Raw genomic sequence first — 57671 nt, 5'->3', positions numbered from 1 at the left:
ATCTGTAGCTGTTTTTTGATCTCGTGGGAAATAAACGGGCTGGAAATTGGTATATTCTGAGGGTTTTTGCAAATCACTCAGTACTGTTTCAAAGCTCGTTGTACTTAAGTCCACTGTGGTTGGAGTAATATCTTTTTTGAACAATTCAGGGAGTTCACACTCAGCATTTGCACTAGCAGCATCTAAAGCTAAGGCATTATGGTCTAATGATAAGTTCAAAATCTTGACCGTTGCTAGATCGTTGTCTGCATAACGACAAGACTTGCCTGCACCATTATACGCTAAAACATTATATCTCAGTGTCTTAGCCGCAGAGCCATTGTATAAAAATGTTGCCCATGCTGAGTTTTTTACAATGGTATTACTTGCCAGTGTCAAATTCGAAAGATCACTTAATTGAACTTTGCCACTTGGGGTCGTTGAACTAAATTGAATAATACTCCCTGCGTTACTATTAGCAATGTTTTGAGTAATGGTATTGGCCGTAAACTGTACGGAAGGTTGCCCACATAAGGCAAAAGCACTCTCACTTTCCACCGAACCATTATTTAAGAAACTTGCACGCAAAATATCAATTTTTCTTTTTGAATAACCCAAATTATCATTACAGGTCATTGCTAAAACACTACCTTTGACCGCTTTATTGGCTTGGAACACGCCGCTATTAATCGTTAGATTGCCACCATCACTTAAATAAATTGCACCCCCTAGTTGAGCATTTGCATTTTCAATCGTGACGTTATTTAAAGTGGTCTCTCCACCTAGATACAACGCTCCTCCTGAGTTATTACGCTCATTTTTACTTGAACCATTGACTAGCTTTATATTTGATAAGCTAATACTGGGTTTATTAGAATTATTGGTATTGATAATGCGTGATAAACCTTGAGCATTAATTGTTGTTTTTGACGCAGTGATTGCAGGATAATCATTGGTCAAAACATTAACTTTTTCATAATCAAAAGGGTCTTTACCCAAAATTGAAATTGAAGAACTCGGTTGTAATTCTGAATTTAATTTGTATTCACCTGCTTCTAATTGAATAATATTTGTTGAAGTGGCATATTCTTTCCCAGCATTACATCCACCAAATGCCTTATGTGTTGCTGCGGCAGTTATTGCTTCACGCAAAGAACACTTGTCTGGATTTTCACCATTTTCATCGGCAAATGTTGTCACATAAATGGTTGTATCCTCTGCTGCCATTAAAGACATTGCAGATAAAACCATCAGTGCTAATATTCCTTTTTTATAATGTTTCATCATTCATCCTTTTGTTATTTTTTAGTTCGGCGTAAACCAATCAATCCAAATAAAGTAAATAATGCAATGATACCAGCAGCACCACCTGAAGTTTTTACTTGTTTATCTTCAAAGGTATTGGGTGGATCCTGTACAACTCGAGAACTAATCGCAATATATGGTTCTGTATTATCATTAAAATAAGTAGTAGAAGTCACGACTTTAATCTGAAACTCATCCGAACCATGCCAATTACCATTTGGAACATAGGTAATATCACCATCTTGAGTAAGATTTAAGGTTCCTTTAGATGGCGTGTTGGTCTGAATGATTTTTAAACAGCCCGGTTTCCAGGTTGTACCCTCAGCAGGTTTACCAAACAAAGCAGTACACTGTGCTGGAGTAACTAATTCACCATCTTGTAGTTGGTCTGAGATACTAAATTTGGCCGTTTGACCATAAGTAATATCTTCACCTACTGTAGAGGTATTGCTGGTATCGACTGTTAATTCAATCGCACCACGATCACAGAGAGTTCTATCTGCTAATCTTTGTTTATTACGTTGATCTACAACCAAGCAGCTAAGTAAATCATTGTTTGCTAGTCCTTTATTTACAATAGGTGAATCTGCAACACTTCTATAACTTTCAAGTAAGCGAGGTTTAAAGTAACTGATCACAGATTCTTTAGCAGGATTATATGGACATAAAATTCCTTTAGAACTTAAATCGCATTTTCCTTCTGTCGAACTACCTGCAATCAGTTGAGTATCTCCTAAAGCTTGTGCACCTGTGCCTGCACAGCCAACTGAATATAAATTATTCGTGATATGATTGGCATCATCCCCTGCAATAATTTTACAGTCTTGTGAACCATTCTTCGCAAGAATACTGTTTGCGACATAGGCTTTTTTATTTGGGGCATTCACAATCAACCCCATACTATTTAAAATCATAGTGATATTATTAACTTGCATATCATCTAAGACTTTAATCACGTAACCTTTATTATTAAAAATAGTACTGTTGAATATCCCTCTAAAGTTTTTTTCAAATGCTAATCCTTTACTTATTTCCTCACTAAATGGCGCTTTAACTTCAAAAAGTGAAGTATTGGTATCTGTATTTTCATTATCTCTAATCACAGATTGAGATACAGCAAATTGGGGGGCTTCACTATAAATTACACCACCTTGTGTCGCTTTATTACCTTTAATAAAGGAGCTAACAATGTTTACTGAACTCCAGTTATAATTTTTAATATCAGGTATTCCTGCATTATAAATTGCACCACCTTGTTCAGCAGCACCATTTAACAGCCGAGCATTCGAGATGGTAAGTTGTTCATTGTTATAGATTAAACCACCCATTTTTTCACAAAGATTGGCGCCACACCCTTGTAAAGTTAACTCAGAAAAATTAACAATAATTTTAGTATCTTTATTGGCTTCATCTTTTTTAGGGTCACCTGTCGGTAGTGCGACTTTTTTAATATTAAAAAGTCGGTGATTACCAGATGCCTTGATCACAGCATTTAATAAACCTGCTTTATTTTCTGTATCCGTGACATTTGTGTCATAAACTGATTTAATCGCTACAGTTTGAGCAATCGAAATTTCACTTTTTAAAAGATATTCTTCCTTGCCTTTTAATTCGATTATCGCGGTGGATTCCTTACCACCACAGCCATTTAAACCTGCCTCAGGCATGCCTTTATTGACATATTCAATTGCTTCACGAAGGGAACATTGGTCATCTGCTTTAACAACATCTTCTGTTGTCGTCACCACAATATTTGCACTAAATGCATGACCAGTAATACATAATAATCCTAAGCCTATGCCCCGTTTGAGCATTATAGTCTCCTTGATTTCTTTTAATTATTTCTTATAAGCCAGCATAAAGCGTTGCTAACATTCCTTGTGCGTACTTTGTCACAGCTTAATAAAATTCTCAAGAATTTTATTGTGGACGGTACTCATCAATCAATGCATAGATTTGTCTGAGTGTTGCGTGAGAAAGTTTGGTTTTCTCACCCTTCAATAATTTTTCTAAGCGATCGACAGATTGTAAGAGTGTACTGGTTTGATGCGAACCATGTAATAGCAGATATTCCGTTATTTGTGGGTCAAAATGTACACCCCGGCGCTCAAGTACAGAATGCAATAATGATTGCCGATCTGCATAGGAGTGACCACTCGGTAACTTTACACTGACTGCTTGGGTTAAACGTGATTGTAAATCTGGTAATTCTAATTTTAATTCAATGGGGGCAAAACGAGATGAAAAGACCAATTGTCCCCCACCTTCATTATTATTATTAATTAAATGAAATACTGCTTTTTGCCAATGTGGGACACCACTGATCGCCTCGATATCATCTAATGCCACCAAATCATAGCTTTCTAAAGCACTAATGGCTTCAATCGGTGCATCCAATAGCTCTAAAAGTGAAACTTTAATTGCAGATTTACCAACATCTAAATAAGAATCACAGATCGCAGACAATAAATGGCTTTTGCCTGTCCCAGCACCACCATAAATATAAAAGCGGTTCATCAAACCGGCATGTAGTTGTCTTACTGCATCAATTACAGGTCCCCAACCTGGACCAGAAAAATCGCTGATTTTGGCATCCAGTTGTGGCTCTATATCCAACTGTAATTGACGCATATTTTTTCATTTTTCCTTAAAGTGGATCATTATTTGGTTTTGTTTCAACATTATCTTGCGTGTTTTTAATCTCAAGATCAAGATCGACATGCTCACTTTCTACAGAAACCGTATGACTCTGACCATTATTTTCAACGAGAACTGTTGAAGTTGGACTTTGGTAGAGTGAACTTCGTTCATACCATTCTCGTGCATGCTTTAACAAGACTGAAATAACCGCTGCCACAGGCAAAGCAATTAACATCCCTAAAAAGCCCGCCAACTGCGCACCCGCCAAAACAGCAAACACCACTGCTACAGGAGATAGACCAATTTTATCCCCCAATAAGAAAGGTTGTAACACATAACCTTCGATAATTTGCCCTACACCAAAAACCACTAAAACTAAAATCAGATGTGTCCAATCTAAACCAAATTGGAACAACGCTGCAATGATGGCTGCGATAATGCCCACACCAAAACCTAAGTAAGGAATAATACTACATAGTCCCGCAACCATCCCAATGATCAGTCCAACTTCCAAACCGACCAATTGCAAACCGACTGCATAAACCACACCAAGCAAAAACATCACTAGGAATTGTCCTTTAACAAATGCACCTAAAACACTGTGACATTCATTCACAATTCTCATCGTGCCTTGCTCATAATGGCGAGGAATCAAGCCTTTCATACTCGCAAGCATGCGATTCCAATCTAGTAAAAAGTAAAAAGCAATAATTGGAATTAAAACAATCGTTCCACCAATAGAAATAAAGCTTAATCCAGACTGGGCAATTTTTAATGCCATCGCTTGAATACTGTCTGCACTATAGTTGGTTTGCACATAATCCATAACCACTTTAGAGATCTGATCGGTATCCAACTCCATGCGCTCCACATTAAAGGTTTGTGAAACCCAAGGTAAAAAGGTGTAGTTTATCCAATGAATACCTGCTGGAATGCTATCTCGTGCGTAAATTAATTGTTTCCACACCAAAGGAACAACAAACCAAATTGCCCAAGTCAACACAACCCCAATACCAATAAATACAACCGAAATCGCCAACCAACGCGGTAAAAAATTATCGAGTTTTTCAACTATAGGACTAAACAAATACGCCAATAAAAAAGCACCAACAAATGGGATCACTACAGGTTTAAGCAAATATAAAACCCATAGAATCAGTGCAATTCCTGCGAGAATGAAAATTCGTTTTAATGTCCGATCGTGCATACAATCACGCCTTTTTCAGGTTTAATCATTATAGAAAGTAAAATATTTGAATAAAGATAGCATTTTAGTTCAGAAATAACATAAGAGTTTCGTATATTCGGGTATAATCTCGGCGCGAATGCGGAGACTTCAAATATGAGCAACTCAACTTCTACCCCAAACACTGGTTTAAGCTATAAAGACGCTGGTGTCGATATTGAAGCGGGCGACGCACTTGTCGATCGTATCAAATCTGTCGCTAAACGTACTACTCGTCCAGAGGTGATGGGTGGACTCGGCGGCTTCGGCGCACTTTGTAAAATTCCTAAAGGTTATGAAGAACCTGTTCTCGTATCTGGCACAGACGGTGTTGGTACAAAATTACGTTTAGCATTAAACTTAAACCGTCATGACACAATTGGTCAAGACTTAGTGGCAATGTGTGTAAACGATCTTCTTGTATGTGGTGCTGAACCATTATTCTTCCTCGACTACTATGCAACAGGTCACTTAAATGTTGACGTTGCTGCAAATGTCGTTACTGGTATCGGTAAAGGTTGTGAACTTGCAGGTTGTGCGTTGGTGGGCGGTGAAACTGCTGAAATGCCAGGGATGTATGAAGGCGAAGATTACGACTTAGCAGGTTTCTGTGTGGGTGTGGTTGAGCAAAACAAAATTATTGATGGCTCTAAAGTTAAAGCAGGTGATGTTTTGATTGGTGTGGCTTCTTCAGGTGCACATTCAAACGGTTACTCATTGCTTCGTAAAATCTTTGATGTAAAAAATGTCGATTTAAGCCAAATCGTTGATGGTCGTCCACTTGCAGATGTTGCGATGGAACCTACACGTATTTATGTCAAATCAATCCTTGAACTGATTAAGCAAGTTGATGTTCACGCAATGGCACATATCACGGGTGGCGGTTTGCCTGGCAACTTACCGCGTGTACTCCCAAATGGTGCGCAAGCAGTGATTAATGAATCTTCTTGGGAATGGCCTGGATTGTTCAAACTTCTACAAAAAGAAGGTGGTGTTGAACAATTTGAAATGTATCGTGCATTTAACTGTGGCGTAGGTATGGTGATTGCTGTAGATACTGCTGATGCTGAAAAAACCATTCAAGTTTTAACTGCACAGGGTGAAAAAGCATGGAAACTTGGTTCTATCCAAGACAATGCTGAATCGGTTGAAGGCGCTGATGAAAAAATCCGTGTGATTTTTGCGTAATTCAGTTAATACGCCCATGATCAAAATTGCTGTACTGGTTTCAGGCAATGGTAGTAACTTACAAGCCCTGATGGATGCCAATCTTTCAGGTGAAATTGTTGGGGTCATTTCCAATAAACCTGAAGCCTATGCACTTGAGCGTGCGAAAAAAGCGAATATCAAGACAGTGGTGATAGAACACAAACATTACCCAACTCGTGAAGCATTTGATGCAGTGATGCATCAACAATTACTTGATTGGGATATTGATTTGGTGGTTCTTGCTGGTTTTATGCGGATTCTAAGTGCTGAGTTTGTTCACAATTGGGAAGGGAAAATGCTCAATATCCACCCTTCGCTCTTGCCACATTACAAAGGTATGCATACGCATCAACGTGTACTAAACACAGGTGATACTTTGCATGGTTGTACTGTGCATTATGTCACTGCTGAACTTGATGCAGGTCAATCATTGACGCAAGGCGTACTTAGGGTTGGTTTACATGATACGGTAGACTCGCTTGCAGATCGAATACATACCCTTGAACATTTGATCTATCCGCAAGCTGTGGAATGGATTTGTAATGGAACGATTCGATATCTGAAAAATGGTCAAGTCCTGTATAAAGGTCAACAGCTCGAGCAACCGATTCAGTTTTGTAAGTTTTAAGTATTCTTAATTCAAAAATAAAAAACGCATCTTCGGATGCGTTTTTTATTGCTTGGCAAATTTTAATGCTTTATGCAATACTCGAAAAGCATTAAAAAATAAAGAAAACAATATACATCAAAATGTTTTTACTCTGGTAGTTTCTGTATTTGTTCAGTTAATCTTAGCCACAATCTAAAAATTAAAATATATCCTGAACAAAGACTTAACAACGATCATCATCAATAAACGGAGAAAATACATGCTAAAATCAATACTCATTCCAACCTGTGCAGCTTTAACTTTAGGTATGGTGGGTTGTGCCACCATGTCAAATCCATCGACTGAACGTAATTTAAATGAACTCCAAAATAAAAATTGGGTAGTAAGTGAAATTTATGGCACAAAAATGACTGCTGATCCAACACAATCTGATGTCCCATCTATTCAATTTGATAACAGCCGTGTAAGTGGCTCTGATGGTTGTAATCGCTTTATGGGTGGCTATGCGGTAAAAGGAACGCAAATCCAATTTTCCAATCTTGCTTCGACTCAAAAAGCATGTCTAAATGCAACGGATATTCCACAAAAATATGCGCAAGCACTGACACAAGTTACTCATTATGATGCATCGAAAAAAGAATTGAAATTCTTGGATGCTAATGACAAAGTAATTTTAAAATTTGAGAATGTTAAATAAATTATAAGACACTGACTTTATCAGCTTGTTTTATAAATAATTAAAAATAAGCACTCAATTGAGTGCTTATTTTATTTTCGGTCAAAATCAATCCGATCTAGCCTAATCTTCAGGCAATTGAATCAAATCTTGTATTAATTGCACCACTTCAACAGGGTGCTCTAAAGGAAACATATGACCACCTTGTGTGACAGTAAATGGAATACCGAGTTTTTTCTGGATCGTTTGCGGAAATTTTCGGGTTAAAAATGGGCTTTCTGACCCAACCACCAATTGTGCACTAACAGGTGGCTTAGTTTTGGGTAACCACCATGAAATTGAATTCGTTCGGAAAATTTCGACTTCATCATATTTAGAAATCGTGAGCTCAACCCCGCCACGAATGTGATCCTCTGTTAAAGCATACTGAATATAATTATTAAAACACTCTTCATTAAAATGTTGATAAAAGCCTTTTGATCTTAATAATAAAGCAGCTTGCTCACGTGACTCCCAATGATCACGTCGTTTAATACTTAAACCTGCTGGGGTAATTTGATCAAGCATTTTGGGATTAAATACTTTAGTGAGAAACAGCGCAAAGGATGCTTTACCTACGATCAAGGGCGGATCAAGTAAAATTATTTTTTCAAAGAGCTCTGGACGCTTATAAGATGCCATCAGAGTTAAAACTGCACCTAAGGAATGCCCCAAACCAATCACTTTACGACCTTGCGCCTGCTGCACAATACTGTCAATGACTTGGTCTGTTAACTCATTCCAACCTTGTTTAATCGGATAACGACGATCTGGACCGATTAAAGGCACATAAATGACATCATAGTCATCTTTTAATAGCTCAAAAAGCTTTGAATATACTTGTGAGGGCACACCATTGGCATGTGCAAAATGAATGAGAGGTTTTGTATGAATTAAATTACGCATGACATCCTATTTTAGCATTGTATAACAAACAATGAGCTAAATGCTGTTCTGAAAAATCCATACTAGGCATCTAACTTCGTCTTTTGACTTGAACCTAGAAAAGCTTTATTGCATTTTAGCATCTTGCTGCATGTTCATCTTTTGAGTCACTGCTTCAGCTAAACCATTTCCCATTTCTGAACCCATACGCCCTAAAATAGAATCAAATGGACTACGCTCAACCGTATAGTTAACTGCGTTTTTGAGATTTAATTGGCGTTTCAAGCTTTCCATATTGCCACTTTTATCTGCAATGCCGAGTTTAATGGCTTGTTCACCCGTCCAAAATAAACCTGAAAAAATAGCAGGATCAGTAGATTTGAGTTTTTCACCACGACCTTGCTTAACTGCAGTAATAAAATGCCCATGAACATTGTCTAATAAAGCTTGAATATGTGCTTTTTGCTCAGGATTTACGGGTTTGGTCATGCTCAAAATATCTTTGTTTGCGCCTGAAGTCATCGTACGATCTTCTATGCCAAGCTTTTGAGCCAAACCACTCACGCCATAATTTGGCATGATCACACCAATAGAGCCGACTAAACTCGATGGATTCACCCAGATTTCATCTGCTGCAGAAGCAATATAATATGCCCCCGATGCGCCCATATCACCAATCAAAGCATACACTTTCTTATCTGGATGCTGTTGTTTTTGGTAGCGAATCTCTTGCCAAATATCGTCAGACTGTACTGGTGAACCACCTGGAGAGTTAATATTTAACACGACTGCTTTTGCAGATTTGGCTTCAAATGCTTTCTTCAAAGATTTAATCGTATCCGTACTATTTACACCTTGGTTGCTAGATTCAATCGTACCAATAATGTTGACTACGCCAAGATGCGACTCAGAGATAGAACTCGTCGAATCTTCACCACTGCTTGAGCAGCTTTTACCAAATAAAATCAAACCTAAAAGGATAAAAATATATAAAAAGGTTAAAATTTTAAAAAATATTCCCCAACGGCGACTACGACGCTGTTCCTGTACAGAGGCCAGAACAACTTTTTCCAAAAGTTTCCATTCTTGTCCCGTGGGTGCTTGTGATGCAGAAGCATCTAATTGTGTATTTTCATTCTGTGGTTTAGGTGGCCAATCGGACATACATACCATCCAAATTAATTTTTAAGGCATCATTATATACAACTAATACAGTTAAACTGTCTAAATCGACATAATTCACTTATAATAATTTACAATTCACTCGCACTTTGGCGCAGTTTTACAAATTGATAAACGATGACTGAAAAGCAAAAATCTTCTACCACACGGCTTCTTCATTTTTTTGGTCGGCAGCCCATTCTTTTTTCTAGATTTTATGCCCGTATTTTAGCTGGCATTGTCAACTTATTACATGTCTCAAAAACATCTAAGACGATTCGTTTAAACATCGAAATTTGTCTGCCACAACTGAGTAAGCAAGAAAGAGAGCGAATTACCCGCGCCGCAATCCGTAATGAATTACAATCCTATATGGAATTTTTTACTATTTGGGGCAGCTCCACTCAAAAAAATATATCCAGAATTCGTCAAATTCATGGTGAACATTTGGTTCATGAAGCGCTTGCAGAAGGTAAAGGTTTGGTGTTGATCGTGCCACATTTTGGCACATGGGAGATCATGAACGCTTGGGTCGCGCAACATACCCAAATGACCATCATGTATAAACCCATAAAAAATGCTGATGCTGATGATTTTGTCCGTGAAGCACGTAGTCGTGAACAAGCCAATTTAGTCCCTACAGATGAGTCAGGTGTTCGGCAAATTTTTAAAGCTTTGAAACAAGGGGGTACTACTGTCATTTTACCTGATCATACGCCCCATGTAGGCGGTGAAATGATTGATTATTTTGGCATTCCGTTGGCTTCAAGTAATCTGAGTGCCAAACTGATTCAAAAAACCAAAGCCAAAGCATTACTTTTATACGCGATTCGTAATGAATCTGATGATTTTGATATGTTTATTGAACCAATAAATGAACAAATTTATCAAGGTTCTGCCAATGATGGTACACATGTTATCCATCAAGCATTAGAACATTTAATCGAACGCTTCCCTCAGCATTATCATTGGAGTTATAAACGCTTCAAGGCTCACCCACAACTCAGAAATGTTTATACTTTACCCAAGGAACAAGCGATTACAAATATTAATCGTGTTAAAGCTGAAGCTTTATCTTCAACGGATTAACCATTTTTTTGAATCTCGATCATTAGACATTTGCATCGCGTGTTGAGCATCCAATTGAAACTGAATACTACCTTGTTCAATCGTATTCACAACAGGAATCTTCAAAGCTTTTAAGCGTGTCAAAACAATCGGATGGGGATGACCATAACGATTATCAAATCCTGCTGAAATTACTGCTAATTTTGGTTTTAGTGTTTCTAAAAAAGCATAAGCTGAACTATGTTGACTGCCATGATGTCCTAAAACCAAAACATCGACATCTAAGTTTGGATAATGTTGTAATAAATCAAATTCCGTTTCCCAACCTGCATCACCCATAATCAAAAAATTTTGCTGATTTTTGGCATTTTTCACTTGAATATATACGACACAAGACAATTCATTTTGTTGGGATGCAACATTACTTAAGTTAGCTTTAGGTGGCGATAAAATTTCTACTTTTACTTGATCATACTGCCAAACTTGCCCTGCATAACAGTAGTGAAAATTTTCATGTTGAAAACGTCCATCATCTTCATTCGAGAAAACTTGCTTGACCTTAATTTCTTTTGCAATCGCTGCAAATGCACCACTATGGTCTTGATCTAAATGTGACAAAATAACTTGGTCAAGCTGCTGAATCCCTTGTCTTTTTAAATAAGGTACAAGCACTTGTCTTCCAATACTAAATTTTGTTTCATCAAATGATCCCCCTGTGTCCACCATGATTTTTTGTGTCGGTAAGTTTATAAAAATCGCTTGTCCTTGTGCGACATCTAAAACAGTTAAACTAAAATCTGGCTGTTTTTGCTGTGGAAAAACGAGAGGAATACAACATACAGCGACCCATGCCTTAGAAATTACTCCTCGTGGAAAAAAGAGAATAAAAATTGCAACTGTTAAACACACGATCATCAATGGAGTAAAAGCAAACCACTGTAAATGTTGAGCAAATAATTGATCTAAAATAGTCAAAATGTATAATAAAAGTGATAAAAAACCATCAGCTACATAGAAAAAAGCTTTGCCTAAAGGCATATAAAATAAACTCAAACATGCACCGATCACTTCTAAAGGCACAACCACTGCACCAATTAGAGGAATTGCACACACATTGCTCAAAGGTGCAACCCAAGCAACTTTTTGGAAAATAAAAATTACCAATGGAAATAATGCAATAAATACTTTCCATTGTGATTCGATTAAAACTTTCAAATAAAAAATAACTTTTTGGTTAATTGTTTGATGGTCATAAGGCTGCTGCTGTAAAGTTTGGTAGACGCGAATCAAAATAAAACAAGCGCCATAAGACAACCAAAATGCAGCAGATAAAATGCTAAAAGGATCAATCCACAATAAAATGCTGGCACTGATTAGCAACATTTTTAAGGCTGAAAGGGACTGTCTAAACCAAATTAAAAAGCTACATAAAGATACCGTTAATAACGTCCGTAAAGCAGGAATTTCAAACCCTACAAATGCCGTATAAAGTGCCACACATGCTAAAAAAGGTATAATCAATAAATAAGGTCGAGGACATTTTAAATAAAATTCTGGACGAAACTTTTGAATAATGCCTTGGAAGATGAAGCAAAATAACATCGCAAAAATCAGCACATGCGGACCTGAAATTGCCAATAAATGTGAAATACCTAAGCGTTGAAATAAGTTCTGTGTATCACTTGAAAGTAAGCTTTCGTCTCCAGTGAGTAGTGCTAATAGCAATCCCTTTTGTTGTAAACTACTATTTTGAATCATTTGTCGAAAAGACAAACGCTTTTCTTCAATGTTTAATCGAATGACAGCGCCAAAGGAATTATTATTCTGCACAAAATGTGCATGGCCTAATCCAGAAACTTTTGTAGCATCTATCGGCTCTACAAACTGAGCATTTAAACTGCCCATAATATTTTCTTGTAAAAACCAACGCTCTTTATCAAATGTACCTGCAACAGCATAACTATGTGCAGGCTTTAATTTTCCTGATATTTGATAATATTTTCCGAGTGCTAAAGGCATCTGCCCTTGTTTTAAATTGACACTGATTTTAATCGGTTGCGCGGCAAAATTAAGCAACCAAACATTTTGCTTAATACGAAGTTGATCATCTACACCTGTTGAAATTTGGCTGATCGTGTTGACATATACCAACGCATTCACCTGCTCAACATGTTGTACACGTAATTTTAAGCGTTGCTCTAAGGCATGATCGGCATAATACCAACCACCCATAAAAACACTAAAACAAAGACTCAAATAAAAGATGATTTTTACAATGACATGCTTGGTCAATTTCCATTTTAGAGCGAAAGTAAGGGGGATAAAAATAATCAAAATAAGGCTGAGATATAGAGGCATCTGTAAGCTTTCAGGCAGGGTATTTCCCATACAACTGATGCCCAAAATCCAGCCTAAACTTAACCCGTAGAGATACCACATCGTTATTATTTTCTTAATCTTTTGAAATAATTAAAGCCCATTTTCATGAGCTTTAACAAGGCAATTGATCGGAATTATGCCGTTATTTTTAAATTATTTTATAAAAATTTAAGTTTTTTCCGTGACCCACACACCATCCTGCATATGGAGTACTTTATCCGCTGACTTTGCTAATTGCTCATCATGGGTCACAATCAGCATTGCCATATTTAACTCATGACGCAAATCACGTAACAACTCAAAAATCGTCATGGCAGTTTTGCGGTCTAAGTTACCTGTTGGCTCATCCGCCAGCATCAGTTTCGGCTGAGTCACCAAAGCTCGAGCCAAAGCCACACGCTGACGCTCCCCCCCAGATAACTCCCCAGGTTTATGCGTGAGTCTGTGGCTTAATCCTACACGGTTTAAGAGGTATTCTGCCCGTTCTTTGACTTTTTTAAACTCTGCATCTTTGCGTAGCATCAAAGGCATAGCGACATTTTCTAAAGCTGTAAACTCAGGCAATAAATGATGAAATTGATAAACAAAGCCAAGATTTTGATTACGTAAAAAACCACGCTCAGCTTCACCTAAACTATCAAAACGCTGTCCATTTAAGTTGACAATGCCCTGCGATGGGCGATCTAACCCACCCAAAATATGCAATAGAGTACTTTTACCCGAACCACTTGAACCAACAATTGAAACAAACTCACCTTGATGCACTTGTAAAGATAAACCTTTAATTACATCAACTGTCGATTTACCATCTGTAAAAGATTTATAAATATCTTTGGCTTCAAGCACCACATTACTATTCATAACGAAGCGCCTCCGCAGGTTGAATTTTCGCTGCACGACGAGCAGGATAAATTGTTGCAACAAAACTTAAAGCAAGTGAAACACCGACCACTAAAACCACATCTTGCCAACGTAAATAAGAAGGTAAATAGTTAATAAAATAGGCGTCAAATAAGTGCCAACCAAATAAATTATTTAGCCAATCAATTAAGTTACTAATACCTAAAGCAGAAATCACACCCAACACCGCACCTGCGAGCGTTCCGACCACCCCAATTACCGTACCTTGTACCATGAAAATACGTGTGATTGTGCTAGGTGAGGCGCCCAAGGTTCTTAAAATAGCAATGTCTGCTTTTTTATCTGTTACCACCATGACCAATGAAGACACAATATTAAATGCTGCCACCAAAACAATAAGGAATAACAATAGACTGACCATGGCTTTTTCCATTTGAATGGCACTGAACAAATTACCATGCGTATATGTCCAATCTGACGCATAAAAACCGTGTGGTAACTCTTGTACAATTTCATTTGCTACTTGTGGCGCAAGGAAAATATTGTCCAACTTCATACGCACACCCTGCGCACCATCAGGCAAACGTAACAAAGTTGATGCATCGTTTAAGGCGATATAACCCAAGCTGGAATCAACTTCTGCACCAATACTAAAGATCCCCACAATTTTAAAACGCTTAAAACGTGGGACAACCCCTGCTGGTGATGGTGTTGCTTCAGGTAAAACTAGGGTCACATTATCATTCAAACTCAAACCTAAAGCATCGGTCATCTGCTTGCCTAATACGATACCAAATTCACCTTTTTTCAGTTGATCTATATTTCCTTCAACCATATGGTTATGAATAATAGATACATTTTTTTCATATTTTGGCTCAATACCACTGACCATGATGCCTGCAACACGTCCTTGTGCGGTCAACATTCCCTGTAATTGGGTAAATGGTGCTACGCCAGTAACATGTTCATGTTTCTCAATTTTCTTTGCAAGTGTGGGCCAGTCTGTTAAAATCTGTGAGGATGAAACAGTGGCTTGTGGCACCATGCCTAAAACACGGTTTTTCAACTCTCGGTCAAAGCCGTTCATCACAGATAAAACTGTAATAAGAACCGCAACGCCTAAGGTTAGACCGATCATAGACACCAAGGCGATAAAAGAAATAAAGTGATTACTGCGCCGAGCGCGAGTGTATCTCAACCCTATATAAAGCGAGATTGGTTTAAACATACCATCAAAGTCCGAGGTGTTTTATGGAAACGTTACAGCATCATGCCGAAGCGAATGAGCGTCGAGTCATGTCTCGAATCGATGCTGCATTAAGAATCAACTATCAGATTATTTCTGATGACGTTGCCCTTAACGATCCATACGATCCAAATTTTGTATTGCCGCGCTATTTTCTACTACTTGCAGAATTAGATCAATTTGATCATGCACTTCAATACGAATTAGACCAATTAAATGAAAAAGATCAACAAATTGCTCGAATCTTATCCTTATTCAATCAAAAATTAAACCTCATAACAGGTTCTCTGTACGACTCAATTGTACAAACCATGTTACCAACACCACAAAATGTGAATTTTTCTGAGAGTGGTTTTAGTTTTTTCAGCAAGCAAAATATCAAAGAAGGTACTTACATTCATGTGACACTCAGTCATGCTGAAAACTTCTTTCATATCGCAGCTACAGCACAAATTGCTTACTCAGAATTGACCTGTGAAGATCCTGAACAGTATCGTATTGGGGCGTATTTTGTGACTTTACACCCGCAAGATAAGGTCAAATTAGCAGAATGTATCGATTCGACTGAAGCAGTTGAGTAAGCATATTATTCACTCATTTTATTGATTTTATGAGCAAGTTCGCGACTTGCTCTTAAATCTTTATAGAAATACAAAAATAAACCAAATAATAAAACACTTGCACCGACAAAAACCATCAAAGATAAACTTTCATTATTTAAAATTGCGCCAAATAGCATAGCGAGCATCGGTGTCATCACTGTAGTTAAAGACAACGTGGTCGCTTTGATATTTTGTACTAACTTAAAATAACAGAACATCGCAATCAACGACGCCATGATCACAGTATAAAGTAGCGCCAATAAAGACTTGGTTTCAGGAATATGGTCAGGTGCATATTGCCAAATAAATGGTACGATACACAATGCCATCAGGGTCGAAACTAAAATCGAACCCGTTGCTTGCGCCATTGGTTCAACAGTTGCATTAACTTTTTTCACCCAAAAGATAGAAAGTGAATACGTAAATACACTCATCATCATTAATGCGATACCGATTGGATGCACATGTTGTGTTGCCCCACCACTGGTACAAATAATCGCCAGCCCACATACCGCAACACACATTCCAATCCACTGTAATGTTTGTAATTTTTGCTGAAAACCAAACCGCCCAATCAGCCCCGCCATGATTGGTGCTAAACCAAACATCAAGGCAATAATGCCTGAACTCAGATAACTAGTCGCTGCATAAGTAAAAATTTGCGAACCAATCAAACTAAAAGAACCCGCCAAATAACTGTGTAAGGCAATTTTATTGACAGGAAATTGAATTTTAAGAAGGAGCAATAATAAGGCAGCAATAGGTAAAGCAATCAAAAAGCGGATCACCAACGCCCACATTAAATGAATGTCTTGCACACTCCAAACGATGGCTAGTGGCGTACTCGCCCAAATGAAGACCAATAAAATGTAGGTCATCATGATGTTATTTTTCGATGGCATCGAAATGTCCTACTGCGCTGCTGTTTTACGTTTTTGCTTTAAAATGGTCTGGTCTAAACTACTGGAAAACTCTCGTTTATCACGCTCAGAAATCGGTGGAGGACCGCCTGTTTGTACACCAGCACCTCGTAAAGTATCCATAAAATCACGTAAATGTAAGCGAGCTTTGACATTGGCAGAAGTATAAACTTCCCCACGAGGATGAATCGCAACACCACCCTTTTCAATGACTTGTGCTGCAAGCGGAATATCTTGAGTGATGACAATATCATGCTCTTGCATACGCTCAACAATTTCTTGATCAGCTTGATCTGCACCACTTAAGGCTTGAATCGAGTTAATTCGTACTGAGGGAGTAATTCCAACAGGTTGATTCGCAACAAAAGTGACTTCAAGTTGATAACGATCCGAAGCACGAATAATGACTTCACGCAATATTTTTGGTAAGGCATCGGCATCGACCCAAAGTTTAAATGGCAGCACAAAATTTCTCTCTAAATAGCATTGTGCCGATTGTAGCAAAAGTTTGCCCATTAAATATGATCAAGCGAAGCTTTTTAAAAAATTATCTCCGCAAAACTTGCTATGCCATTCTCATATTATGCAATTTAAATTCTTTATTTTCGTATAAAATTCCTTAGGTTTTATCTATTCGATAATATTTCACTCTGTTTCATAATGACTGTTTTGTTAATTTTCACTTTTTATCCTAAAATGCGCTTTTAAAAATCTTGCGTTATTTTCATTATGGATTCTCCTACCTCTTCTCAGCAACTTGATGCTGAGGGTAAACCTATTTCATTAAAAAGAGCCATGTCTCGCCGTCATTTGATTATGTTGTCATTGGGTGGTGCGATTGGAACGGGTTTATTTTTAAGTTCTGGCTCAGTGATTGCACAAGCTGGACCTTTGGGTGCAGTTATTGCCTACATTATTGGCGGTTTGATCGCCTATATGGTGATGCTCTGTTTAGGCGAACTTGCGGTGAATCAACCTGTGACAGGGTCTTTTGGCGCTTTTGCTGCCAATAATATTGGTCCAGGGACAGGCTATATGGTGTCTTGGATGTATTGGCTCGGTTGGTCAGCGACACTTGGAACTGAATTCACCGCAGCTGCCTTATTGATGCAAGAATGGTTTCCACATATTTCAATATGGATTTGGACGCTGATTTTTATCTGTGGCGTGTTATTTTCTAATCTCTACTCTACTCGTTTTTTTGCTGAATCTGAGTTTTGGTTGTCCTTTATCAAAGTGGCAACCGTGGCAATTTTCATCTTGATAGGCTTAGCTGCCATTCTTGGTTTTATTTCTTTTGATGGTTATAGCTCTGCACCATTATTCAGTAACTTAACTGAACATGGTTGGCTGCCGAATGGACTCTTTCCTATTTTTGCCACCATGTTAATTGTCAATTTTGCATTCAATGGTACAGAAATGATCGGAATCGCAGCAGGCGAAACTGAAAACCCTGAAAAAAATGTGCCTAAAGCCATTCATGCCGCAGTATGGCGTTTAATGATTTTCTTTGTAGGTACAATTATCGTCATTAGCTCATTATTGCCCTATCAAGATACAGGTTTAAATACGGAACATAGTAATGGTTTAAGTAGTAGTCCTTTTGTAACTGTATTTAACCATATCGGAATTCCGTATGCTGAAGACATTATGCGCTTCGTGATTATTACCGCTTTACTCTCCACAGCAAATTCTGGTTTATATGCAGCTTCACGCATGATGTGGGCGCTTTCAGTACAAAAACAATTACCTAAAGTATTTTCTAAACTGACCAAATCAGGCACTCCCGTGATTGCGATTTTAGTGACCATGATCGGTGGTTTACCAGGCTTACTCTCTGAACAATTTGGCGCAGATTTTATTTTTAAAAACTTACTCGGTGTTGCTGCTTTTACTATGGTGATCGTATGGATGAGTATTTGTTGGAGTCAGTTTAACTTCCGACGCAATTGGCTAAAAGAAGGTCACACTTTGGCTGAGTTAAAATTTAGAACGCCATGGTATCCACTTGTACCTATTTTAGGCTTTATTACGTGTACGATTACAGGTTTAAGCATGGCTGCTGACCCTGAAATGCTGTCTGGTTTTATTGGCTGTTTACTGTTTATGGCAGCTTGTTATGCGAGTTATTATTGGCTATACCATAATAAAAAATCTTAGCAAGAAAGAGTTTTTTAAGGTGAATATTTTTAAAAACATTCACCTTTCCTTTCAAAATGAAGTAATAAAAAATCTCTATATTTTAATGTTGATTAAATAAACACTTGAATAATTTTTTTAATAACATCCTTTGACAAGAGGTATTGTTATCCCTATTATAGCAACTCCTCACCACGACCCTATCGTCTAGAGGCCTAGGACATCGCCCTTTCACGGCGGTAACCGGGGTTCGAATCCCCGTAGGGTCGCCATATATTATATTAAAATTCTAAGTTTAAATTTCCATTGTTTATATTTATTTAATTTTTAAGATTCTATGAATTTAGTTTAACTTACCTCATTCAATATACTTCCCCTTTCCTTCTAACCTTATTTTCATAAGTAAAAACCCATGAACACTTGATCATACGATTTAAATATGACAATTGTATTTACTTTATCAATTCTTCTTTGAACTCTACATCAATAACACCTACAATGTTGCGCTTCTTATTTAGCTAAATTACTTTTATGCAGTCATCTCCTACTCAGCATGATGCCCAATCTCAAGGGAATTCTGCGCCATTAAAACGTGCAATGAGTACACGACATCTTGTGATGATTTCACTCGGTGGTGCAATCGGTACTGGCTTATTTTTAGGTTCGGGTGAAGTCATTTCACAAACTGGACCGATTGGTGCCATTATTTCCTATATTTTAGGGGGTATTGTCGCCTATATGGTCATGCTGTGCTTGGGTGAGCTTGCAGTACATATGCCTGAATCTGGTTCTTTTGGAACCTATGCACACAAATATATTGGTCCAGCGACAGGCTATACCGTAACTTGGTTATATTGGCTGACATGGTCTGCAACACTAGGAACAGAATTCACTGCTGCCGCACTGTTGATGCAAGAATGGTTTCCGCATATTTCGATGTGGTTATGGACGATTATTTTTGCTGCTGTAGTGTTTGGACTCAACATGAGTTCTACACGTTGGTTTGCTGAATCTGAGTTTTGGCTCTCTTTGGTTAAAGTCGTCACGGTTGTTGCTTTTATTTTATTAGGCTTGTTGGCGATTTTTGGCATTATCAATTATGAAGGCTATAGCGCTGCGCCATTATTTAGTAATTTAACTGCAAATGGTTGGTTTCCTAATGGGTTAGTACCAATTTTTACGACCATGCTGATTGTGAATTTTGCATTTTCTGGTACGGAATTAATCGGTGTCGCAGCAGGTGAAACCAAAGATCCTGCGAAGAATGTGCCTAAAGCCATTAATACAGCCATTTGGCGTTTACTCATCTTCTTTGTAGGAACGATTATTGTCATTAGTGCGCTGTTGCCACATGAAATGGCAGGATTAGATGCTGAGGGCGTAAGCAGCAGTCCTTTTGTGACGGTTTTTAATCATATTGGTATTCCTTATGCTGAAGATATCATTCGTTTTGTGATTATCACTGCATTATTATCTGCGGCAAATTCAGGCTTGTTCGCTGCCTCACGGATGATGTGGTCACTCTCTGCAAAAAAACAATTACCTACCGTGTTTTCAAAGTTAAACAAACGTGGTATTCCTTATATTGCTGTGATGGTGACCATGCTAGGTGCATTGCCAGGGTTATTGTCAGAGCAGTTTGCACCTGAAACCATTTTCAAAAATCTTTTAGGGGTTGCAGCTTTCACCATGGTTGTGGTGTGGATGAGTATTTGCTGGAGTCAGTTTAATTTCCGTAGAGAATGGTATAAAGCAGGACATCGTAAAGAAGAGCTTGCTTTTTCAGCACCACTGTTCCCGCTTGTTCCCATACTCGGTTTTATTTTCTGTTTTATTACCTGTATCAGTATGGTTTTTGATCCTGATATGATCGTGGGTTTTATTTGCTGTTTGATCTTCATTGCATGTTGTTATGCTAGTTATGCTTATTTATATAAAGACAAACTACACTCATCAGATTAAGCTGAAGTGAATAGTTAAATCTTAAAGAGCAGATTCATCTGCTCTTTTTTTATATCCGTTTTAAAAACCTTGTAACACGGTTATAGTGAAGGTATTTTTCCGATACAGATCGTTAAAACGATGAAAAACATAAATGTTGATGTTTATTTTAGAGTGATCGGCTTACAATAGCAGCGATTGAAAATACTCAAGCAAGTATTTAAAAATCTTAAAATAACGTGCAGTTCTTACTGCACGTTTATGTTTTTATTCTTCCTGAAGGAGTGATCAGGGTGCGTCAAGCAACTGTTTATATTGATAGTGAAGCGCTGCAATATAATTTAAACCGTGTCAAACAACTTGCCCCAACTGCTAAAATTGTCAGCATGGTAAAAGCCAATGCATATGGGCATGGCGTAAAAGACTGCTTAGCCGCCTTAAGTGAAACTGATGCCTTTGGTGTTGCTTGTCTAGAAGAAGCTTTAGAAATTCGTGAATTGGGTTTTCAACAACCTATTACTTTGATTGAAGGCATTTTTAGTGCCGATGAAATGACCGCAGTCATTGAAAATAATATTGAAGTGGTTGTGCATCATCAAGTTCAACTCGATTGGTTACATGCACATCGTCAAGCATATATTGCGAAAAATTTAAAAGTTTGGGTAAAACTCAACAGTGGTATGAACCGTTTAGGCTTTAAAGTATCTGAGATTATTGATGTGATTCACGCACTAAAAGCAGAAGGTTTTACGTGTGTATTAGCCATGCACTTTGCCAACGCTGATGCAGAAAATCATCCTTTAAATGAACAACAAAAAAATCAATTTCTACAGGTAAAAGCAGCCTGTGCACCGATTATGGCGTCATGCTGTAACTCTGCTGCAATTTTTAAATGGCCCGAACTCAATTTTGACTTTGTGCGTCCGGGTATCATGCTCTACGGTGCTTCACCTTTTGCAGACAAATCTATAAATGAGTTAGACATCAAACCTGTCATGACGTTTAGCGCAGAAATTATTGCTTTAAATCATATTGAACAAGGTGAATCTGTGGGTTATGGCTCAACCTTTGTAGCCGATACAGCAATGGATATTGCCATTGTGTCTATTGGTTATGGAGATGGTTATCCACGCGCATTTCCAAAACAAAACTATGTTGCGATCAATGAAAAGCCAACTCGTGTGATTGGTCGAGTGGCGATGGATATGATTGCGATTGATGTCACAGGATTAGATGCAGCATTAGGTACAGAAGTTGAACTTTGGGGTAAACACCGCTTAGTTGATGATGTCGCTGATGCCAACGGTACCATTGGCTATGAATTACTTTGTCGTATGAGCGCACGTCCAGTACGGAAAAAGATATAATACTTTTTTGGATACTTTTAAGCATCCCAGCCTAGACTTGGATGCTTATTGACACATCATTTAAACTTGATCTGCATTGAGCTCATATAATTTAACTAAAAAATGATCAATCTCTTCATCTTTTAATTCATAAGGCTGGAAACCATCTAAACCAAGTGATTTAAAATAATCATGCACATCGCCACTGCGATTTACATATTTCATTGCCCATTTTGAAAAATGAGCCGTCTGAATCGTTTTAGGTTGAAAATTTCGCAACTCATAATGACGTTTATCATTTTTTAACTTTTCATATAAAATTTTTATAGCGTCTTCATCGCCTTCTAAACATTGAAAAAAATATTTATCAGCGAAATAAAGCACGCCCGTAATGTCATGTTGCACATTAAAATCTCTTGCCTCTCCTAAAATATCTCTTAAATCCATTAAAATTTCATTTTCTGATGATGCTGAAGTACTTACATAACATAATTGAAACATGATTTTCTGCTTATTGTGTTCAGCTCATTATCTTGAGTGAATATTTTAAATTTAAACATTTAAGAAGTTAATCTCGTCCTAAAATCAAATTTTCTTTTAACTTAAATGCACGTTTGTTTATTGCATATATTTAAAAAATATTTAAATAAACCACCTTAAGACAATATTTAAATTTATAGTTTTAAGCAATCTTTTATTTAAAGTTTTATTTAAAAAAATCTTCATTCGGAATCGGAAGGTCTTGTAAGCCTTTTTTCAGAGTTTCTGACCACTGTTTGCTAATATCTTGAAAGTACGGTTCTTCTTCGGTAATTCTTTTTCCTTTTGGAATAATAAAAGAGTCTTTTTGATAAATCAGGGTATCTAATGGCATTCCGACTGACACATTAGAACGTAAAGTTGAATCAAACGAAATCAGGGCGCAGCGCAATGCTTCATCCAAAGCAATATCATAACTTAATGCACGATCTAAAATCGGCTTACCGTATTTACTTTCTCCAATCTGAAAATAAGGCGTATCACTGGTTGCACAAATAAAGTTGCCTTGTGGGTAAATATTATAAAGCTGCATGTCTTCACCCAAAATTTGCCCCCCGATCAACAATGAACAAAAATAATTACTTTGCTCATGGGTGTTATCCGTCACATCTGCTATCACTTTACGTAAAATTTGCCCAACCAAACTGGCTACTTCAAACATCGTATTGGCACTGTATAAATTTGGCTCTTGATTGAGTGCCAAATGATTTCTTAAATGCCCAATCACTGCTTGGGTTGTAGCGAGATTGCCAGAGGTTTGAATACAAATCATTCGCTCCCCTTCACGCCCAAAAGTGTAAAGTTTACGAAATACAGAAATATGATCTACGCCAGCATTCGTACGTGTATCACTGATAAAGACCAAGCCTTCTTTTAAACGGAGTGCGCAACAATAGGTCATAGATCTTCCTTATTTTTCTAGTCAATGAGCATTTTATCTATTTAACTCAATATGCACCCAATTATAGTCGATTAGCACGCTAAAACTTGCACAATTGAATGCATAGACTCTATTCCGCCTTGTGAACGTACACCACGCACGGGGGCAACATCCCAATAGTCCCGCCCTACTGCAATATAAATATGCGTATTTGGTTGAAACAATTGATTACTGACATCAAAACAATGCCATTGTCCATCAATAAAAGCTTCTGCCCATGCATGACTAGCAAGGTGAGCTTGATCATTGGCAAATAAATATCCCGATACATAACGTGCAGGAACAGCCAAAGCCTTTAACATGGCAATAAATACATGACTATGATCTTGGCAAACCCCTTGCTTTGCCTCAAAAGACTGAATCGCTGTATGCATCACGGTGGTGCTTGCTGGTAAATACGGCATTTCATTTAAAATCGCGGTAGCCAATGCTCTTAAATTTTGCACACTTACATAGGGCACGTATCTCTGTGCAAATTGCAGCATCTCAGCTGTATACGCTGTAAATGGAGTGGGTTGTAAAAAATGGATGGGATCAATATTAGAGTCGATTCCAAATGCATTATTTTGATCAATCTCAACCACACCCTGTGCCATAATCATCAATTCTGAATATTCAAAACGCTGGTTAGCCGTCATCCAAACATTATCAAACTGATCTTTTTGGATGCGATTTTCCCCAGGAACACTGATGTTCCAATACTGTACCTGTTGATGATGATTGCTCTGTGGCATCATTTTAATATACTGAATACTGTTTTTTGCAGGCGCAGTATATTGATAATAGGTTTGGTGATTGATCATCAATTTCATACGACATCCATTTCAAATAAGTTTTGCATATGGTCACTAAAATGATAAAAACTATTACAATCAGGGGTTTGTTTCAGTTGTTGCCAAGCATCTTCTAAACTTGTCCAACCGATGTCATAGAGTTGCTCAATCAATAGATCAAGCTCACCCAATATCTTACTGCGGTTTTGTTGTAGACGAATTTGTCGATCTAACTGTTCGATCTTTTGACCTAAGCAGAAAAACATGAACAGCATTTCATTGGCTTCTGTTTCAAGTACATCATTGCATTCAACTGCAATATCACAAATATAGGCAGCATGCTGTTGCGCTTGGTGTAATAATTGATTTAATTCAGCAAAACAAGGTGCGGACAAAACACCACGCAAATCATGAATATTATTTTTAGCATTTTGAAATTGTTGGTGAAATGAAGCAGGTTGTTCATGATCCAAAACTAATTCATTTAAAGAAAAAGCATCAAATGCGGGCAGACAAAACGCATGTGCGTATTGCCTGGCTGCCTCATCATCATTAAAGGGAAATAAGCTACACAAATATTGGATACGAGTTAAATAGCGCCCTAACCAAAAAATATGTTGTGCATTACTGCTTAACAAAATCATTTTTATTCTCCTAATGTTTGCATCAGTTATGCAATTGATCAAGCACCCATGTGTCTTTAATTCCGCCACCTTGAGAGGAATTTACAACCAATGAGTCTTTTTGCATTGCAACACGTGTTAAACCACCAGGTACAACTTCTGTCCGCTCAGGCGAACTTAAAATAAATGGTCGCAAATCGACATGACGTGCTTCGACACCGTCTTCAGTCAGTGTCGGGGAAATTGATAAATCTAAAATAGGCTGAGCAATATATGTATGAGGTGCTATGATTAGTTTTTGTCTAAAATAAGCAAGATCAGCATCGCTGGCTTGAGAACCAATTAACATCCCATACCCGCCCGACCCTTGGGCTTCTTTGATCACCAGATGTTCCATATGTGCTAAAACATAATCTAAATGTTCGGGATCACGGCAAGAATAGGTTGGCGCATTGTGTAAAAGTGCCTGTTCACCTAGATAAAATTCAATCATTTTATCCACATAAGGATAAATTGATTTATCATCTGCAACACCTGTTCCTGGTGCATTGGCAATCACCACTTGTTGCTTTAAATATGCCGACATCAGTCCTGCAATACCCAACATACTATCGGGTCTAAAACACAGTGGATCAAGAAAATTATCATCAATACGTCTATAAACTACATCAACTTGTTGCCGACCTCGGACAGTTTTCACATAAAGTCTGTCGTTCTCAACATAAAGGTCACGTGATGTTACTAAAGGAACACCCATTTCCCTTGCAAGAAAAGCATGTTCATAATAAGCACTATTAAACCGCCCTGGTGTTAAAACCACAATAAAAGGTGAGTCGACATAAGCACTTTCTGCTAACACTTGTTTTAATAAAATTGGATAATGTTCAATACCTTGTAAACTCACCTGACACCATTCAGGCATGATTTTTTGGCTAATTTTACGACTTTCTAACATATAAGACACCCCTGAAGGTGTTCTTAAATTATCTTCAAGTACATAGAACTCACCTGTTCGATCTCGCACTAAATCCACGCCACTGATTTGGCTGTATATTTGCCCTTTTACATGAAAACTCAACATATGCGGCTGAAAAGCCTCATGAGCAAATACCTGTGCTTTCGGGATAATGCCAGCATTTAAAATCTCAGCATCATGATAAATGTCATGTAAAAATAGATTTAAAGCTTGAACCCGTTGTGTGCAACCCGCTGCAATTTTTGCCCATTGTTTTTTCGCAATAACCCGAGGAATCATGTCAAAAGGAATGCTACGTTCCAAGTTTTCAGATTCGCTATACACTGTAAATGTAATCCCGTGATAAGCAAAATGGGCTTTGGATACATCATTGAGTTGTTGTAATTCCTCTAAACTATGCTGTGCTAACCATATTTCTATTTTTTGGGTGATTTCTATAGGAAGCTGCACATCATCACAAAGTTCATTAAAAAACTGGGTTTGAATTTGCTTTAAAAGCGCTTGACCTGAATCAGTTGGTACAGTGGATACATTGAAATCGCCTTGAGTTTCTAAGTGTTCTATTCTCGTGATCGGCATTGTAAAATGATCGAGACTTGAATTTGTAAGATAATCTTCTTTAAACATACAAACCTCTATTTTTGTGATGCATGGTCACTTGGATATAAGCAACAACAATGCCAAAATATTTCACTGTTTTGATTATTAATTCAGCAATCACATAAACACTCAAGTATAGTTTTGCGCAAACTTGTTTCAAAATATAGACAGATTTTTTTCTAGATAAGTCTTGCTTAACTGTCTGATATTTCCTATTGTTATTCAGGTTTATTTCTTTTATTCGCTGATGTTGTAACTGAATTATGTCTTCTCAAGAAAAAGAAACGTCAAATAGCCTCTACCGTCAGTGGCAAATTTTATCTCGTCTGTCTACTGGAAAATGGATGGGCACCCGTGAATTACAAGAAGCTCTAGAACGTGAAGGAATTGAAATCAGTTTACGCACCATTCAGCGTGATTTAAACCAAATTGCACAGCGCTTTCCAATTGAAAGTAATAAAACAGTGCCTCAAGGTTGGCGTTGGCGTTCCGATGCCCCAATTCAAAGCTTACCGCATATGACCAGTTCACAAGCGGTTACTTTTATGATGGTAGAAGAACATCTTAATCACTTATTGCCACCCAGTTTAATCGAAGAAATGAATCCTTGGTTTGATTTAGCACGGCGTAGTCTTTCAACACAAAATAACGTTCGTCAGTGGATCAATCGCGTGCGTATCGTGCCTGCTAATCAACCTGTAATTCCTCCAATCGTCGAACGTCAGGCACAACAAGCCATTTATGAAGGTTTATTACAAGACAAGCAAATCGAATGTGTGTATCGTGCACGTGGGCATTTAGGTGAAGAAAAAACCTATATCTTAAATCCACTTGGTTTGGTTCAAAAAGGAGCAATTATTTATCTCATCTGTACCCGCTACGATAAGTCAGAAGTACAAACCTTTGCTTTACATCGCTTTAAATCAGCCACGGTTCTAGACAGCCGTGCTTTACATCCTGTTGATTTTGATATTGATGCTTACATCGACTCGGGCGCACTTGGTTTCCGTGTGGATTTCAACAAACCGACTGAAAATGTCGCATTAAAATTGGTAATGCATGAGGATGATGCGCAATATTTTACTGAAAGTCAGCTGAGCAAAGCACAAAAAGTCAAAAAACTGAATGATGAACTGTATGAAGTCAGTGCAATTGTGCCTTTCACTTCACAGTTGGTCTGGTGGCTAAGAAGTTTTGGTAAAAAATTAATTCGCATTGAACCTATTGAAGTTTTTAATGCAGTACATGAAATAGAATAAAAAAGAGCCCCCGCAGGCTCTTTAAAATATTCTCAAGTTTTTTATTATTTTCAAAACTGATGAAGTAAACTCACAACTTGCTTCATCATAAAATTATTGAAGAATGAAAATAACTTGGCAGTTTAGCAGGCTAAATCACCTGTATTGAAGCGGATACTTTTCATCGTCATAAGCTTTAACCTCGTGTGAAGAACATAAAATAAATTTAATGCAAACTTTATCGATTGTGAAATAAGTGATTCTGCAAATCTATGCTGATTTTTTATTAAACACTTATTTTGCTATTTTTAGCATTAAAGCAAAAAAGTGAGTATTTATATGGGCACCTTAAGTATCGAACTCACAATATAGCGTCATAGAAACTATATATTTGCAATCTACTTAGGTTGTATCCATAATAAATTTCACTCATCACTTTCTAATCATAATTTAGATGTATATTAGGTTCTTACACTATGAGTTTCACGGTACAAGAAGTCGCACAACTATTAAAACAAGCTAAAGAAAATGAAAAACCCTATGTGTTTTTTACTGGTGCAGGCTGTTCAGTTAAAGCTGATGTACCTTCTGCGACTGGATTAATTCAAGAAATATGTAAAAAGTTTCCAATACAAGTTAAAAATATTGATCATGAAAAGGACAAATATAATTATGGAAAATATATGTCTGCGCTTGATAAAGATGAGCGTAGACATTTACTTAAACCACATATTATTGATAACAAAAAAATAAATTGGGCACACATTGCATTGGCTTGTTTAATGCAAGCTAATTATATTGAACGTGTTTTAACCTTTAATTTCGACAGTATTCTTTCTCGTGCCTGTAATATGCTTGGATTACATCCATCTATTTATGATTTTGCGACAGCTAATCCACACTTGTATCATTTGATTAATGATCCTTCCATTGTTCATCTACATGGTCAAGGTACTGGCTTTGTTCAATTAAATACAGAGGATGAAACTAAAGAACATACAGAAAAACTTAGTGATTTTATCGCAAATACTTTAAATTCTAATCCAAGTTTATTTATTGGCTATAGTGGCAATGCTGATGCTTTTTTCCCATTGCTTGAAGACAAATATTCTGAACAACACCGTTTAATTTGGACGGGAACTAAAGCGACAATTGATGAACTGGAATCTGAAAGTGTTAGAGCTTTTCTAAATAAAAACAATAATATTACACATTATATTGGTGATATTTATGCAGATGATTTCTTAATTGAACTCGCAAAAGAACTTGATTGCTTTCCTCCTGAGCTATTTTTAAATCCTTATATTTTTTTAGATAAACAGCTTAATGTTATACAAGATTACAGAGGTGGTCCCACTTGTTTGAACAACTAAAAGCTTATTTATAAGTGATACTCTGCTCTAGTTAAGCTACCTTATTTTGTTGTGGTAGCTGGTCATAGTAAAACTCATCTGGAGTCATTTTGTCCAGACTCGAATGAGGTCGTTTCAAATTATAAAATTCAAAATATGCGTTTAATTGCTTCTTCGCATCCAAAACATTGCTGTAGGCTTTGAGATACACCTCTTCATATTTAACGCTCCGCCATAATCGTTCAACCATCACATTATCAACCCATCGACCTTTACCATCCATACTGATTTGAATGCCATTTGATTTCAATACATCAATAAATGCATCACTGGTAAACTGACTGCCTTGGTCTGTATTAAAGACTTCAGGTCGGCCATATTTTTCAATAGCTTCATTTAATGTTTCTATGCAAAATGTAACCTCCATACTAATCGATACTCTATGCGCAAGTACCTTGCGGCTATGCCAATCAATCACAGCACATAAATAAACAAAGCCTTTTGCCATAGGGATATACGTTATATCCGTAGACCACACTTGATTACTGCGCTGAATAGCCAATCCTTTGAGCAGATATGGATATTTACGGTGAGCTTGATTGGCCTGACTTAGATTTGGTTTACGATATAACGCATTAATGCCCATTTTCTTCATTAAAGTACGTGTATGACGTCGTCCTATATGATGTCCTTGACGATTCAATAAATCACGCATCATACGGCTACCTGCAAAAGGGTATTGCATATGTAACTCATCCATACAGCGCATCAGCTTCAGATCTGATTCACTCACAGGTTTTGGGCGATAGTAATAACAACCACGGGAGACTTTCAGCAGCTTAGCTTGCTTAGATACTGAAATCTGAAGTGAGTCATCGATTAACTTTTGTGGTTGAAGCGACCCAGTTTCTTCAACACACCTTCTAAAAAATCAATTTCTAATGCCTGCTCACCGATTTTTGCATGTAGTTTTTTTAGATCGATGGGTGGTTCTGTTGGAGCTTTTGATTGATCGAAAGCTTGCGAGGAAGCTGAAATCAGTTGATTTTTCCAGTCAATAATTTGGTTTTGATGAACATCAAATTCAGCACTCAATTCAGCAAGTGTTTTTTCTGCTTTAATCGCAGCAAGTGCTACCTTAGCTTTAAAGTCATTTGAATGATTTCTTCTTGGTCTACGTGTCATAAAATACTCCATATATTGATGTTTATAACATCATTTGGGGAGCAAAATATCACTTATAAGTGTTGTTCAAATTTCCTGATCCACCTCTGTGGCTCAACCTGCGAAAAGAAACGAGTTGCTACGTAAGTCCGAGAACATGCTTTCCATGGTCTCTGAGCTCGCCTTTGGGACCGACATATCGGTAGAGAGTGACGCGCTCGATGCCGAGTTCCTTGCAGAGATCGGAAACTGAAGTATCGCGCTGGGCCATGGCGGCTTGCGCGAGACGCACCTGAGCTTTGGTGAGCGCGAATTTTCGTCCGCCCTTGCGACCGCGCGCTCTCGCGGAGGCGAGACCCGCCATGGTGCGCTCTCGGATCAGATCCCGCTCGAACTCGGCCAAGGTGGCGAAGATTCCGAACACCATGCGACCGGACGCAGTCGTGGTGTCGATCTGAGCGCCCTTTCCAGTCAGAACCCGCAGGCCGATCTTGCGGTCTGACAGCTCCTTCACCGTGTTGACCAGATGGGCAAGCGATCGTCCGAGGCGATCGAGCTTCCAGACCACCAGCACATCGCCGTCACGCAATGACTTGAGGCAGGCAGTCAAGCCAGGGCGATCATCACGACCGCCGGAAGCAAGATCATCATAGATATTGTCCCGTTCGACACCTGCGGCGCGCAAGGCGTCGTGCTGCAGGTCGAGAGACTGCGAGCCATCGGCTTTGGAGACGCGGGCATATCCGATCAGCATGTATCACAAACGTTGGTTTGAGGCGGCGCTTCGGCCACGATTGCATTGACCTCTGGAAATGTATCTCAACCAGCTTCATAAACAAAGCGTCTTGAACGCTATCAGATTTTGAAAAAGGAACATGTATGCCGCGTCGCGTCACTCTAACCGATCGGCAGAAAGACGCGCTGTTGCGCTTGCCGACTTCACAGACGGATTTGCTCAAGCACTATACGCTGAGTGATGAAGACTTTGGGCATATCAGGCTGCGTCGGCGCGCTCACAACAGGTTCGGCTTCGCCCTGCAATTGTGTGTCCTGCGCTATCCCGGCCGGGTGCTGGCTCCAGGCGAACTGATCCCTGCAGAGGTCATCGAATTTATCGGAGCGCAGCTTGGCCTGGGTGCCGACGATCTCGTAGACTATGCTGCCCGCGAGGAAACACGGCACGAGCATCTTGCCGAGTTACGGGGGCTCTACGGCTTCCGCACCTTCTCCGGACGTGGTGCGAGCGAGCTGAAGGAATGGTTGTTCCGAGAAGCCGAGATGGCGGTGTCGAACGAGGATATCGCCCGTCGCTTCGTAGCCGAGTGCCGACGCACCCGCACTGTCCTTCCCGCGACATCCACGATCGAGCGGCTTTGTGCCGCGGCTCTCGTCGATGCCGAGCGACGCATCGAGACGAGGATCGCCAGTCGGCTGCCTATGTCGATCCGAGAACAGTTGCTGGCATTGCTCGAGGAGACGGCTGATGATCGGGTGACCCGTTTTGTGTGGCTGCGCCAGTTCGAGCCTGGCTCGAACTCTTCGTCGGCCAACCGGCTGCTCGACCGGCTCGAATATCTGCAACGCGTCGATCTCCCCGAGGATCTGCTTGCCGGCGTTCCTGCCCATCGGGTGACTCGTCTGCGCAGGCAGGGTGAACGGTATTATGCCGACGGCATGCGCGATCTCCCGGAGGACAGGCGGCTTGCGATCTTGGCTGTTTGCGTCTCGGAATGGCAGGCGATGTTGGCCGACGCAGTGGTCGAAACCCACGACCGGATCGTCGGCCGTCTCTACCGTGCTTCGGAGCGTATTTGCCATGCAAAGGTCGCAGACGAAGCGGGGGTGGTGCGTGACACCCTGAAATCCTTCGCCGAGATCGGGGGCGCCCTGGTCGATGCACAGGATGATGGCCAGCCGCTGGGCGATGTCATCGCGAGGGCACTGTTGCAAAGTTAGCGATGAGGCAGCCTTTTGTCTTATTCAAAGGCCTTACGTTTCAAAAACTCTGCTTACCAGGCGCATTTCGCCCAGGGGATCACCATAATAAAATGCTGAGGCCTGGCCTTTGCGTAGTGCACGCATCACCTCAATACCTTTGATGGTGGCGTAAGCCGTCTTCATGGATTTAAATCCCAGCGTGGCGCCGATTATCCGTTTCAGTTTGCCATGATCGCATTCAATCACGTTGTTCCGGTACTTAATCTGTCGGTGTTCAACGTCAGACGGGCACCGGCCTTCGCGTTTGAGCAGAGCAAGCGCGCGACCATAGGCGGGCGCTTTATCCGTGTTGATGAATCGCGGGATCTGCCACTTCTTCACGTTGTTGAGGATTTTACCCAGAAACCGGTATGCAGCTTTGCTGTTACGACGGGAGGAGAGATAAAAATCGACAGTGCGGCCCCGGCTGTCGACGGCCCGGTACAGATACGCCCAGCGGCCATTGACCTTCACGTAGGTTTCATCCATGTGCCACGGGCAAAGATCGGAAGGGTTACGCCAGTACCAGCGCAGCCGTTTTTCCATTTCAGGCGCATAACGCTGAACCCAGCGGTAAATCGTGGAGTGATCGACATTCACTCCGCGTTCAGCCAGCATCTCCTGCAGCTCACGGTAACTGATGCCGTATTTGCAGTACCAGCGTACGGCCCACAGAATGATGTCACGCTGAAAATGCCGGCCTTTGAATGGGTTCATGTGCAGCTCCATCAGCAAAAGGGGATGATAAGTTTATCACCACCGACTATTTGCAACAGTGCCGATAAAAATATATCATCATGAACAATAAAACTGTCTGCTTACATAAACAGTAATACAAGGGGTGTTATGAGCCATATTCAACGGGAAACGTCTTGCTCGAGGCCGCGATTAAATTCCAACCTGGATGCTGATTTATATGGGTATAGATGGGCTCGCGATAATGTCGGGCAATCAGGTGCGACAATCTATCGATTGTATGGGAAGCCCAATGCGCCAGAGTTGTTTCTGAAACATGGCAAAGGTAGCGTTGCCAATGATGTTACAGATGAGATGGTCAGACTAAACTGGCTGACGGCATTTATGCCTCTTCCGACCATCAAGCATTTTATCCGTACTCCTGATGATGCATGGTTACTCACCACTGCGATCCCCGGGAAAACAGCATTCCAGGTATTAGAAGAATATCCTGATTCAGGTGAAAATATTGTTGATGCGCTGGCAGTGTTCCTGCGCCGGTTGCATTCGATTCCTGTTTGTAATTGTCCTTTTAACAGCGATCGCGTATTTCGTCTCGCTCAGGCGCAATCACGAATGAATAACGGTTTGGTTGATGCTAGTGATTTTGATGACGAGCGTAATGGCTGGCCTGTTGAACAAGTCTGGAAAGAAATGCATAAGCTTTTGCCATTCTCACCGGATTCAGTCGTCACTCATGGTGATTTCTCACTTGATAACCTTATTTTTGACGAGGGGAAATTAATAGGTTGTATTGATGTTGGACGAGTCGGAATCGCAGACCGATACCAGGATCTTGCCATCCTATGGAACTGCCTCGGTGAGTTTTCTCCTTCATTACAGAAACGGCTTTTTCAAAAATATGGTATTGATAATCCTGATATGAATAAATTGCAGTTTCATTTGATGCTCGATGAGTTTTTCTGATAGTTAGTCTTTGTAGAGACACAAACCTGAAATTCCGGACACCGCGCTTCAGGACATCTCCCTGGACGCCGATATCTGGCAGTATCCGGACGGTACTATCGAACGCCGGGCCAACGGTACTACCCTGCCCTTTATGACTGACGACCGGCTATCTCACCCACGCACTTCTCCCTGAAATTTAGCATCGTCGCGGTTAATGTCGAAAATTTGCCACCTGACGTGGTTGGCATCGAGGGTGAAAACTGCCGTGGCGAGGGTGTTCTCCTCATCCGGATCGTCGGCAGCCAGCCGGTATTCACCGGCATCAATTTTCAGATTGATATCGTGCAGCACCTGGGTGGTGCCGAAATGTTTAGCGACCGCGCTAAATTCGGCACTGTTGCAAAGTTAGCGATGAGGCAGCCTTTTGTCTTATTCAAAGGCCTTACGTTTCAAAAACTCTGCTTACCAGGCGCATTTCGCCCAGGGGATCACCATAATAAAATGCTGAGGCCTGGCCTTTGCGTAGTGCACGCATCACCTCAATACCTTTGATGGTGGCGTAAGCCGTCTTCATGGATTTAAATCCCAGCGTGGCGCCGATTATCCGTTTCAGTTTGCCATGATCGCATTCAATCACGTTGTTCCGGTACTTAATCTGTCGGTGTTCAACGTCAGACGGGCACCGGCCTTCGCGTTTGAGCAGAGCAAGCGCGCGACCATAGGCGGGCGCTTTATCCGTGTTGATGAATCGCGGGATCTGCCACTTCTTCACGTTGTTGAGGATTTTACCCAGAAACCGGTATGCAGCTTTGCTGTTACGACGGGAGGAGAGATAAAAATCGACAGTGCGGCCCCGGCTGTCGACGGCCCGGTACAGATACGCCCAGCGGCCATTGACCTTCACGTAGGTTTCATCCATGTGCCACGGGCAAAGATCGGAAGGGTTACGCCAGTACCAGCGCAGCCGTTTTTCCATTTCAGGCGCATAACGCTGAACCCAGCGGTAAATCGTGGAGTGATCGACATTCACTCCGCGTTCAGCCAGCATCTCCTGCAGCTCACGGTAACTGATGCCGTATTTGCAGTACCAGCGTACGGCCCACAGAATGATGTCACGCTGAAAATGCCGGCCTTTGAATGGGTTCATGTGCAGCTCCATCAGCAAAAGGGGATGATAAGTTTATCACCACCGACTATTTGCAACAGTGCCATCGCGAGTGGGTCAGGGTGGGACGGCTTAAAAACCCTTGTTGCAATGGCAACCAGGCTGACCGCCACCATGGCCGACGATCCGCTCAATCATGTGCTCGACGGTTATCACCGCTTCCGCCGATACGCTCCACGCATGTTGCGCCTGCTCGATCTGCGAGCTGCGCCCGTTGCACTGCCGCTTCTGGAAGCGGTGACGGCCCTTCGTACCGGTTTGAACGATGCCGCGATGACCAGCTTCTTGCGGCCCAGCTCGAAATGGCATCGCCACCTTCGGGCCCAGAGGGCTGGCGACGCTCGCCTATGGGAGATCGCGGTGCTGTTCCATCTGCGCGATGCGTTCCGCTCCGGAGATGTCTGGCTTACTAGGTCCCGGCGCTATGGCGATCTGAAACACGCACTCGTTCCGGCACAATCCATCGCGGAAGGCGGTCGTCTCGCTGTGCCATTGCGGCCGGAGGAATGGCTGGCAGACCGGCAAGCTCGCCTCGACATGCGGTTGCGCGAGCTTGGCCGTGCCGCTCGCGCAGGCACGATCCCGGGCGGGTCGATTGAAAACGGCGTTCTGCATATCGAGAAACTCGAAGCCGCCGCGCCGACAGGCGCCGAAGATCTGGTGCTCGATCTCTACAAGCAGATCCCGCCCACGCGCATCACCGATCTCCTGCTGGAGGTGGATGCGGCGACCGGCTTCACCGAAGCGTTCACCCATCTGCGCACAGGAGCACCCTGCGCTGACCGGATCGGGCTAATGAACGTTATCTTGGCGGAAGGGATCAACCTCGGCTTGCGCAAAATGGCGGATGCGACAAACACCCACACCTTCTGGGAATTGATCCGCATTGGACGGTGGCATGTCGAGGGCGAAGCCTATGACCGGGCGCTGGCCATGGTGGTCGAGGCACAGGCAGCGTTACCCATGGCCCGGTTCTGGGGCATGGGCACGTCGGCTTCGAGCGACGGACAGTTCTTCGTCGCTACAGAGCAAGGTGAGGCCATGAACCTGGTCAACGCGAAATATGGCAATACCCCGGGCCTGAAAGCCTATAGCCACGTCTCCGACCAATATGCGCCGTTCGCAACCCAGGTGATTCCTGCAACGGCAAGCGAAGCGCCTTACATCCTCGATGGCCTGCTGATGAACGATGCTGGACGCCATATCCGCGAGCAGTTCACCGACACGGGCGGCTTCACCGATCACGTCTTTGCCGCATGTGCCATTCTCGGCTACCGGTTCGCTCCGCGCATCCGCGACCTGCCATCCAAACGGCTCTACGCGTTCAATCCGTCGGCCGCCCCGGCGCACCTGCGAGCGTTGATCGGCGGAAAGGTCAACCAAGCCATGATCGAGCGCAATTGGCCCGACATCCTGCGCATCGCCGCCACCATTGCTGCCGGGACCGTCGCGCCAAGCCAGATTCTGCGGAAACTCGCCTCCTATCCGCGGCAGAACGAGCTCGCGACAGCCCTGCGGGAAGTCGGTCGCGTCGAGCGCACCCTGTTCATGATCGACTGGATTCTGGATGCCGAACTCCAACGGCGTGCCCAGATCGGGCTCAACAAAGGCGAAGCTCATCATGCGCTGAAGCGGGCAATCAGCTTCCACCGCCGCGGTGAAATCCGCGACCGTTCCGCCGAAGGCCAGCATTACCGCATCGCCGGCATGAATCTGCTCGCCGCCATCATCATCTTCTGGAACACCATGAAGCTCGGCGAGGTCGTTGCAAACCAGAAACGCGATGGAAAGCTGCTATCGCCCGATCTCTTGGCCCATGTTTCGCCGCTCGGATGGGAACACATCAATCTCACCGGAGAATATCGCTGGCCAAAGCCTTAGCGTAGGATTCCGCCCCCTCCCGCAAACGACCCCATTTTGTGATTTTGAATTAGATAATAATAAGTGATCGGCTTTGCTAATTGATGTTTTTGCTGTTGTCAGCTTAAAAGCTGAACAAGATTAAATAATGGAAATTTGATATGAATATGCGCATTCGTTTGATTGCAGGCGCAATCACCGCACTCATCGTGGGCTTTGGTTTTATGGCCTATGATAAATATACAGGCCGTGAATGGGTCGTCTCACCTGATCAGATTGAAGCGGCTCAAAGCAGTGGTAAAGCGGGTGTGGAAACACGTCCGGGCACGGTTGCGGTACGTGCAATCCGCAGCGAAGATGCGGATATACTGCCATTTAAATGGCTTGGTTATGGTTTGGTTGCAGGGTTCTTTGTCGTCTATTCAACACGCAAACCAAAAGCTGCACCAAAAGCATAATCTTTAAGTTAATCATTTTAAAAGCCTCGCTTTGCGGGGCTTTTTTATGTTGCATCTGCTAAGTTATTTTGTGGCTTTCTTCATTTCCAGACCGGAAATTAAAGCATCCAATCCATATTCAAAGGCAAAATCGGCACCTTCCGCATCGAATGTATCAAAGGCATGAGATAGAAACTGTGATGGCTGTGCAGGGGCTTCTTTTGAGGCTTGTTTGCGTTCAGAACTATCTTCGAGGGCTGCTTGCTGCTCACTGACAGAGCCCGTCGTATAATGACTGACAATCACTAATGCCCGTACGGCATCGGGCTGTTCAAATCCGCTCTCACATAAAAATCTGATCTGTTTTTCCACGCGCTCATATTGCGCACTGGTTGGGCGTGTGCCCGCATGAATGCGTGCGCCATCACGATAAGAAAGCAGTGCGCTACGAAAGCTGAGTGCATTTTCTTTTAAAAAGACACGCCAGTCTTCTCCTGTCTGAGGCACGGTGCGGGTGTGATTTTTTTCTAACATGGCTTCAGATAAGGCATCAAGCAGGGCGCGCTTATTGCGAAAATGCCAATAAAGAGCAGGTTGCTGCACCTTCAGGCGCTCGGCCAATTTTCGCGTTGTTAAATTGTCAACACCGACTTCGTTGAGAAGTTCAAGTGCAGCCTGAATAACGGTCTCACGATCCAATTTGGTCATTTTATTGCATTACCTCTTGACAATTTATCGTTGATAAAGTTTATTATCGCCAACTTATCAATGATAAATAAAAGTCACATCTATGTCAAAATCACTTATAACCGCACTCATTGTTGTCGCGCTTGATGCGATTGGTTTGGGATTAATCATGCCGGTGGTTCCGGCTTTATTAAATGAATTTGTACCGGCAGAGCAAACAGCATTTCACTATGGTGTTTTTTTATCGCTTTATGCGTTTATGCAGGTCTTTTGCGCGCCCGTTTTAGGGCGGTTATCTGACCGCTATGGACGGCGGATTATTTTGCTGGTTTCATTTTTAGGTGCCACGATTGATTATAGCATAATGGCGGCAGCGCCTGTTTTATGGGTGCTTTATATCGGCCGGATTATCTCAGGTGTTACCGGAGCAACTGGTGCAATCGCGGCATCAATTATCGCTGATACAACTAAACAGGAAGAACGTGCGCGTTGGTTTGGTTTTATGGGGGCGTGTTTTGGTGCAGGTATGATTGCAGGGCCTGCTATTGGCGGTGTTCTTGGTGATATATCTGTGCATGCGCCCTTTGTGGCAGGGGCTCTTCTCAATGCAATTGCCTTTTGTTTGGTGGCTTTCTTGTTGCCCAAAACGCCGTCACAACCGCCTGAAGGACAGCCAGCCAAAATCAATTTGTTTGAAGGCTTTCGCTTCAATTTTGCAGTTCAGGGACTTGCCAGCTTTTTTGCGTTGTTTTTTCTTATGCAGCTGATTGGGCAGGCGCCCGCCGCTTTGTGGGTGATTTATGGCGAACAGCGCTTGAATTGGGATATTGGCACAGCAGGTGTGTCGCTGGCCGTTTTTGGTGCAGCACATACATTCGTACAAGCTGTTTTAACCGGCACTCTTTCAAAGCGACTGGGTGACCGCGGTGTGTTGCTGCTTGGAATGGGCGCTGATATGTGCGGGTTTTTATTGCTGGCTTTTATCACGCAAAGCTGGATGGTTCTGCCGGCAATTTTTATGCTGGCCACAGGCGGCATTGGTATGCCTGCTTTGCAGGCCATTATTTCAGGTCTTGTTTGCGATGAAAAACAAGGTGCTTTACAGGGAACTTTAACGGGGTTGACGAATATAACCTCGATTATCGGGCCGGTCGGATTTACGACGCTTTATGGCTTAACCGCGGGGCAGTGGGATGGTTGGGTTTGGCTCGTCGCAGCAAGCCTTTATCTTATTGCTATACCATTATTGCGCCAGTCAGCCAGTTTATTGCGATCTTAAAATCTTGGCGGGAGATCAAGCAATCCCGCCAATAAAACCGCTGAGTTCATCAAGACGCACCATTGCCATGCGCATGGTGCCACGGCAATTTTGAGCTTTGCAGCGTGCGCGTCGTTCAACTTCGTCCAAATATAATTGCTCGTGTCCTCGAATTGAGCTGATCATTGCCTTATTGATATAAACAAGGCGGTTACATTTCTTGCAGGTCATTTCTAATCTTTGATGGTCTGCAAGATCACTGGCTTTATAGCGGGTTTTCCAGTTTCCGGGTGGGGATGCCATTTTCATCACCAGAAGTCTTCAGGTGAGGGAATACGGACATAGCTGATTTTACCGCCCACATGGGGTCGTTTGCGGGAGAGGGCGAAATCCTACGCTAAGGCTTTGGCCAACGATATTCTCCGGTAAGATTGATGTGTTCCCAGGGGATAGGAGAAGTCGCTTGATATCTAGTATGACGTCTGTCGCACCTGCTTGATCGCGGCCGCGATAGCTAGATCGCGTTGCTCCTCTTCTCCATCCGCGTTCCAAGCTGCGGAAAGGCACCCATAAGCGTACGCCTGGTCGAGCAGGCGACGCGGATCGACGTCCAGCGCACGAGAGAATGCGTCCGCCATCTGTGCAATGCGTCTAGGATCGAGACAAAGGTCGTCTCTGTCAGCCGGATCGTAGAACATATTGGCGGCGCCAAAGCCCACTTCACCGACCAGACCGACGGGATCTATCACCAGCCAGCCGCGACTGGAGAACATGATGTTTTCATGATGCAGATCGCCATGTAGCCCACGCAGTTCCGAGGCATTGCTCATCATTTGATCGGCTATAATCGCCGCGTGGACGTAGTCAGTTTGACAACCTGCGTTTTGATCATCGCGCGCCCGCTGAAACAAAGCTGCAAAGCGATCCCGGATCGGGAGAAGGGCAGAAGGCAGGGGTTCCTCAGATGCGGCATACAGCTTCGCCATTAGTTCCGCTGCAATTTCGGTCGCCTGGTAGTCGCCGTGCTCGGCAACGATGTGAGAGAGCATTCGCTCCCCGGCATATTCGAGCAACATCAGATTGTTCTCACGACCGAGCAACCGGACTGCTCCCCTCCCATTGCGCCATACCAGATAGTCGGCCCCGCGCAGTTCATCAGCAATGTCTTCTATAGGTTTCAATCCCTTGACGATTGCAGGAGTCCCGTCTGGCAATGAAACTTTCCAAACGAGGCTGGAAAAGGTGTCCGCAATGAGAACAGGTTGCGAAACGTGCCAATGAGCAGGAAAAACAGGCGGCATGAACATCAACCCCAAGTCAGAGGGTCCAATCGCAGATAGAAGGCAAGGCGTTCGCGGTCGGGGGCTTCGATCCCCAATACATTGAATAGGACAGCGAAGGCGCGCTCTGCTTCATCTGGCGCTGCCCAGTTCTCTTCGGCGTTAGCAATCATGAGTGCCAAATCGGCATAGCGATCTGCTGTTCCGAGCCGCCCAAGGTCGATCAGACCCGTGCATTGAAGAGTTTTAGGGTCCACCATGAAGTTCGGCATGCAGGGATCACCATGGCAAACAACCATATCGGTGCGCTCTTGGTCGAGCCGCACCGGTAGCTCTCGTTCGACACGAGCCAAAAGATCGAGCTGCGGCGTACTCTTGTCCTCGTCCGGTAAGAAGTCGGGATTGACGGCATTGCGGGACACCACATCAACGGCGCGTCCGAACATTCGCGACAGCCTGCGCTCAAACGGACATTGATCAACCGATAGGCTGTGAACAGCGCCAAGTTGCTGCCCCATTGACGGCCACGCTTTGAGCAAATCCGCTCCAGACAGATCAGCCGCCGGTACTCCCGGAATTGCCGTTATCACCAAGCATGCACCCTCCTGTTCCTCCTGCCAGTTGATCACCTCGGGGCAAGCCACACCTCGACCTTTGAGCCAAATGAGGCGGTCACGCTCTCCAGCGAGCTCACCGCGGCGGGAAGCAGGTGCGATTTTCGCGAAGGCATGCCCGTCACCACGTCGAAAAACAAAATCACCAGATTCTCCGCCTCTGACAGGCAACCAGTCAGAATGCGATTCACCAAAAAAAATATTAGTTCGATTCAATGGAGGTTCCTTCAGTTTTCTGATGAAGCGCGGAGGTGGCTCATTTGTCTTTTCTCAACAACAACAAAATAATTTTATGGGGTAAAGGGGTATCCCCTTTCGGACTTCCAAACTTAATGAAATTAGTTTGGTAAAGTGCGCCATTCTGGAAAACCATTATAGCTTAGGAAGGCATTGAATCTCAATGGCAGGTATCCTATGCTTGAATGGTTTTTTAGGTATGGGAATTACAATGACAAATGAATCTTTAGAACAGAGAATTGCTAAGCAGGAAGAACGCTTAAAGCAACAGGAAGAACGCTTAAAGCAGCTTAAAGCTCAAAAGCAGGCTAAAGACGCTCGTGAAAAGGCAAAACAGAAAGAACAAAATCGAAAAAACGATACCAGACGTAAAATTTTACTGGGTTCTTACTTGCTCAAGAAAATGGAAGATGAAGCAGAGAAACAAAAAATACTCGCTGGCATCAACGAGTATTTAACAGAAGATCGGGATAGAAAATTATTTAATCTGCCATAATTAATTTTGTATTGTTTTTAGCATATTGATAGCAAAGGTTACTTTGCTTTCAATATCTTTAAGCACTGTTTTATGATCATTGAAATCATCAAAATGTTTAATCTCAACATCAATAATAGAGCTTAAATATCCAGTCAATATCTTTGCTTTTACTTCATTACTCTGATTGAAAATAACATCATTGAATTTGGCAACTTCTTCATCAAAATTAAAATTATCTAACTCAATCATGGTTTAAATCCTAGTTTTTTTAAATATGGAAGAAGCTGTGGTTGTTGGTCAGGATCTCGAAGCATTGTTTTAAGCCTTAATGCTAAATCTTTGTAGCTTTCACCCTCTCTAGCTAAATAACTTAATTCAGAAAGTTCTGATAATTGATTACCAAAACTATCAACCTGAGCATCAGACAGTTTAAGGAAGTTATTTTTCTGTTCTTCAAACATATCAATTGTGTCAGGGCATCTTAATTGCTCTTTTTCTGCATTTTTCTTCTTAAATTTTAGCTCAAGACTATGAAATTTATTGCCCTTTTTAATTAGCTCATATTTAACCGTATAAGGGGATTTTTCATTAATTTCAGTACATGCAGCATCAATCACACGCCTTTTTAAATCAGCAGCATTTGAATATAGACTTTCTAAAGAAAGTATTTTACGCAATTCTTTAAGGGGAATGTTGCAATAACCTGTCGACTTAAATTGCATCATTAATTGATATATTCGGAAGCTATAAGAGAGGTGGTCCCACTTGTTTGAACAACTAAAAGCGTATTTATAAGTGATATTCCGCTCTAGTTAAGCCACCTTGTTTTGTTGGGGTAGCTGATCATAGTAAAACTCATTTGGTGTCATTTTGTCTAGACTCGAATGAGGTCGTTTCAAATTATAAAACTCAAAATATGCACTTAATTGCTTTTTCGCATCTGTGACACTGCTATAAGCTTTGAGATACACCTCTTCATATTTAACGCTCCGCCATAATCGTTCAACCATCACATTATCTACCCATCGACCTTTACCATCCATACTGATTTGAATGCCATTTGATTTCAATACATCAATAAATGCATCACTGGTAAACTGGCTGCCTTGGTCTGTATTAAATATTTCAGGTCGACCATATTTTTCAATTGCTTCATTTAAAGCCGAAATACAAAAATCCACCTCCATACTAATCGATACCCTATGCGCAAGTACCTTGCGGCTATGCCAATCAATCACAGCACATAAATAAACAAAGCCTTTTGCCATAGGGATATACGTTATATCCGTAGACCACACTTGATTACTGCGCTGAATAGCCAACCCTTTGAGCAGATATGGATATTTACGGTGAGCTTGATTAGCCTGGCTTAAATTTGGTTTGCAATATAACGCCTGAATACCCATTTTCTTCATTAAAGTACGTGTATGACGTCGTCCTATATGATGTCCTTGACGATTCAACAAATCACGCATCATACGACTGCCTGCAAAAGGATATTGCATATGTAATTCATCAATACATCGCATCAGCTTCAGATCTGATGCACTCACAGGTTTTGGGCGATAGTAATAACAACCACGGGAGACTTTCAGCAGCTTAGCTTGCTTAGATACTGAAATCTGAAGTGAGTCGTCGATTAACTTTTGTGGTTGAAGCGGCCCAGTTTCTTCAACACACCTTCTAAAAAATCAATTTCTAATGCCTGCTCACCGATTTTTGCATGTAGTTTTTTTAGATCGATGGGTGGTTCTGTTGGAGCTTTTGATTGATCGAAAGCTTGCGAGGAAGCTGAGATCAATTGATTTTTCCAGTCAATAATTTGGTTTTGATGAACATCAAACTCAGCACTCAATTCAGCAAGTGTTTTTTCTGCTTTAATCGCAGCAAGTGCTACCTTAGCTTTAAAATCATTTGAATGATTTCTTCTTGGTCTACGTGCCATAAAATACTCCATATATTGATGTTTATAACATCATTTGAGGAGCAGAATATCACTTATAGGAGTTGTTCAAATTTACGGATCCATCTCTTACCCTCTATCTGATGGTTTAGATGTTTTGAGTAATTTAAGAGAATATTTAAAAGAGCAATCAAAAAACCAATTAACAGAAAGTTTGTATACATCTTTTATTCATAAATATCCGAATAAAGAATCAATCATTAATTTAAGTGAAACTGAAATTGACCAAATTATGTGGGCTTATGATAAACAAGCACAACTACTATATAACACTGAACAATTTGAGAAATGTTTCGATTTATATCAACAAGGATTCAAAATAAAAGAAGATCATTTAGGTTGTAATTCCAATTATGCAGCCTTATTCAGTGAATTCGCAAAAAAGCAAAATAACGAAAGTCTATTGAAACAATCTATACAACAATTTGAAAAAATTTTAGAAATTAAGCCTGACGATATTGATGTTCTTGATAATTACGCTGCTACGTTAATCCACATTTCTAGAATAAACAATGATAAAAATATGTTAGATAAATCACTCGCTATATTACAAAAAATTGTAAAAACTATGCCATCTAATACTTATAATTTAGCATGTTATTATTCAATAACTAACCAAAATGATTTAGCTAAAGATAACTTATTTAAAGCACTCACTTATGATACGCTCCCCAATTTCGACCATTTAAATACAGATAAAGACCTAGATAACATCCGTAAGGAACTATGGTTTATTGAACTTTTAGAACATTTAAAAGCAAAAGAAGAAGTAGATAAAATTGCCTAAAAAAACCCGCATTACGCGGGTTTCTTTTTACTTTAAACCATTAAGCAGATTTTTTCGCTGCATTATTCTTACGAATCGTAATCATCACCAACTGAACTGCCGCTGGTGTTACACCGGGAATACGACCTGCCTGAGCCAATGTTTCAGGACGCACATCTTTTAATTTCAAGGTAATTTCACGAGATAAACCCGAAACGACATCATAATCAAAATTTGCAGGAATACGCGTTTCTTCCAAGCGCTTCATTTGTGCAACATCTTCTTGTTGACGATTAATATAACCGGCATATTTTACAGCAATTTCAATTTGCTCACCAACAAATGCAGTTACTTCTGAGTTTGTCAGTTCAGCAATTTGTGCAAAGTTAATATTTGGACGTTTTAACAAATCAATCGCATTCGTTTCTTTCGACAAGTCATCACCTGTCATTTCAACGAATTTTTTACCTAAAGGATTGTTAGGTGCAGCCCAAAGGTGTTGTAAACGTCCTTTTTCTGTTTCCACTGCTTCCATTTTTTCGCAGTAATTTGCCCAACGAGCATCATCTACCAAGCCCATTTCACGACCAATGGCAGTTAAGCGTTGATCAGCATTGTCTTCACGTAGCATCAAACGATATTCCGCACGAGAAGTAAACATACGATACGGTTCTTTGGTACCGAGTGTAATTAAATCATCTACAAGCACACCCATATACGCTTCATCACGTTTTGGTGTCCATTGTTCTTGATCCCACGCACGGCGAGCAGCATTCAAACCTGCCAATAAACCTTGCGCACCAGCTTCTTCATAACCTGTAGTCCCATTAATTTGACCAGCAAAGTACAAATTATTGATCGCTTTCGTTTCCAAAGAGAATTTTAATGCTTGAGGATTAAAATAATCATATTCAATCGCATAACCTGGACGAAGAATGTGAGCATTTTCCATACCACGAATCGAACGTACCAACGCAAACTGCACATCAAACGGTAAAGACGTTGAAATACCATTTGGGTACAACTCGTGTGTATCTAAACCTTCAGGCTCTAAGAACACTTGATGTGAGTTTTTATCCGCAAATTTATTGATTTTATCTTCAATAGAAGGGCAATAACGTGGACCAACCCCTTCGATCACCCCTGTATACATTGGGGAACGATCTAAACCACCACGAATAATCTCGTGAGTACGTTCATTGGTATGTGTAATATAACAATTTACTTGCTCAGGGTGCATGGACACATCCCCCATAAACGACATGGTTGGGGATGGGAAATCACCCGGTTGTGGGGTCATCACAGAAAAATCTACAGAACGTGCATCTATACGTGGTGGTGTACCTGTTTTTAAACGTCCAACTGGAAGTTTTAACTCACGTAAACGTGCTGCCAATGAAATTGAAGGAGGATCACCCGCACGACCACCAGAGGCATTATTTAAGCCGACATGAATCACACCACCTAAGAATGTGCCTGTAGTCAACACCACTGTTTTGGCATCAAAGCGGATGCCCATTTGGGTGACAACACCTTTGACAGTGTCGCCTTCAACCAACAAATCATCCGCAGCTTGTTGAAAAATATCTAAGTTTGCTTGATTTTCTAGAGTATGACGAATCGCAGCTTTATAACGGATGCGATCTGCTTGAGCACGTGTGGCACGAACTGCTGCACCTTTACGTGAGTTTAAAATACGAAACTGGATACCGCCTTTATCGGCAGCCAATGCCATCGCACCGCCTAGCGCATCAATCTCACGTACAAGATGAGACTTGCCAATACCACCAATCGCTGGGTTACAGCTCATCTGCCCTAAAGTCTCAATATTATGAGTAAGGAGTAAAGTCTGTCGACCCATACGTGCCGCAGCAAGCGCTGCTTCGGTACCTGCGTGACCGCCACCGATAACAATGACATCGTAAACTTTAGGATAATGCATAGTGGTAAATTGAGAGATAAAAATAATGACCGCATATTATAGCAAGTTTTTATTATATGTTTGATGATGTTTTACAAAATTTGTTTAGCTGTTTTTATGCCAATATTACATATCTTGACATTTTGTATCAGTACTCACATATAACTCGGTTTAATTTTTCCAAGATTTTCAGTAGTATAATTTTCGAACGCATTTTTTCAACCATCAATTCATTACTAACAAGTAAAAGGAATCTTGTCATGAAAAATACGATGTCAAAAATATTGGCTGCAACATTATTTAGTTCTTTTGCTTTCTCATTCGCTCATGCAGCAGATGAAAACTCAAGTAAAGCTGAAATCAACAAGCAAATTCAAGTTTGTAAAAACAAAAAACAAGGGGATTGGGTGGTTTATGCTAACAAAGGCGTAACCTTCAATGGTACTTGTGAGCCAAATGAAAGTGGTAAATTACAATTTACTTTCCCAGCGCCTCCAGCAGGTGCATCAGCTGCAGTACAAGCTGAACCAACTGCTGTAGAAAATGTACCAGCAGCAGAACCAGCTCCAGCAGCAACTGAACAAACTCAACAAGCAGCGCCTGAAGCTGCACCTGCAACAGCTGAGCAAACTCAACAAGCCAATCCTGAAGCGGCTGTAGAAGCACCTGCTCAAGCACAATAAAAGCTAAAGCTAAAATTTATAAAATCTATATTTTATAAATGATGCTAAAAAAGCGATCAACTTAGGTTGATCGCTTTTTTATGGGCTTATAATTTTGATGCGGTGATATCAATATAACTAGGCTGATAAAATAAAAATTTTATTTCACTTATACTTACGTTTTTATTGCAATTTTTTATTCCACTTTACTAGAAATCGTTTAGGCTAAAACAAGGAAGATATAAAACAACAAAAAGGACATACTATGGATTCAGGAATCATCACAATTATGTTACCGCTAGCACTTGCCATCATTATGATTGGTCTAGGTTTAGAGCTGACATTAAAAGATTTTGCGCGTGTTGGTAAGCACCCCAAAGCGGTACTGATTGCTTTATTTTGCCAATTGGTATTGTTGGTCGGCATTGCTTTTATTTTATGTAAGATTTTGGCTTTACCACCTTTATTGGCAGTCGGTTTAATGTTATTAGCAGCATCACCGGGTGGAAGTACCGCCAATTTATTTAGCTATTTATTTAAAGGTGATATTGCACTCAATATTACTCTGACTGCAATAAATTCTGTCATTGCAGCCTTTACTTTACCGATCATCGTTAATTTTGCGATTCAACACTTTATGAATGATGGTCAGCAAATTACTCTCCAATTCAGTAAAATTTTACAAGTATTTGCCATCATCATTGTTCCTGTTTGTATTGGCATGTTGATTCGACATTTTGCGCCACATTTCACAGAAAAACTCAATAAACCGCTACGAATTTTTGCAGTTGTATTTTTAGTACTTATTATCATCGGCGCAATTGCTAAGGAACGACATCAAATTTTTGAATATTTAACCCAAGTTGGTTTAGCCACAGTTTTATTTTGTATTGCCAGTTTGCTGATTGGTTACTTTGTACCACGTTTATTCGGCATCAACAGCGCACAGGCACGTGCTTGCGCTTTTGAAATTGGCATTCATAACAGCACCTTAGCTATGACTTTGGCACTCACCGTACTTGCGAACACGACGATTGCTATGCCAGCAGCAGTGTATTCTATTTTTATGTATGTTTTCGCTGCTATTTTTGGCATGTTATTAAATAAATTCAATCCTATTCAAGTACCTAGCCCTTCATTGGCTGAAAGTAAATAGTTTGAGTAAGAAAATATATTTTCCAGAAAATCAGAGAATCTGAGTATTCTCTTATTTTTCGCTGTGAATCAGATTCGATTGGGCTACAATATTGCTTTGATGAAAATAAATTAGGTTCTACATCGTGAAGTGGTTACAAATTCATATTACTGTTGAGAAGTCACAAGTTGACTTTACTGAAACATTACTTGGTTCATTGGGCGCAGTCAGTGTGACTTTAGATGATGCGGAAAACCAAGATTTGTTAGAACCACTTCCAGGTGAAACGCCACTTTGGAACAAAGTCATTGTTACGGGTATTTATGCACAAGAAGATGATGAGGAAATTGATGTTGCTGCTTTAGAAACATTTATTCGCACTCAACTCCCAAGCGAGCCAATGCGTAGTGAGTTTTTAGAAGATCAAGCATGGGAACGCACTTGGATGGATGCTTATGAACCCATTCAAATTGCTGAAAAATATTGGATTGTACCTGAATGGATGCAAGCACCTGAAGCAGATGCAGTGAATATTAAACTCGATCCGGGTCTGGCTTTTGGTACAGGCAATCACGCTTCAACATTCCTATGCCTACAATGGTTAGGAAAAACCGATGTTAAAGATAAAATCGTGATCGACTACGGTTGTGGTTCAGGCATTTTAGCAGTTGCAGCACTACTGTTAGGGGCTAAAAAAGCGTATGCAACCGATATCGACCCACAAGCTGTTTTAGCAACGCAGCAAAATGCAGAGCTGAATGGTGTCTTAGATCGACTCTATGTTGGCTTACCAGAAGAATTTAACCAAGAACTTGCAGGTCAAAAAGCAGATGTATTTGTAGCAAATATTTTGGCAGGTCCTTTAATGATGCTTGCGGAAGAGTTCTCAACTTTAATCAAACCTGAGGGCGAATTCGCACTTGCAGGTGTGATTGAAGAGCAAGTATCTGATGTTTCTGATGTTTATTCTCAGTTTTTTGATATATTAGAAGTCGAAAAACGTGATGAAAATTGGTGTCGTATTTCTGGAAAACGTCATCAAGCTTAAATAAAGAAAATGATGAGCTTATGAGTGATAAACAAACCCGCTGCCCAAATTGCTTAACTTTATATAAAGTTTCGGTTATGCAACTCACAATTGCTGAAGGTATGGTTTGTTGTCCCAAATGTTCAACAGAATTTAATGCTTTATTGAATTTAGTTCAGATTTCTATAAATTTAGACCAAGATTCCCCCCTAACAGCGAAAGATGCTCAGGTTTCTTTTAATCAACTACCGACAGGCGATTTGTCCCAATTTAATATTGGACATGAAGCGATTACTGAGTTTTTTAATCGTAAAATTCAAAACTCTAATATTGATCTACGCACTTATTTAAATACATTGAAATTTGTGGAAGACAGCGCACTCAATGTGTTCCCTTCTTTACACTTAGCTACCCATCACAATCATAAATCTCACCAACATCTGCAAAAAACACGTTTGTATTATGTGATGTGGACATTGATCAATATTGCATTGGTTTCTATTCTCAGTTTTCAAATTTTATGGTTTAACCCCAACTTATTAGATCGTTATCCTATTTTGAATAGCATTTTTACCCAGACCTGCTCTGTACTACGCTGTGAAACCATTGATCAACGTTATAAACAGATTCAAATTAAAAATCTGCAAGTCAAAGCACTCAACAACCAAGAAACAGAGTTTTCTGGACAATTACTCAATCAATTTTCCAAAAGTTTAGAACTGCCCCTGATCAAAGCAACTGTATATAAAGAAAATACAAAAATTAAAACCTTTATTGTTTCTCCACAAGACTATTTAGTAAACAGTTTAGCTGGAATTAAACGTATTCCACAAAATAGCCCGTATGCATTTAAATTTGAACTTTCTATTCAAAAAAATAGCATTGACAGCTGGAAATTAGAAATTATTCACCCTTAAGATTGAAAAAAACTATAAAAAAATTAAAAAAAATGTAGTTTTCTTGCTCACTTTTTCTTAGACAATGGTATCATACGCGCCACGAAAGCTTTGTACCACAAACTCCTCGCAATTTTTCACAACAAATACAGTCTTGTCCATGTGCTTAATCCATCATTTTGCGCATCAGGGATTATTTTTGTTTTAAAGCGATCTGTAACAATTATTAATGTATTGTTACGCTTATTTTTCGCTCAATTGTGTAAGTTGTGGCAAGCTAATTGTTCCTAGTTTTAGAGCCAACCGTTTTAGGATCTAAAACGGAGCTCAATATTTTTTAGACCACATTTATATTACTTTACCCAAGTAGTATCTGATTTTCGGATTAACTCGCATGAATAGCAAATCTCCTATTTTTACTGCACAATCTGATGTCGCTCTTCGTATTCACGTAGATCGCGCAGTTCGTCACTATTTTGCACAATTGCAAGGTGAGCAACCATCTCAAGTGTACGACATGGTGCTAGCAGAAATGGAGAAACCTCTTTTATCTGTTGTTTTAGAATATACTCGCGGCAATCAAACACGTGCTGCTGAAATTCTAGGCCTTAACCGTGGGACTTTGCGTAAAAAGTTAAAAGCTCACGGTTTAATGAGTGAATAAATGATAAAATGCTCACGGCTTACGTGGGCATTTTTTTTACCTACGTTTTGCCTATTTTGTTTAAATCTCTAGACTTAAGAACTGTTGACGAAGATCATGACTATTAAACGCGCTTTAATCTCTGTTTCAGATAAAACTGGAATCGTTGAATTTGCCCAAAACCTTGCTGCTCTTGGGGTGGAAATTTTATCTACAGGTGGTACATACAAGTTGCTAAAAGACAACAATGTTACTGTCGTTGAAGTTTCAGAGCATACTGGTTTTCCAGAAATGATGGATGGTCGTGTGAAAACGCTACATCCGAAAATTCATGGAGGGATTCTAGCTCGCCGTGGTCTAGATGAAGCTGTAATGGCAGAACATAACATTGATGCGATCGATTTAGTTGTTGTAAATTTATATCCATTTGCTGCGACTGTGGCTAAACCAAACTGTTCACTTGCGGATGCAATCGAAAATATCGATATTGGTGGTCCGACAATGGTGCGTGCTGCTGCGAAAAACCATGCGTCTGTGGGTATTGTTGTCAATGCCTCTGACTATGCAACTGTGGTTGAAGAGTTAAAAGCAAACGGTGCTTTATCTCATGCGACTCGTTTTGACTTAGCTGTTAAAGCATTTGAACACACTGCACAATATGACGGCATGATCGCTTCTTACTTAGGCGCACGTGTCGGTGTCGAGGCAGGTCAAGCGGATAAATTTGCACGTACTTTCAATACCCAATTAAACAAGGTGCAAGACCTTCGTTACGGTGAAAACCCGCATCAATCAGCTGCGTTCTATGTAGAAGATACTGCGACTGAAGCGTCTGTTTCTACAGCGAAACAACTTCAAGGTAAAGAACTATCTTATAACAACATCGCAGATACAGATGCAGCACTGGAATGTGTAAAATCATTTGCAAAACCTGCGTGCGTGATCGTTAAACATGCAAACCCTTGTGGTGTTGCGGTTTCTTTAGATGGTATTCAAGCTGCTTATGACCTTGCTTATGCAACCGATCCTGAATCTGCATTTGGTGGCATTATTGCATTCAACCGTGAATTAGATGTTGCAACAGCGCAAGTAATTGTTGACCGTCAATTCGTTGAAGTGATCATTGCACCGAGTATTGCTGAAGGCGTACTTGAAGTGACTGGCGCGAAGAAAAACGTCCGTGTACTTGTATGTGGTGAATTACCAAAAATTGATGAACGTAAAGCTCAACTTGATTATAAACGTGTAAACGGTGGTTTACTGGTTCAAGATCAAGACTTAGGCATGATTACTAAAGATGATCTTAGAGTTGTGACTAAACGTGCGCCAACTGAAGCTGAAATTGATGATTTAATCTTTGCTTGGAAAGTTGCGAAATACGTTAAATCAAACGCAATTGTGTATGCTAAAAACCGTCAAACCATTGGTGTAGGCGCAGGTCAAATGAGCCGTGTAAACTCTGCTCGTATTGCTGCGATCAAAGCTGAACATGCTGGCTTAGTGGTTGAAGGTGCTGTAATGGCATCTGACGCATTCTTCCCATTCCGTGATGGTATTGATAATGCTGCGAAAGCAGGCATCAAATGCATTATCCAACCGGGTGGTTCTATGCGTGATGAAGAAACCATTGCTGCTGCGGATGAAGCAGGAATTGCAATGGTCTTCACTGGCATGCGTCATTTCCGTCACTAAGTGATTGGATATTTATGTAATGGCTGTTATTACAATGTCATCTACATTTAAACAAATAGATTTCTAATCTTGTATAAAGTCCTCTCCTGCTTTCAGGCTGAGGACTTTATATCATTTTCGATTCATGGAGTATGAACCGATGAATATTTTAGTTTTGGGTAATGGCGGTCGTGAACATGCACTTGCATGGAAAATCGCTCAAGATGACAAAGTCGCAAAAGTATTTGTAGCACCGGGTAATGCAGGTTCTGCAACTGAAAATAAATGTGAAAATGTTGCCTTAAATATTTTAGACAATGCTGCGATTATCGACTTTGCAAAAAATAATGCCGTTGATTTAGTGATTGTTGGTCCTGAAGCACCACTTGTAAATGGTGTCGTTGATGCATGCCGTGAAGCGGGTGTTAAAATCTGGGGGCCAACACAGTTCGCTGCACAGCTTGAAGGCTCGAAAGCATTTGCCAAACACTTCCTAAAACGCCATAACATTCCAACAGCTTTTTATGATGTATTTACTGAAGTAGATGCAGCAAAAGCGTTTGTTGAAAAAAATGGTGCGCCGATCGTGATCAAAGCGGATGGTCTTGCGGCAGGTAAAGGTGTCATCGTTGCGATGACCAATCAAGAAGCATTTGATGCGATTGATGACATGCTGGCTGGCAACAAATTTGGTGATGCAGGTTCACGTGTCGTCATCGAAGAATTCCTTGCAGGTGAAGAAGCATCATTCATTTGTATGATTGATGGCGACAACATTTTACCAATGGCAACTTCTCAAGATCACAAACGTATTTTTGAAGGCGACCAAGGTCCAAACACGGGTGGTATGGGGGCTTACTCTCCTGCGCCTGTTGTAACTGCAGATGTGTTTGAAAAAACTATGCGTGAAGTGATGCGCCCAACTGTTGACGGTATGAAAGCAGATGGTCACGTTTATACAGGTTTCTTATATGCTGGCTTGATGATTGATGAACAAGGTCAGCCTAAAGTGATTGAATTCAACTGCCGTTTTGGTGATCCTGAAACTCAACCGATCATGATGCGTTTAAAATCATCACTTGTTGATTTGGTTGAAGCAGGTATTGCTGGTAATTTACCTGCGGAAGCTGATTGGGATGAGCGTAAAACTGTCGGTATCGTTTTAGCGTCAAAAGGCTATCCTGAAACTTCTAGCAATGGTGATGTAATTTCAGGCTTAGACACTGAAATGGCGGATGCTAAAGTATTCCATGCAGGCACGAAAGCCAATGAAAATGGCGACATCGTAACTGCAGGTGGTCGTGTACTTTGCGTAACAGCTTTGGGTAATACCATTGGTGAAGCACAAGCTAAAGCTTTAGAGCTTTGTAAAAAAGTAACGTTTGATGGTGTTCAATACCGTAAAGATATTGGGTATCGTGCGATTGCACGTGAAAATGCATAATCTCATTTAAGTCATAAAAGAGCTCGTTCAAGCGAGTTCTTTTATTTGCATCCTTTTCCGCTCTGATTCAAACATTGTATTTTATCATTTTGACATATAATCACTCCCCATCTAACTACCTACAAAAATTATAAGCAATTAAATTAAGAATCATATATTTATAAAAATATATGATTCTGTATGTATAATTTATTAGATTGACCATAGTTTAGCGGCGATTCGAATGAATTTAATTTCCTCAAGCTTGGTTAAGATTTTCTTTCTAAAATATAGTTTGTATTGTAAGGATTATTTTCAGCTTAAGAAAAACCACCTTACAACAACTTTTCAAATGATCTTAAATCCTTTATTCTAGCTAAAATGAGTACAATAAAGATCACAATAAACGCTGTGAGGATTTATGAATGTCGAATACCCCAATCAAAGTTATTGCTTTCGATGTTTTTGGCACACTCGCTAAAATAAAACAGAAAATATCACCTTATAAAAAATTTATTCAATGGTTACACACACAAGGACATACGCCACAAGCGAGCGATGCTGTCATGGTCATGTCCATCAATGGTGAATTTCAAGACATTGCGACACATTTAGGTTATCACATTCCACAAGCTTTTCTTATAGAACTCCATAAAGATCTTCAAGCTGAATTAGCACAAATTGAACTTTTTACAGATAGCCTCCCTACGTTAAAACGCCTTAGGGAGAATGGATATAAAATCGTACTATGTTCTAACTCAGCAACACCCTATGGTATGTACATCAGTAGCTTGATAAAAGAGATTGATTTGTATGCGTGGAGTTATGAGGTTCATGCGTGTAAACCTGATCCGAAAATATATAAATATATAATTGACCAATTAAACTGCCAGCCCAATGAGGTTCTATTTGTCGGTGATACACCACTTGCTGATGTTCAAGGTCCTACAAATTTTGGCATGTCTGCAAAATTAATTGATCGAAAAAACGGTCAAACGCTAGATGATGTTTTAATGGATTTTCTATAATTTTTTCAATGCAAAATATAAACCAATCAAAAGCTATTTTTAGCAAAAAACTAGAAGCTTAAAATAAAAAATGAAATATCGAATGATTTATTTGTTTTTACTAAAATATTTACCTATAATAAGCCCTCGCAAATTTGCGACACAATCTGTCTGTTTACAGTTCAGTTGTGACTCCTTGCTTCATTCATCTTTGAATGGGGCTGCATAAACCGTAAGGAGCTGACAATGCGTCACTACGAAATCGTAATTCTGGTACACCCAGACCAAAGCGATCAAGTGGTAGGTATGGTAGAACGCTATATCTCTCACATTAAAGATGCTGAAGGTCAAATTCACCGTCTTGAAGATTGGGGCCGTCGCCAATTGGCTTACCCAATTAACAAAATTCACAAAGCGCACTACATTTTAATGAATGTTGAATGTAATCAAGCTACGCTTAACGAATTGGAAGAATTATTCCGTTACAACGATGCTATTCTTCGTAACGTAATTATTCGTCGTGAAAACGCTATCACTGAAGAGTCTTTATTGGCTAAGAGTGCTGAAGAAAAACGTGCGCGTAAAGCTCAACGTGAAGAAGCACAACAAGCTCAAGACTCTGCTGAAGCATAAGGAGAACACACATGGCACGTTTTTACCGTCGTCGCAAGTTCTGCCGCTTTACAGCTGAGAACGTTACGTACATCGACTACAAAGATATCGACACTTTAAAACAGTACATCACTGAAAATGGCAAGATCGTTCCTAGCCGTATTACAGGTACTAAAGCTCGTTACCAACGTCAATTGGCGCTTGCAATTAAACAAGCTCGCTACTTAGCGTTGATTCCTTACACTGACAATCATAAGTGAGGTTGAGCTGTGGATATTATCTTATTACAACGTATTAAAAACCTTGGTAAATTAGGCGATAAAGTATCAGTTAAAGCTGGTTACGGCCGTAACTACTTAATCCCTCAAGGTAAAGCAGTTGCTGCGACTGAAGCAAATACTGCTGCTTTTGAAGCACGTCGTGCTGAACTTGAGAAACAAGAAGCTGAAGTATTAGCTGCTGCTCAAGCACGTGCTGATCAATTGAACGAAGTAAATATCGTAATCACTGCGAAAGCTGGTGATGAAGGTAAATTATTCGGTTCAATCGGTACACGTGACATCGCTGACGCATTAACGAATGCTGGTCTTGAAGTTGACCGTGCAGAAGTTCGTTTACCAAACGGTGCGCTTCGTAACACAGGTGAATTCAACATCGCAATCCAATTGCACCATGATGTTGTTGCAGAGGTTCTCGTTACTATCGTATCTGAGTAATTTCGTACCAAAAAAAAGAGCATACTTTTGTATGCTCTTTTTTTATCTTTAAAATATGGGAAAGCTACATTCCCCTGCCAATTTAGGTTATGCTCTTAATCTCTTGTTAGTTAAATAAGTCAGCGCAGATTTATTTTTATTCATGTAAAAGTCAAGGTTTTTTATGTCACAGGCAACCGCCAAAGCTTCCGCAAATACTTTTAACAAAGATGTAAAATCTACAGATGCATCACAGCAGTTAAAAGAATTTCGTACGCCACCACACAATTTGGCGATTGAACAAGCGGTACTTGCTGCACTTATGACCGTTGCTGAATCTTTTGAACAAGTGAGTGATGTACTGCATGAAAATGACTTTTATGCCTCACGCCATAAATATATTTTCCGTGCCATTGAACAGCTCAACAAAGATGGTTCACCGTATGATGCTGTTTTGGTCAATGACTGGTTGATTAAACAAAACTTATTAGACGCCATCGGTGGTGAAGAATATCTGGTTCAACTGATGGCAGACTCACCTGCCAGCTTCTATAATTTAGAAACCTACGCCACCAAAATTCGTGAATTTGCCACTTTAAGAAATATGATCAAAGTCGGCAATGAAATTTTGCAAAATGCTTACGACACCAAAGGTCGTGAAGTCAGTGAAATTTTAGACTTAGCTGAAACCAATATTTTCTCGATTGCAGAACAACACAATAACAATGCCAAAGCGCAAGGTCCAAAGCCAATTACTTCAGTTGTCGCAGATGTATTTGACAAGTTGAATGAACTTTCTCAAATGGAAGGTAATATCACAGGTCTGACCACAGGCTTTCTGGAACTGGATAATAAAACCTCAGGTATGCAAGCGGGTGACATGATTATTGTGGCTGCACGTCCATCGATGGGTAAAACAACTTTTGCCATGAACTTGGTTGAAAGTGTGTTATTTAACTGTGACTTGCCTGCACTGGTCTTTTCTATGGAAATGCCTGCTGACTCGATCGCCATGCGTTTGATTTCCTCTTACGGCAAAGTCCATCAAGGGCATTTACGTGCAGGTAAACTGGATGGTGATGAATGGTCTAAAGTCACAGGGACGATTCTCCAACTTCAAGAAAAACATTTATACATAGATGACTCCTCTGCCCTGCCCCCTACGGAAATGCGTGC

At 40.6% G+C, this 57671-nt stretch carries 56 protein-coding genes, 1 tRNA gene and 2 pseudogenes (2 of these 59 cut by a window edge); 30 read left to right on the top strand and 29 right to left on the bottom strand.

The window, feature by feature from the left end; all coding sequences use genetic code 11:
* The 4 genes from DJ533_RS07580 to cxpE form a co-directional block, all read right to left on the bottom strand.
* A protein-coding gene (locus DJ533_RS07580) for a CSLREA domain-containing protein (protein ID WP_065994864.1) crosses the window boundary here: on the bottom strand, nucleotides 1-1263 show its 5' portion. The gene continues 1164 nt to the left of window position 1, outside the view; 1263 of the gene's 2427 nt are visible here — the first part of the coding sequence; it begins with the start codon at nucleotides 1261-1263; its stop codon lies off the left edge, out of view.
* 14 nt (nucleotides 1264-1277) lie between these two features.
* The gene (gene rbtA, locus DJ533_RS07575; RefSeq protein ID WP_065994865.1) at nucleotides 1278-3098 is read right to left on the bottom strand and encodes a rhombotarget A; all 1821 of its coding nucleotides are present in this window, start codon (nucleotides 3096-3098) and stop codon (nucleotides 1278-1280) included.
* Between the two features lie 106 nt (nucleotides 3099-3204).
* A complete protein-coding gene (gene hda, locus DJ533_RS07570; RefSeq protein ID WP_065994866.1) occupies nucleotides 3205-3915 on the bottom strand; it encodes a DnaA regulatory inactivator Hda in 711 nt (236 codons plus the stop codon).
* Between the two features lie 16 nt (nucleotides 3916-3931).
* Complete coding sequence (gene cxpE, locus DJ533_RS07565; protein ID WP_065994867.1) at nucleotides 3932-5131, bottom strand: chloramphenicol efflux transporter CxpE; 1200 nt, start codon at nucleotides 5129-5131, stop codon at nucleotides 3932-3934.
* 135 nt (nucleotides 5132-5266) lie between these two features.
* Here cxpE and purM point away from each other — a divergent pair, with 135 nt between their 5' ends.
* From purM to DJ533_RS07550, 3 genes are all read left to right on the top strand, one after another.
* On the top strand, nucleotides 5267-6337 hold the full coding sequence (gene purM / locus DJ533_RS07560) for a phosphoribosylformylglycinamidine cyclo-ligase (protein ID WP_065994868.1): 1071 nt from the start codon (nucleotides 5267-5269) through the stop codon (nucleotides 6335-6337).
* A 16-nt stretch (nucleotides 6338-6353) separates the two neighbouring features.
* Nucleotides 6354-6986 (top strand): phosphoribosylglycinamide formyltransferase, encoded by a 633-nt coding sequence (gene purN, locus DJ533_RS07555; protein WP_065994889.1) that lies wholly within the window; start codon nucleotides 6354-6356, stop codon nucleotides 6984-6986.
* A gap of 241 nt (nucleotides 6987-7227) precedes the next feature.
* Entirely contained in the window at nucleotides 7228-7665 is a 438-nt protein-coding gene (locus tag DJ533_RS07550; protein WP_065994869.1) for an META domain-containing protein, read from the top strand.
* Between the two features lie 102 nt (nucleotides 7666-7767).
* On the opposite strand, the gene DJ533_RS07545 is transcribed toward DJ533_RS07550, so the two are convergent.
* A complete protein-coding gene (locus DJ533_RS07545) occupies nucleotides 7768-8589 on the bottom strand; it encodes an alpha/beta hydrolase (RefSeq protein ID WP_065994870.1) in 822 nt (273 codons plus the stop codon).
* Between the two features lie 105 nt (nucleotides 8590-8694).
* Nucleotides 8695-9732, bottom strand: a complete 1038-nt coding sequence (gene sppA / locus DJ533_RS07540) for a signal peptide peptidase SppA (protein WP_065994871.1) — start codon at nucleotides 9730-9732, stop codon at nucleotides 8695-8697.
* 135 nt (nucleotides 9733-9867) lie between these two features.
* On the opposite strand from sppA, the gene DJ533_RS07535 reads away from it, so the two are divergent.
* Nucleotides 9868-10818, top strand: coding sequence for a lysophospholipid acyltransferase family protein (locus DJ533_RS07535; RefSeq protein WP_065994872.1), 951 nt, complete (start codon nucleotides 9868-9870; stop codon nucleotides 10816-10818).
* On the opposite strand, the gene DJ533_RS07530 is transcribed toward DJ533_RS07535, so the two are convergent.
* The 3 genes from DJ533_RS07530 to DJ533_RS07520 form a co-directional block, all read right to left on the bottom strand.
* On the bottom strand, nucleotides 10807-13236 hold the full coding sequence (locus DJ533_RS07530) for a DNA internalization-related competence protein ComEC/Rec2 (protein ID WP_081406130.1): 2430 nt from the start codon (nucleotides 13234-13236) through the stop codon (nucleotides 10807-10809). The genes DJ533_RS07535 and DJ533_RS07530 overlap by 12 nt on opposite strands.
* Before the next feature lie 108 nt (nucleotides 13237-13344).
* Nucleotides 13345-14037 carry a lipoprotein-releasing ABC transporter ATP-binding protein LolD gene (lolD, locus tag DJ533_RS07525; protein ID WP_065994873.1) on the bottom strand — a complete coding sequence of 231 codons (693 nt, stop codon included), beginning with the start codon at nucleotides 14035-14037 and terminating at the stop codon, nucleotides 13345-13347.
* A complete protein-coding gene (locus tag DJ533_RS07520) occupies nucleotides 14030-15265 on the bottom strand; it encodes a lipoprotein-releasing ABC transporter permease subunit (protein ID WP_065994874.1) in 1236 nt (411 codons plus the stop codon). Before DJ533_RS07520 ends, lolD begins: the two co-directional genes overlap by 8 nt.
* Before the next feature lie 23 nt (nucleotides 15266-15288).
* On the opposite strand from DJ533_RS07520, the gene DJ533_RS07515 reads away from it, so the two are divergent.
* Nucleotides 15289-15864 (top strand): hypothetical protein, encoded by a 576-nt coding sequence (locus DJ533_RS07515; protein ID WP_065994875.1) that lies wholly within the window; start codon nucleotides 15289-15291, stop codon nucleotides 15862-15864.
* 5 nt (nucleotides 15865-15869) lie between these two features.
* On the opposite strand, the gene DJ533_RS07510 is transcribed toward DJ533_RS07515, so the two are convergent.
* Both DJ533_RS07510 and DJ533_RS07505 read right to left on the bottom strand, forming a co-directional pair.
* Nucleotides 15870-16787: a DMT family transporter gene (locus DJ533_RS07510; RefSeq protein ID WP_065994876.1), complete on the bottom strand. Its 918-nt coding sequence runs from the start codon at nucleotides 16785-16787 to the stop codon at nucleotides 15870-15872.
* A 9-nt stretch (nucleotides 16788-16796) separates the two neighbouring features.
* The gene (locus DJ533_RS07505) at nucleotides 16797-17321 is read right to left on the bottom strand and encodes a YaiI/YqxD family protein (RefSeq protein WP_171488544.1); all 525 of its coding nucleotides are present in this window, start codon (nucleotides 17319-17321) and stop codon (nucleotides 16797-16799) included.
* A 213-nt stretch (nucleotides 17322-17534) separates the two neighbouring features.
* Between DJ533_RS07505 and DJ533_RS07500 the strand changes: the two genes are divergently transcribed.
* The 4 genes from DJ533_RS07500 (at nucleotide 17535) to alr (ending at nucleotide 22252) form a co-directional block, all read left to right on the top strand.
* A complete protein-coding gene (locus tag DJ533_RS07500) occupies nucleotides 17535-18965 on the top strand; it encodes an amino acid permease (RefSeq protein WP_065994877.1) in 1431 nt (476 codons plus the stop codon).
* Between the two features lie 175 nt (nucleotides 18966-19140).
* A tRNA-Glu gene (locus DJ533_RS07495) sits at nucleotides 19141-19216 on the top strand.
* A gap of 259 nt (nucleotides 19217-19475) precedes the next feature.
* Nucleotides 19476-20906 (top strand): amino acid permease, encoded by a 1431-nt coding sequence (locus DJ533_RS07490; protein WP_065994878.1) that lies wholly within the window; start codon nucleotides 19476-19478, stop codon nucleotides 20904-20906.
* Between the two features lie 272 nt (nucleotides 20907-21178).
* Complete coding sequence (alr, locus tag DJ533_RS07485) at nucleotides 21179-22252, top strand: alanine racemase (RefSeq protein WP_065994879.1); 1074 nt, start codon at nucleotides 21179-21181, stop codon at nucleotides 22250-22252.
* Nucleotides 22253-22312: 60 nt separating this feature from the next.
* Here the strand turns inward: alr and DJ533_RS07480 are convergent, their stop codons facing one another.
* The 5 genes from DJ533_RS07480 to DJ533_RS07460 form a co-directional block, all read right to left on the bottom strand.
* Entirely contained in the window at nucleotides 22313-22732 is a 420-nt protein-coding gene (locus DJ533_RS07480) for a BLUF domain-containing protein (RefSeq protein WP_065994880.1), read from the bottom strand.
* 205 nt (nucleotides 22733-22937) lie between these two features.
* Nucleotides 22938-23672 carry a proteasome-type protease gene (locus DJ533_RS07475; RefSeq protein ID WP_065994881.1) on the bottom strand — a complete coding sequence of 245 codons (735 nt, stop codon included), beginning with the start codon at nucleotides 23670-23672 and terminating at the stop codon, nucleotides 22938-22940.
* Nucleotides 23673-23743: 71 nt separating this feature from the next.
* A complete protein-coding gene (locus DJ533_RS07470) occupies nucleotides 23744-24523 on the bottom strand; it encodes a transglutaminase family protein (RefSeq protein ID WP_065994882.1) in 780 nt (259 codons plus the stop codon).
* Nucleotides 24520-25128, bottom strand: coding sequence for an alpha-E domain-containing protein (locus DJ533_RS07465; protein ID WP_065994883.1), 609 nt, complete (start codon nucleotides 25126-25128; stop codon nucleotides 24520-24522). The genes DJ533_RS07470 and DJ533_RS07465 overlap by 4 nt, the downstream gene beginning before the upstream one ends.
* Nucleotides 25129-25150: 22 nt before the next feature.
* On the bottom strand, nucleotides 25151-26710 hold the full coding sequence (locus tag DJ533_RS07460; RefSeq protein WP_065994884.1) for a circularly permuted type 2 ATP-grasp protein: 1560 nt from the start codon (nucleotides 26708-26710) through the stop codon (nucleotides 25151-25153).
* A gap of 236 nt (nucleotides 26711-26946) precedes the next feature.
* Here DJ533_RS07460 and DJ533_RS07455 point away from each other — a divergent pair, with 236 nt between their 5' ends.
* Together DJ533_RS07455 and DJ533_RS07450 are read left to right on the top strand one after the other, a co-directional pair.
* On the top strand, nucleotides 26947-27942 hold the full coding sequence (locus DJ533_RS07455) for a helix-turn-helix transcriptional regulator (protein WP_065994885.1): 996 nt from the start codon (nucleotides 26947-26949) through the stop codon (nucleotides 27940-27942).
* 455 nt (nucleotides 27943-28397) lie between these two features.
* A complete protein-coding gene (locus DJ533_RS07450) occupies nucleotides 28398-29294 on the top strand; it encodes an SIR2 family protein (RefSeq protein WP_065994886.1) in 897 nt (298 codons plus the stop codon).
* Nucleotides 29295-29325: 31 nt separating this feature from the next.
* Here DJ533_RS07450 and DJ533_RS07445 read toward each other — a convergent pair.
* Together DJ533_RS07445 and DJ533_RS07440 are read right to left on the bottom strand one after the other, a co-directional pair.
* Nucleotides 29326-30458, bottom strand: a protein-coding gene (locus tag DJ533_RS07445; protein WP_223672967.1) for an IS3 family transposase whose coding sequence is annotated in 2 segments (ribosomal slippage) — nucleotides 29326-30206 and nucleotides 30206-30458 — 1134 coding nt in all. Because the reading frame shifts where the segments join, the coding sequence is not laid out codon by codon here.
* Nucleotides 30459-30576: 118 nt separating this feature from the next.
* Nucleotides 30577-31191: a recombinase family protein gene (locus tag DJ533_RS07440; protein ID WP_000904906.1), complete on the bottom strand. Its 615-nt coding sequence runs from the start codon at nucleotides 31189-31191 to the stop codon at nucleotides 30577-30579.
* A 125-nt stretch (nucleotides 31192-31316) separates the two neighbouring features.
* Between DJ533_RS07440 and DJ533_RS07435 the strand changes: the two genes are divergently transcribed.
* Nucleotides 31317-32393 (top strand): DUF4158 domain-containing protein, encoded by a 1077-nt coding sequence (locus DJ533_RS07435; protein WP_001138080.1) that lies wholly within the window; start codon nucleotides 31317-31319, stop codon nucleotides 32391-32393.
* 33 nt (nucleotides 32394-32426) lie between these two features.
* Here DJ533_RS07435 and DJ533_RS07430 read toward each other — a convergent pair whose 3' ends face one another.
* Nucleotides 32427-33131, bottom strand: coding sequence for an IS6-like element IS26 family transposase (locus DJ533_RS07430; RefSeq protein WP_001067856.1), 705 nt, complete (start codon nucleotides 33129-33131; stop codon nucleotides 32427-32429).
* Between the two features lie 129 nt (nucleotides 33132-33260).
* Here DJ533_RS07430 and aph(3')-Ia point away from each other — a divergent pair, with 129 nt between their 5' ends.
* Nucleotides 33261-34076, top strand: coding sequence for an aminoglycoside O-phosphotransferase APH(3')-Ia (gene aph(3')-Ia, locus DJ533_RS07425; protein ID WP_000018326.1), 816 nt, complete (start codon nucleotides 33261-33263; stop codon nucleotides 34074-34076).
* A 153-nt stretch (nucleotides 34077-34229) separates the two neighbouring features.
* On the opposite strand, the gene DJ533_RS07420 is transcribed toward aph(3')-Ia, so the two are convergent.
* Both DJ533_RS07420 and DJ533_RS07415 read right to left on the bottom strand, forming a co-directional pair.
* Nucleotides 34230-34409, bottom strand: a complete 180-nt coding sequence (locus DJ533_RS07420) for a hypothetical protein (RefSeq protein ID WP_000902128.1) — start codon at nucleotides 34407-34409, stop codon at nucleotides 34230-34232.
* A 91-nt stretch (nucleotides 34410-34500) separates the two neighbouring features.
* Complete coding sequence (locus DJ533_RS07415) at nucleotides 34501-35205, bottom strand: IS6-like element IS26 family transposase (RefSeq protein ID WP_001067856.1); 705 nt, start codon at nucleotides 35203-35205, stop codon at nucleotides 34501-34503.
* A gap of 60 nt (nucleotides 35206-35265) precedes the next feature.
* Between DJ533_RS07415 and DJ533_RS07410 the strand changes: the two are divergent.
* Together DJ533_RS07410 and DJ533_RS07405 are read left to right on the top strand one after the other, a co-directional pair.
* Nucleotides 35266-37104, top strand: a pseudogene (locus DJ533_RS07410) (Tn3 family transposase); the annotation flags it as partial.
* A gap of 140 nt (nucleotides 37105-37244) precedes the next feature.
* Nucleotides 37245-37541: a hypothetical protein gene (locus tag DJ533_RS07405; RefSeq protein WP_044501921.1), complete on the top strand. Its 297-nt coding sequence runs from the start codon at nucleotides 37245-37247 to the stop codon at nucleotides 37539-37541.
* Nucleotides 37542-37604: 63 nt separating this feature from the next.
* Here the strand turns inward: DJ533_RS07405 and tetR(Y) are convergent, their stop codons facing one another.
* Nucleotides 37605-38228, bottom strand: coding sequence for a tetracycline resistance transcriptional repressor TetR(Y) (gene tetR(Y) / locus DJ533_RS07400; RefSeq protein WP_011931118.1), 624 nt, complete (start codon nucleotides 38226-38228; stop codon nucleotides 37605-37607).
* Nucleotides 38229-38310: 82 nt separating this feature from the next.
* On the opposite strand from tetR(Y), the gene tet(Y) reads away from it, so the two are divergent.
* Nucleotides 38311-39486, top strand: a complete 1176-nt coding sequence (gene tet(Y) / locus DJ533_RS07395; protein ID WP_011931119.1) for a tetracycline efflux MFS transporter Tet(Y) — start codon at nucleotides 38311-38313, stop codon at nucleotides 39484-39486.
* 15 nt (nucleotides 39487-39501) lie between these two features.
* Here the strand turns inward: tet(Y) and DJ533_RS07390 are convergent, their stop codons facing one another.
* The 3 genes from DJ533_RS07390 to aph(3'')-Ib form a co-directional block, all read right to left on the bottom strand.
* Nucleotides 39502-39768: a hypothetical protein gene (locus tag DJ533_RS07390; protein WP_052928020.1), complete on the bottom strand. Its 267-nt coding sequence runs from the start codon at nucleotides 39766-39768 to the stop codon at nucleotides 39502-39504.
* Between the two features lie 167 nt (nucleotides 39769-39935).
* The gene (locus DJ533_RS07385) at nucleotides 39936-40772 is read right to left on the bottom strand and encodes an aminoglycoside O-phosphotransferase APH(6)-Id (RefSeq protein WP_000480968.1); all 837 of its coding nucleotides are present in this window, start codon (nucleotides 40770-40772) and stop codon (nucleotides 39936-39938) included.
* Nucleotides 40772-41575: an aminoglycoside O-phosphotransferase APH(3'')-Ib gene (gene aph(3'')-Ib, locus DJ533_RS07380; RefSeq protein ID WP_001082319.1), complete on the bottom strand. Its 804-nt coding sequence runs from the start codon at nucleotides 41573-41575 to the stop codon at nucleotides 40772-40774. The genes DJ533_RS07385 and aph(3'')-Ib overlap by 1 nt, the downstream gene beginning before the upstream one ends.
* 232 nt (nucleotides 41576-41807) lie before the next feature.
* Between aph(3'')-Ib and DJ533_RS07375 the strand changes: the two genes are divergently transcribed.
* Complete coding sequence (locus DJ533_RS07375; protein WP_148245845.1) at nucleotides 41808-42092, top strand: mobilization protein; 285 nt, start codon at nucleotides 41808-41810, stop codon at nucleotides 42090-42092.
* Here DJ533_RS07375 and DJ533_RS07370 read toward each other — a convergent pair whose 3' ends face one another.
* From DJ533_RS07370 to DJ533_RS07360, 3 genes are all read right to left on the bottom strand, one after another.
* Nucleotides 42093-42323 carry a hypothetical protein gene (locus DJ533_RS07370; protein ID WP_005028396.1) on the bottom strand — a complete coding sequence of 77 codons (231 nt, stop codon included), beginning with the start codon at nucleotides 42321-42323 and terminating at the stop codon, nucleotides 42093-42095. It abuts the gene before it with no gap.
* The gene (locus DJ533_RS07365) at nucleotides 42320-42799 is read right to left on the bottom strand and encodes a RepB family plasmid replication initiator protein (RefSeq protein ID WP_005267630.1); all 480 of its coding nucleotides are present in this window, start codon (nucleotides 42797-42799) and stop codon (nucleotides 42320-42322) included. The genes DJ533_RS07370 and DJ533_RS07365 overlap by 4 nt, the downstream gene beginning before the upstream one ends.
* Nucleotides 42800-42886: 87 nt before the next feature.
* A protein-coding gene (locus tag DJ533_RS07360) for an IS3-like element ISAba14 family transposase (RefSeq protein WP_223155595.1) occupies nucleotides 42887-44019 on the bottom strand; the annotation gives its coding sequence in 2 pieces (ribosomal slippage) (nucleotides 42887-43767 and nucleotides 43767-44019; 1134 coding nt in all).
* A gap of 115 nt (nucleotides 44020-44134) precedes the next feature.
* On the opposite strand from DJ533_RS07360, the gene DJ533_RS07355 reads away from it, so the two are divergent.
* Nucleotides 44135-44824, top strand: coding sequence for a TPR end-of-group domain-containing protein (locus DJ533_RS07355; protein ID WP_109849252.1), 690 nt, complete (start codon nucleotides 44135-44137; stop codon nucleotides 44822-44824).
* A gap of 40 nt (nucleotides 44825-44864) precedes the next feature.
* On the opposite strand, the gene mnmG is transcribed toward DJ533_RS07355, so the two are convergent.
* On the bottom strand, nucleotides 44865-46745 hold the full coding sequence (gene mnmG / locus DJ533_RS07350) for a tRNA uridine-5-carboxymethylaminomethyl(34) synthesis enzyme MnmG (protein ID WP_065995228.1): 1881 nt from the start codon (nucleotides 46743-46745) through the stop codon (nucleotides 44865-44867).
* 239 nt (nucleotides 46746-46984) lie between these two features.
* Here mnmG and DJ533_RS19150 point away from each other — a divergent pair.
* The 12 genes and pseudogenes from DJ533_RS19150 to dnaB form a co-directional block, all read left to right on the top strand.
* Nucleotides 46985-47218: pseudogene (locus tag DJ533_RS19150) on the top strand (hypothetical protein); the annotation flags it as partial.
* Between the two features lie 433 nt (nucleotides 47219-47651).
* Complete coding sequence (locus DJ533_RS07340) at nucleotides 47652-48542, top strand: bile acid:sodium symporter family protein (protein WP_065995230.1); 891 nt, start codon at nucleotides 47652-47654, stop codon at nucleotides 48540-48542.
* A 124-nt stretch (nucleotides 48543-48666) separates the two neighbouring features.
* Entirely contained in the window at nucleotides 48667-49569 is a 903-nt protein-coding gene (prmA, locus tag DJ533_RS07335) for a 50S ribosomal protein L11 methyltransferase (RefSeq protein ID WP_065995231.1), read from the top strand.
* A 20-nt stretch (nucleotides 49570-49589) separates the two neighbouring features.
* Nucleotides 49590-50465 (top strand): zinc-ribbon and DUF3426 domain-containing protein, encoded by an 876-nt coding sequence (locus DJ533_RS07330; RefSeq protein ID WP_065995232.1) that lies wholly within the window; start codon nucleotides 49590-49592, stop codon nucleotides 50463-50465.
* A 373-nt stretch (nucleotides 50466-50838) separates the two neighbouring features.
* The gene (fis, locus tag DJ533_RS07325) at nucleotides 50839-51108 is read left to right on the top strand and encodes a DNA-binding transcriptional regulator Fis (RefSeq protein WP_001086304.1); all 270 of its coding nucleotides are present in this window, start codon (nucleotides 50839-50841) and stop codon (nucleotides 51106-51108) included.
* Between the two features lie 96 nt (nucleotides 51109-51204).
* Nucleotides 51205-52779, top strand: coding sequence for a bifunctional phosphoribosylaminoimidazolecarboxamide formyltransferase/IMP cyclohydrolase (gene purH / locus DJ533_RS07320; protein WP_065995233.1), 1575 nt, complete (start codon nucleotides 51205-51207; stop codon nucleotides 52777-52779).
* Nucleotides 52780-52918: 139 nt separating this feature from the next.
* The gene (gene purD, locus DJ533_RS07315; protein ID WP_065995234.1) at nucleotides 52919-54202 is read left to right on the top strand and encodes a phosphoribosylamine--glycine ligase; all 1284 of its coding nucleotides are present in this window, start codon (nucleotides 52919-52921) and stop codon (nucleotides 54200-54202) included.
* A 404-nt stretch (nucleotides 54203-54606) separates the two neighbouring features.
* Nucleotides 54607-55209 (top strand): HAD family hydrolase, encoded by a 603-nt coding sequence (locus tag DJ533_RS07310; RefSeq protein WP_065995235.1) that lies wholly within the window; start codon nucleotides 54607-54609, stop codon nucleotides 55207-55209.
* A gap of 225 nt (nucleotides 55210-55434) precedes the next feature.
* Nucleotides 55435-55821, top strand: coding sequence for a 30S ribosomal protein S6 (rpsF, locus tag DJ533_RS07305; protein WP_065995236.1), 387 nt, complete (start codon nucleotides 55435-55437; stop codon nucleotides 55819-55821).
* Between the two features lie 11 nt (nucleotides 55822-55832).
* Nucleotides 55833-56060 (top strand): 30S ribosomal protein S18, encoded by a 228-nt coding sequence (gene rpsR / locus DJ533_RS07300; protein WP_004719336.1) that lies wholly within the window; start codon nucleotides 55833-55835, stop codon nucleotides 56058-56060.
* Nucleotides 56061-56069: 9 nt separating this feature from the next.
* Nucleotides 56070-56516 carry a 50S ribosomal protein L9 gene (gene rplI, locus DJ533_RS07295; RefSeq protein ID WP_065995237.1) on the top strand — a complete coding sequence of 149 codons (447 nt, stop codon included), beginning with the start codon at nucleotides 56070-56072 and terminating at the stop codon, nucleotides 56514-56516.
* A 163-nt stretch (nucleotides 56517-56679) separates the two neighbouring features.
* On the top strand, nucleotides 56680-57671 hold the 5' portion of the coding sequence (dnaB, locus tag DJ533_RS07290; protein ID WP_065995238.1) for a replicative DNA helicase. It continues 457 nt past the right edge of the window; the window shows 992 of its 1449 coding nt (coding positions 1-992); it begins with the start codon at nucleotides 56680-56682; its stop codon lies off the right edge, out of view.

Source organism: Acinetobacter defluvii, assembly GCF_001704615.3.
GTDB classification, from domain to species: domain Bacteria; phylum Pseudomonadota; class Gammaproteobacteria; order Pseudomonadales; family Moraxellaceae; genus Acinetobacter; species Acinetobacter defluvii.
Note: the sequence above shows the minus strand (reverse complement) of the source record. Positions and strands in the feature narration are given on the sequence as shown.

Coding starts and splice junctions, on each gene's coding strand:
- rbtA (WP_065994865.1), bottom strand. CDS start 3,098: ATGCTCAAACGGGGCATAGGCTTAGGATTATTATGTATTACTGGTCAT.
- hda (WP_065994866.1), bottom strand. CDS start 3,915: ATGCGTCAATTACAGTTGGATATAGAGCCACAACTGGATGCCAAAATC.
- cxpE (WP_065994867.1), bottom strand. CDS start 5,131: ATGCACGATCGGACATTAAAACGAATTTTCATTCTCGCAGGAATTGCA.
- purM (WP_065994868.1), top strand. CDS start 5,267: ATGAGCAACTCAACTTCTACCCCAAACACTGGTTTAAGCTATAAAGAC.
- purN (WP_065994889.1), top strand. CDS start 6,354: ATGATCAAAATTGCTGTACTGGTTTCAGGCAATGGTAGTAACTTACAA.
- DJ533_RS07550 (WP_065994869.1), top strand. CDS start 7,228: ATGCTAAAATCAATACTCATTCCAACCTGTGCAGCTTTAACTTTAGGT.
- DJ533_RS07545 (WP_065994870.1), bottom strand. CDS start 8,589: ATGCGTAATTTAATTCATACAAAACCTCTCATTCATTTTGCACATGCC.
- sppA (WP_065994871.1), bottom strand. CDS start 9,732: ATGTCCGATTGGCCACCTAAACCACAGAATGAAAATACACAATTAGAT.
- DJ533_RS07535 (WP_065994872.1), top strand. CDS start 9,868: ATGACTGAAAAGCAAAAATCTTCTACCACACGGCTTCTTCATTTTTTT.
- DJ533_RS07530 (WP_081406130.1), bottom strand. CDS start 13,236: ATGTGGTATCTCTACGGGTTAAGTTTAGGCTGGATTTTGGGCATCAGT.
- lolD (WP_065994873.1), bottom strand. CDS start 14,037: ATGAATAGTAATGTGGTGCTTGAAGCCAAAGATATTTATAAATCTTTT.
- DJ533_RS07520 (WP_065994874.1), bottom strand. CDS start 15,265: ATGTTTAAACCAATCTCGCTTTATATAGGGTTGAGATACACTCGCGCT.
- DJ533_RS07515 (WP_065994875.1), top strand. CDS start 15,289: ATGGAAACGTTACAGCATCATGCCGAAGCGAATGAGCGTCGAGTCATG.
- DJ533_RS07510 (WP_065994876.1), bottom strand. CDS start 16,787: ATGCCATCGAAAAATAACATCATGATGACCTACATTTTATTGGTCTTC.
- DJ533_RS07505 (WP_171488544.1), bottom strand. CDS start 17,321: ATGGGCAAACTTTTGCTACAATCGGCACAATGCTATTTAGAGAGAAAT.
- DJ533_RS07500 (WP_065994877.1), top strand. CDS start 17,535: ATGGATTCTCCTACCTCTTCTCAGCAACTTGATGCTGAGGGTAAACCT.
- DJ533_RS07490 (WP_065994878.1), top strand. CDS start 19,476: ATGCAGTCATCTCCTACTCAGCATGATGCCCAATCTCAAGGGAATTCT.
- DJ533_RS07480 (WP_065994880.1), bottom strand. CDS start 22,732: ATGTTTCAATTATGTTATGTAAGTACTTCAGCATCATCAGAAAATGAA.
- DJ533_RS07475 (WP_065994881.1), bottom strand. CDS start 23,672: ATGACCTATTGTTGCGCACTCCGTTTAAAAGAAGGCTTGGTCTTTATC.
- DJ533_RS07470 (WP_065994882.1), bottom strand. CDS start 24,523: ATGAAATTGATGATCAATCACCAAACCTATTATCAATATACTGCGCCT.
- DJ533_RS07465 (WP_065994883.1), bottom strand. CDS start 25,128: ATGATTTTGTTAAGCAGTAATGCACAACATATTTTTTGGTTAGGGCGC.
- DJ533_RS07460 (WP_065994884.1), bottom strand. CDS start 26,710: ATGTTTAAAGAAGATTATCTTACAAATTCAAGTCTCGATCATTTTACA.
- DJ533_RS07455 (WP_065994885.1), top strand. CDS start 26,947: ATGTCTTCTCAAGAAAAAGAAACGTCAAATAGCCTCTACCGTCAGTGG.
- DJ533_RS07450 (WP_065994886.1), top strand. CDS start 28,398: ATGAGTTTCACGGTACAAGAAGTCGCACAACTATTAAAACAAGCTAAA.
- DJ533_RS07440 (WP_000904906.1), bottom strand. CDS start 31,191: ATGCTGATCGGATATGCCCGCGTCTCCAAAGCCGATGGCTCGCAGTCT.
- DJ533_RS07435 (WP_001138080.1), top strand. CDS start 31,317: ATGCCGCGTCGCGTCACTCTAACCGATCGGCAGAAAGACGCGCTGTTG.
- DJ533_RS07430 (WP_001067856.1), bottom strand. CDS start 33,131: ATGAACCCATTCAAAGGCCGGCATTTTCAGCGTGACATCATTCTGTGG.
- DJ533_RS07415 (WP_001067856.1), bottom strand. CDS start 35,205: ATGAACCCATTCAAAGGCCGGCATTTTCAGCGTGACATCATTCTGTGG.
- DJ533_RS07405 (WP_044501921.1), top strand. CDS start 37,245: ATGAATATGCGCATTCGTTTGATTGCAGGCGCAATCACCGCACTCATC.
- DJ533_RS07390 (WP_052928020.1), bottom strand. CDS start 39,768: ATGGCATCCCCACCCGGAAACTGGAAAACCCGCTATAAAGCCAGTGAT.
- DJ533_RS07385 (WP_000480968.1), bottom strand. CDS start 40,772: ATGTTCATGCCGCCTGTTTTTCCTGCTCATTGGCACGTTTCGCAACCT.
- DJ533_RS07375 (WP_148245845.1), top strand. CDS start 41,808: ATGACAAATGAATCTTTAGAACAGAGAATTGCTAAGCAGGAAGAACGC.
- DJ533_RS07370 (WP_005028396.1), bottom strand. CDS start 42,323: ATGATTGAGTTAGATAATTTTAATTTTGATGAAGAAGTTGCCAAATTC.
- DJ533_RS07365 (WP_005267630.1), bottom strand. CDS start 42,799: ATGATGCAATTTAAGTCGACAGGTTATTGCAACATTCCCCTTAAAGAA.
- mnmG (WP_065995228.1), bottom strand. CDS start 46,745: ATGCATTATCCTAAAGTTTACGATGTCATTGTTATCGGTGGCGGTCAC.
- DJ533_RS07340 (WP_065995230.1), top strand. CDS start 47,652: ATGGATTCAGGAATCATCACAATTATGTTACCGCTAGCACTTGCCATC.
- DJ533_RS07330 (WP_065995232.1), top strand. CDS start 49,590: ATGAGTGATAAACAAACCCGCTGCCCAAATTGCTTAACTTTATATAAA.
- fis (WP_001086304.1), top strand. CDS start 50,839: ATGAATAGCAAATCTCCTATTTTTACTGCACAATCTGATGTCGCTCTT.
- purH (WP_065995233.1), top strand. CDS start 51,205: ATGACTATTAAACGCGCTTTAATCTCTGTTTCAGATAAAACTGGAATC.
- purD (WP_065995234.1), top strand. CDS start 52,919: ATGAATATTTTAGTTTTGGGTAATGGCGGTCGTGAACATGCACTTGCA.
- DJ533_RS07310 (WP_065995235.1), top strand. CDS start 54,607: ATGTCGAATACCCCAATCAAAGTTATTGCTTTCGATGTTTTTGGCACA.
- rpsF (WP_065995236.1), top strand. CDS start 55,435: ATGCGTCACTACGAAATCGTAATTCTGGTACACCCAGACCAAAGCGAT.
- rpsR (WP_004719336.1), top strand. CDS start 55,833: ATGGCACGTTTTTACCGTCGTCGCAAGTTCTGCCGCTTTACAGCTGAG.